Raw genomic sequence first — 55,566 nt, 5'->3', positions numbered from 1 at the left:
AGATTCGAGCGCGCCGGATCCACTTCGGTGATACCGAGGCAATAGCACACGGCAGAATTGGCGGCCGAGCCCCGGCCTTGGCAGAGAATGCCTTCGCTGCGCGCAAAATGCACGATGTCGTACACGGTCAAAAAGTACGGCTCGTAGCGCAATGTCGCAATCAGCGCCAGTTCATGCTCAAGCTGCTGCTGCACTGCCGTCGGTATGCCGTTTGGAAAGCGCCGATGCGCGCCCAGATAGGTTTGCTCACGCAAATATGTCGTTGCCGTATGGCCGTCGGGAACCAGCTCTTTCGGGTATTCGTAGCGCAGTTCATCCAGTGAGAAGGCGCATTGGCGGGCCAGGTGAACGGTGGCCTCCAGCGTATCGCGCGGATACAGATGGGCTAGCCGCAGTCGTGCCCGCAAGTGCTGCTGGGCATTGGGCGCCAGCTGGTAGCCGCATGCCGACACGCTCTGACCGAGCCGGATCGCGGTGACCACATCTTGCAGCGGCTTGCGCGAGCGCACGTGCATACGCACCGCGCCGGTGGCCACCACCCGCACACCATATCGAGCCGCCACGCGTTGCACGAGCGCGCGGTGCAGATCGTCCATCGCCTGCGCATGCAACGTGAGCGCAACGGCCACGCGTGAGCCAAACTGTTGCACGGCCCACGCCAGTTGCGCGGCAAGTTGCGGCTGCTGCGCCGGATAGTCCGGATGAACGATCACCCAACAGTCTGGCAACGCAGACAGATGCCGATAAGCTGCGTCAGCGTGAGCAAGGTCATCGCACGACAACCGATACGTGCCTTTGTCGCCACGCAGGCGACCAAGCGTGATGAACTCGCACAGATTGCCATAGCCGTCGCGATTCATAGCCAGCGCACTCAACGCCACGGCGGGGGCACCGTGGCCCTGCGCTAAGCGAAACTGCGCGCCTACGATCAGCGGCAAACCCACCTTTTTCGCCTCCCGATGCGCGCGCACGACTCCGGCCACCGAGCACTCGTCGGTGATCGCGAGCGCCGTGTAACCGAGCTGCGCGGCACGGGCGACCAATTCCTCGGGATGAGATGCGCCGTACAGGAATGAAAAATTCGACGCGCATTGCAATTCCGCATACTCGGGCAGCAAACGCTCTTTTGGCGTCTCCATCGGGTTAGCCGAACAAGCCGTGCAAGAACCAGCGCAGCGTGCTGGGCTCGCGCGCGCCGATCCGCTCGCAGTAGACCCAGTAGTACACTGGCTCGTCAGACTGCGCGACGTAATAGTCGCGCACGAGCGCTTGCCGTTCATGCCAGCCCGCTTCAATGCGCTCGGCGGGCGACACCAGACGCAGCGGCGTGCCATAGAACGGCCGATGGTCTCGCACCATCAGCTCAATAGGCTCCTTCAGTAACCAGATGGGACGTGGCAACGCGGGCAGCTCACCTGCCGTCTGGCGCCGCACATCGAGGGGCACCCAATGCGCGGCCACTTCCGGGCGGTGATCGGCAAGCGGCTGCGCATAAAGCACGTTCTCGCGGCCCAAGCGCGCGATCAATAACTCAAGCAGTTTCGCATGCTCGGTCGGTGTGCCACCCGGCTCGGGAAAGAGCGTGTCACTGTGCGGCTGCGCGGCGCGCACTTCTTGGACGAGCAGCCGCAACGCGATGACCGGCGCAACGAGCGGGGTGCGCGCAAGCCGCTCTTTGATCAGCCGCACCAGGTGCGCATCGTGCCACGTCGGCTCGGCCAGCGCGATGTCCAGCACGCTGGGCGCGAGCGGCGCTCGGCCACGCTCGTGCTCCAGTTTCACCGTCAGACGCACCACTGCCAACTGCTGCGCGATCAGCCAACCGGACATCTGCACGAGCAGTCGGCGTGCAGCAAACAGCAGCGCGTCAGCCTGTTCAATGCGATCGGGCAACTCGACACGTGCCTCGAACTGCAGTGGCACCTGCAGCCACACATACCCGTCGGGCGCGCGCCCGCGCGCGCGGTCGAGCGCCTCGAGCAGGGCCGTGCCGCACCGTTTGTTCAGGCCCGCCCGTGGCAGACGGCACACGTCGGCAATCGTGTGGCAGCCTAAGCCGTCGAACCAATCAGCGTAGCGTCGTGCGGGCGGCAGTACGTTCAGCGGCCGAAGCCCAAGCACACGTTCCAACGATTCAAATGACAGCGCATAGCCGCCACCGGAGCGCGCTAGCAGCCAGGCGGCGTAGCCGGTGGGCGCGACGGCCCACTGCGCCGACACGCCCAGTGCGTCAATGCGTGCACGCGCATCGCGGCGCAGCGCCCGAATACCCCGAAAAAGCCGCAGGCTCGCGGTCACGTCCAACATCACGCACGCCTCATCGGCCACCACGACATGCGGGGTAAAGCGCAGCATCGCTACGCCAACGCTGTGCTGGAGCGCCGCTTCGCGTAGCCGATCGCGCTCGTACAAGCGCACGTGCGGTGCAAGCGCCAGCACCCCGCCACGACGCATGCCGGCGCGAATACCCAGCGCGCGTGCAATCTCATCGCAATGCGCGACGCAGTCTTGCTCCAGTACCACGCACCCGCGCATATCAGGCGAGCACCCACGCGGACGAAACACTTCGAGTAGCAGATAAGGCAAATGCACGCCGATCCACACGGCCATGGCAACTCAATAAAACGGGAGAAGGAATGAGCGTGACATGCAGGGGCACGTCGTGTGTCGGACCACGACGCTTGGCGAGCGTCACGTGCACGCCTGCACGGGCGGGCTTGAGCGCCACGCGCAGCGGCGCGGGCGACGCATGGCGCGACGCGCACAGCGGCCGCAGCAAGAAAAAAAGCGCCGCGCCACGTTGCGCGGCCAGATGCAGCCGGCGCAGCACGTCGGCGGACACGCTGGCTAACCAAAGCAGTACGGCGCCGCATGAGCCGGTGCGCAGTGCCTGCTCGGCCGCCCAACACGCATCGGCCGTTTTCCGCGCGCGCAGCACGCACCAGTGGGCACTGTCCAGGCCCCAATAGTGCAGCGCCAACGGTTGCATGGTGTGCGGTGGATTGATTAACACGACGGCACGCGGTTGCAGCGTGTGCAGCGCCGGCGCAAGCAAGCGCAACTCGCCAATACCGGGCTGCGCGATAAGCAGTTCAATCAGCGCGCCTTGCGGCCAGCCGCCACCGGGCAACTCGGCATTGAGCGTGGCGTAGCCGGTATTGATGCAGCGCTCGACCGCGCGTGCCAGTTCAGCGCCCCGCCACAGCGTCGGATGCAGCGACTGAGGCGAAAAAGGCAAGGCTTGACCCATGATGAAGGAAATACTGTATGCATATACAGGTATACTATATCGATAGAAGATACTTTTTATCTGGCACGAATTAATAAGACGACCGACATCACACAAGCCATGGCGTGGGGCGTTAGAGGAAGGCGTCATAGAGGGCGCAACGCGTCAGACACGCTACAGTGTCGCGGTGGTTCACCCAGCATGCGAGCCGTGAACGCCGCCGTGCGATGCCATCGCCGTCTACTTGCTAAGCTAATGAACGATGGTCGTGGCTTGCTAACGAGAACGAGGCGGATGAATGACTGAAGTGCGTCAAGAACCGAGCATAACGCTCAATGGGACACACCTGACCACCGGGCAAGCGATGACGGTGCGCGTTGCGCTGCAAGCGTTTGGCGCGCTGCTGTCAGAGCCGTACCCACTGGGGCGAGATGAGCACAATCTGGCACTGACCGAGCTATACCGAGCTCGGCTTCGCGAGATCGTACAGTTGCTGCAAGAATAGGCGAGCGGAAACTTGCCACAGGGCGACTGCCCTCTTCCCCATCGAATCGGCGTTCGCCACGGTTGAAGAATCTCAGGTGTACGACCGCTGGTTTCGCGCCAAGACCTAAGCATCGCTGGTCGACACGCACTCAACCATGCCAGCAATGCGTGACCAAGCTGGCTAACCGTGTTTGCTATCAAGCAGTAAAGTGGCAAAAAATGAATGAGGTATGCATTAAGATATTGAATGTATGGGCCACAATGTAACTCATAATCGAGGAGGACCCCACCATGTCTACAGACGCTGTTGTGCGTGCCCGCATCGACTTCGTATTGCGCCATTTCTTTTTATCGACTGCCGAGCCTACAGATGGACTTTGATCTGCATGCCGCTTTGAACGACTACCAAGCCTACATGTGTGCGTTGGAGGCGTGCCCGCAGCCTGCTGCGTCGGCGCCCCCGCCGCCACTGAGACCAGCAGGCGGTGGGCTGGCGAACCCGTCGGCCAGCCGGCCCACGACATATCATGACCTGCCGCGCGAACTGATTGAGCGGATCGGTGACTACGTGCCCATTCAAGACGTAGGAAACTTTTCAGCGGTCGATCGTCGTACGTATCATGCGATGCGAAGTCGGCGCGTAGTCTACCGCTACTGGCAACGAGCCAACCAAGCCGTGAGCCTCGCGTCAGTCAACCAGCTGCTCAGTGAGATGGGTAGCACGCTCGCCGATCCGGCGCAGCACGTCGAGCCGCTTGAGGCGCTGCGCCAGCGGTTGGAAGCGTTGCCATATCGCGAGCAGGGCGAAGCCTTTAAGCGCATGTACGCGGCGGCGCAGCGCATTCCGAAGGATGGCGTGCAGATACAAAAAGCGCTGTTGTTGCACTCATTGCGCGATTTTCATTGGAGCCATCGGGATGAATTATTCGACTTCGCTTACGCGATGGCGCAGCGGCGTGCGCCCGAAGAAGATAATGTTTGGACGGAACTCGCTGACAGTTTGAGATTCTTGTTGTTTGGCTCAGCTGAGTTTGTCGAGCGTTATCAGGCGCTCGTAGCTCGGCTTGCGTCCTTAAGGATGTCCGAGCAAGCGGAGTTGATCCCAGTATTGTGTCGGCGAATGGTTCACTTTGGGGGAAGCGACGACCGCCTCCCTGGGCTGTATGCGGTGTTACGCGAACAAGCATTGCAGCTGCCGCCCTCTCATCAAGGCGCACCGGTTGGCATGTTAGCCAGTGCCATATGGGTTTTGCCGTACGCGGAGCGGCTCGCCCAGTACACGCAGCTGCGTGATGTGGCGCTGTCGCTGCCTGACGAGCAGTTGGGCGCTGCGCTACGCTATCTTCTAGAGGGGGTGACAGATTTACCGAGCGAGCATTACGCACACGAACTGCAATTACTGGAACCGGCATTGCTTCGCGTACTGCCAGCGCAGCGTGCGCAGGCCGCACTCGGCCTATTCATGTATACCCACAAACTGGACGATGCACTGGCAAAGTGGGTCTGGCAGCGGGGGTTGAGCCTACTGAATGGCGCGAGCGAAGCTACCGTATGCGATGTGCTTAGCAGACTTCGAGCGCAGGGTGCGATAAGTAACTTAGACGATCATCAATGGAATATGGCGGTGGTTGAAATCACCCGCTTTATGGAAGCCAACCAGTTCTCCGAGCCGGCCCGGGCGCGATTCCAGGACAGCGTGCCTTGGCTCAGAAGTCTGCCACATTAACTATATTAACCAGTGGCTGAACCCGCATGCTTCGTTTATCCGGGGGATCCTTCGCAAGTCGGACAGGGTGATGTCAGTTCACCGTCTATCTTCAAGTGGTGACACCATCCTAGGATTCACCATGGACCACCGGATACCTCTCTCTTCCATTAATGTAGGCGCCAGCACATCATCCGCGCCACCCAGCATTTCACAGCGCTCAACGGCTCCTTTGCAGGGAACCCCTCGCTCTACGCCTTCGGCGCTCTCGGGACTATGTTGTCTAAGCCGAAGCTCAAGCACTGAGTCCAATGGGTCTGTCTCAGCGGAAGAGACTCAGGGACAATCGATCGGTCAGTCAGTGCTCTCTGGGATGCACAGTTGTATAACGAGTTGCTTGCCGAGTTTGGGACCGAATCTCTCCAACTTGACCCCAGAACAGCGCAGCGAGTATTACTGCAATCAGGCAGCGGACTATGCCAGGCGTTCCGCAGCACGCGATTCGAATGGTAACCTCCTGCATAAAAAAGAAAATGAAGATTTGACGAGTAAAGGCAACATATGTTGGGATGCGGTCAAGGACTGTGCGTTTAAATCAGGAGCTATTCCTAAAAATAGGTATAAATTGGTGAATGCTAAAACAGATTTGATTGCATCGTCCGATACACGGATAAAGAATGCCAATGAATTGAGAAACGTGCCACCTGGACACACCCTAGGCTTCTTCGAAGCCGAAGTAGACAAATTAACCGAGTCCGCTCGCATAGCAACCAAGCCTTTCCACGTTATGCTTACCACGGGTGATAATAAAGCCGCCGGACATAAAAATGGATGCATTGAAATCGGTAGTCCTGTCGGCTGGGAAGAGCTTGATTTAAGTCAGCTGAAATGGCATAAAGGCTACTGTATCGCTAGCCCGGGGGCAAAGGGTAAAGAGTTTGACTTAAGCCAACTGGCTACGAAAAATGGACACTTTGTACTTCCCGACCCTAATAATAATAAAAAAGAGGTGTATTACAAAGCTTTTGTCGTCACCCATCGGCCCATCAGCGAAGCCGGCAAGCAACCGAGCAACGAGGCTTCGACCTCGGCGCAAGTGTGATAATCGAGCGGCGCTGGCGGCCACTCACGGCAAGCTGCATGGCTTACCGTGCAACACAGGTGCCTATCTTGGTGGAAGTGCTAATTGGAAAGTCCGGCTGACGCCCCAGACTTTGTTCCGTAAAGCCGAAAAGACCCAGACGGACTAAAGGTTTACAGGCTACGCCCCAAACTCGATTGAGATCCAGAGAAGGATGGAATCCACTAGACTGCGCGAGCGACCGATACGCCCGACCACAGAAGCAGGCATGGGAAAACGGTCACTCGATAGCATCGTCCGCGTTCGGCCCGGCCTCCTACCCTGCCCTTGTCTCCATCTCGAGCGTGGCCACGATAGCGACGATCCAATCTTCCGAGGCGTAATCAAGACAGTTCTTGCATGTCGGTTGCCAGTGACCAGGGCACGCGCCCGGCTTAAGTGAAGAGCGTTGCCTGCGGCGCCACTTGCTTGTCTGTGTGTAGTACACGACGCTCAAGAAAACGCTTGATCGCATATTCGATCGCTAGCGCATCGCACTGAATCTTGACAATTTGGCGGCCTCGGCGACCGCGTAGCGTGCCGTGGCCATTCGCCCACTGCGTCACAACGCAACTCGTGGTCTGCTTGCAGTCGTGGAAGATCAATGTGCCAAGCACCCTGCCCCGCGCGAGTGCCAGTCTTGCCTCGGCCGCTTGTCGACGCTCGCGCAGCACGCACCAGTGGGCGCTGTCCAGGCCCCAATAGTGCAGCGCCAACGGTTGCATGGTGTGCGGTGGATTGATTAACACGACGGCACGCGGTTGCAGCGTGCGCAGCGCCGGCGCGAGCAAGCGCAACTCGCCGATACCAGGCTGCGCGATAAGCAGTTCAATCAAGCGCGCCTTGCGGCCAGCCGCCACCGGGCAACTCGGCATTGAGCGTGGCGTAGCCAGTATCGATGCGGCACTCGTTCGCGCGCGCAAGTTCAGCGCCCCCCCACAGCGTCGGGTGCAGTGACTGGGGCGAAAAGGGCAAAGCTTGATCCATGGAAAACGAAATACTGTATGGATATACAGATATACTATATCGATAGAAGACGCTTTTTATCTGGCACGAATTAATAAATCGACCGATATCGCACAGCCTATGGCGTGAGGTGTTACGGAAAAGCGTCATGGGGGCACAACGCATCAAAGGCGCTATAGTGTCATGGTGGTTCGCCACGCATGTGAGCCGTGAACGCAGACCGCGCGGTGCTAACGCTGTCTACTTGTTAAGCTAAGAACAATGGTCGTGGTTTACCAACGAGGACGAAGCTGACGGATGACTCAAGAACCGAGCATAACGCTCAATGGGACACATCTGACCACCGGGCAAGCGATGACGGTGCGCGTTGCGCTGCAAACGTTCGGCGCGCTGCTGTCAGAGCCTTACCCACTGGGGCGAGATGAGCGCAACCTGGCATTGACCGAGCTATATCGAGATCGGCTTCGTGAAATTGTGCAGCTGCTGCAGACGTAAGCCACTGAAAAGCGGCTGTCGAGTCACCGATGAGCCAAAACGCGCAGTCAGTCGGTCGATGATGCTCGCTCTCGCCGTGGCGGATTAGGCTTTGACGAGCATCACGTTCGTTCACCATGGGCCAAGTCTTGCCTTTTTGGCACCGTCACTGCAACCCACCCTGTTCACTATTTCGCAGCGTAATCGCCTTGGCTCACTCGCCGAGGCGATGGTGACTGATTCAAAGCTAGACACCATACTTATTTTTGACCATAATGATCATTATGGTCAATGTAGCAATGGAGGGTGCGATGATTACCGAAGTCAATGCCGTGAATTTCCGACAAAATTTGGGCGAAATGCTCAATCAGGTACAGTATCGCAACGACAGTATCGTGATCAATAAGGACGGCAAGCCAGTCGCAGCGCTCGTCGACGCCGAATTATTCGCCCGCATCCGGCGTATGCAGGACCGCTTCGATGCGCTTAGCAGCCGAATCGCCGAAGCCTATGCCGGCGTGCCGGTTCAGGAAGGTCAGGCGGAGATCGATGCCGCAGTGGCCGCTGAGCGGAAGCGGTGCTGATGGCTGGCTTACGTGTTGTGCTTGATACCAACGTGCTGGTATCGGGCTTGGCTTACCCGAGCAGTGTGCCTGGGCGCATCGTTGCGGCTTGGCGCCAAGGCGGGTTGGAGGTGGCACTATCGCACTACATCTTAGACGAGATGGTCCGGGTTCTACCGCGGTTGCCTAGGGTAGGCATGACACCGGCGCAAATTCGCGACCTAGCCGATAGTTTTATGTTATTGGCCGATGTAGTCGAGCCAGAAGACACACAGGACGCAAGTTTGCGTGATTCCGCTGATCAGCCTGTATTACTTACGCTGCTGGCAGCGAAAGCGCAGTATCTCATTACGGGGGACAAAGATTTGTTGGCGCTGGCGGATCGATATCCCATCGTCACGCCGGCGGATTTTTGGAGGCGCCATGGGACCTAATTGAAATCGGCTGGTGATGCAAATTCTAGAACGCACGACCTGTAGCTACCTTTTATGCCGACAGTCAAACGGAGCACCGTATCCTTCGTAAAAGAGGTATTCGTATTGAAATGGGGCAGATTTCGTCTCGCTCGATCAGCCGCGCCAGCGTTGATATGTCAGCGCCGTAGTTTTTCGGCTCATGTATTGGTTCGACACGCTCGCGCGGTGCCTTCGGGGATGCCGCCCAAAAAGCTATCGGATAAAAACTGCCGGCACTAAGAGTCGCCAACGCAACCTGAACGTCAGGCCGTAATGCGCGTATTCTAAGGTCATGGCAAGACGCAAAATCAGCAATGAATTATGGGCGGTGCTGGAGCCGTTGATTCCAGCGTTCACGCCCTCACCCAAAGGCGGGCGTCGGCGCACTGTTGACGACCGGGCGGCATTGAACGGCATCGTGTATGTCTTACATACAGGGATTGCATGGGAAGACTTGCCGCAGGAGCTTGGTTTTGGCAGCGGCATGACAGGCTGGCGACGATTGCGCGACTGGCAGGTCGCAGGTGTGTGGAGTAGGCTGCATCTGGCGATGCTTTGCCGGTTGCGTGAACATGACCAGATTGATTGGGAGCGAGCGAGCCTGGATGCGGCCAGCGTTGCCAGCCCCCGGGGGGCCAAGAAACCGGCCCCAACCCGACGAACCGGGGCAAACTCAGGAGCAAACGGCATCTGGTCGTAGATGCCCGAGGCGTTTCCTTGGCGATCACAGTCACGGGTGCCAACCGGCATGATTCGATGACGTTCGAGCGCACTGTCGATACCCTCCCAGCCGTGCCGGGCTTGAGCGGTTCGCCGCGCAAACGCCCGAGCACACTGCATGCAGACAAGGGCTACGACTTTGCCCGCTGCCGACGCTATCTGAAGCAACGCGCGATCACTGAACGCATCGCCCGTCGCGGCGTAGAAAAGCGCGAGCGGCTCGGACGGCATCGTTGGGTAGTCGAGCGCACGCACGCCTGGTTTGCCGGTTTTGGTAAGCTGCGCATCCGCTTTGAGCGGCGTCTGGACATTCATATCGCCCTGCTCCGCTTGGCCGCTGCCGTTATCTGTTCGCGCTTCGTGGACGACTTGTGTTAGCGACTCTAATACTACAGCCGTACCTATGTTCGATTAAACTCACGCGGGGATGTTATGTGGGTCACGACTGATGAAGACACGGGCGAAAGCATGGGAGCGCGAGCTAGTGGCGTTACACGCAAGGATTGCATGCCAGTTCAGTCGTTCGGAATCGCGACAGCGCTCACTGGCCTATTTGAAGGCTCTGTTGGGTGGGGTGGAGCGCAAGAATGGCTGGCAGCTAGCAGAATGGATGGGTGAATCGACAGCAGACAACGTACAGTATTTGCTTGATCGGGCCAGGTGGGATGTCCACGCCGTGCGTGACGTGCTGCGCCAGTATGTGGTCGAACAGCTGGGAGCCACGGATGCCGTGCTGATTGTGGATGAAACAGGATTCGTCAAGAAGGGCGAGCACTCGGTTGGCGTGCAGCGTCAGTATAGTGGCACCGCGGGGCGCATCGAGAACAGCCAGGTTGGGGTGTTTCTCTGTTATGCCGGCGAGAAGGGCAGTGCCTTCATTGATCGAGAGCTTTATCTGCCCAAAGCCTGGACAGAAGAGCCGGCGCGTTGCGCGGCGGCGGGCGTTCCTGAGACGGTCAAGTTTGCCACCAAGCCCCAATTGGCTCGACAGATGCTTGAGCGCGCCCTGGAGGCGGGCGTGCCCTGTGGGTGGGTGACGGGCGATGAGGTGTACGGGGGCGATCGAAGGTTGAGGCTATGGTTGGAATCGCGCAAGCAGCCGTTTGTAATGGCGGTGGCAAAGAATGAACCGCTATGGTGGCAGGGGCCGACGTATGTTCGTGCGCAGCGCATTGCACAGAGCGTGCCTGCCCGGGCATGGCAACGTTTGTCGGCAGGCGCTGGAGCGAAAGGCGAGCGCTTCTACGACTGGGCACTCATTGAGCTGTGGCGCTTGCAAACTAGCGCTGAGGAGCGCCGCTTCGGACACTATTTGCTGGTACGGCGCAGCCTCGATGAGAAACGGGAGCATGCCTATTACCTCGTCTATGCGCCCCGCAGCAAGGCCTCGAAGCAGGCACTGGTTAATGTGGCAGGGCGCAGATGGCAAATTGAGACCAGCTTTGAGGCAGCCAAGGGCGAATGCGGTTTGGATCAGTACGAGGTACGCCGATGGCAGGGCTGGTATCGCCATATCACCCTCGCGCTGCTAGCCCATGCTGTTCTGGTGACGCTTAGCGCGCGCAGTAAAAAAAACGCCTGAAGGCAGGGTGCCGCTGAGCGTGCAGGAGATTCGCCGATTGCTATGCCGTCTTTTATGGAGGGGATTGAGCTCGATTAACGCTGTTCTGCGATGGTCAATCTGGCGTCGCACCCATCAATGGCGAGCGCAGCAGGCTCATTATCGCGCTCGTGGTTGCGCGCCACCGTGAATAGTTACGGCTGTAGTACTAAGCCAACGACATCAGTTCCGGTAGCGGCATAGGGCGGCAACTTAATCGTCGTCGGCTGACGCTAGATACCAGCCTCTGCGCCAAGCCGACGCAACGCACCAAAGACCTACCGCGCCAGTTACAATTGGGAACCACGGATAGAGCGTGCCCGCGAGTGATTCGAAAGGCATATTAGCCGGTGTGTGTACATACGATCGCCAGAAGCCGAACGCGCACACGAGCATGGCTATGCCAAAGAAAAAGCGAAGCCAGTGAAATTTTATGACCAAGATCAGTGTTTTCATGATAAAAGCCATTTTTCTAGAAAGGGCAAACTCTCGTAGAGCACCAGCCAGCAGCATGAGATTGCACAGTTGATGCTAATCTACATGAGGTCAGCAAGTGAGGCGGCACATATTTGCCGTACGCTGTTAATCACGGCGCCTGAGCGATGTTGACGTAAGCAGAAGAGTTGGGACCATGGTATTGTATCTTCATCGGCCCCTGTTTAGCACTTGGTTCCAGTCGCTGCTTAAACAACTTCATAGGAGATGCCCAGCCTGTGCATGACATCCACATTGTCGGCTATACGACATGCTTATTAGCGAGGTCGGGTGCTTGTTCATGCCGTGTCGTAGAATATCAACCATAAAACACAACTGTTTTACATTGAAATTGGTAAGTCAACCGAAAAATACGATTTTTTATAAATTGCAGTGAACTAGACTAAAACTGACAGTGGTTGGTTTTTCATGCTGGCGCGCGTTGCCGCTACGGGCTACGCCCTGCGCGGCAACGCGCGCCACGAACAGCAAGGGGTCCGCCATGACTCAGGAACAGAAGGTCATCCGTGCCAAAGTCGGCATGCTCGAACTGGCCCGGCAACTGGGCAACGTCAGCCAAGCTTGCCGCGTGATGGGTTACTCACGCGACAGCTTCTACCGATTCAAGGAACTGTACGATAAAGGCGGCGAAGCGGCGCTGCAGGAAATCTCCCACCGCCGCCCGCTGCCCAAAAACCGCGTGGATCCGCAGATCGAGGCGGCCGTAGTTGAACTGGCCCTGGAACTGCCCGCTTATGGTCAGATCCGCATCGCCAATGAAGTGCTCAAGCGCCATGCGTTAAAGGTCTCGCCTCAGGGCGTTCGCAGCATCTGGCTGCGTCACGATCTGCAGACCATGAACAAGCGTCTAAAGGCGCTGGAAGCCAAATCCGCTCAGGACGGGCTGGTGCTGACCGAAGCCCAGTTGGTCGCGCTGGAGCGCGCCAAACAGGAAAAAGAGGCCCACGGCGAGTTCGAGTCTGAATGTCCAGGCTACTGTGGCGCGCAGGATACATTCTATGTCGGTAGCCTCAAAGGCGTAGGTCGTGTTTATCAACAAACCTTTGTCGACACCTATTCGAAGGTGGCATTGGCTAAGCTCTATGATCGCAAGACACCGCTGCCGGCGGCTGACTTACTCAATGATCGTGTTGTCCCATTCTTCGACAGTTTCGGCATCCCGCTGCTGCGCGTGCTCACGGATCGTGGCACCGAATACTGTGGCAATCCCGAGCATCACGAATATGAGCTGTATTTGGCTGTAGAAGACATCGACCATACCCGCACCAAGGCCAAGTCGCCGCAGACCAACGGCATCGTCGAACGGTTGCACAAAACCATGCTCAACGAGTTCTATCGGGTGGTGTTCCGCAAGAAGATCTACGAATCGATCGACGCCTTACAAACCGATCTTGATGCATGGCTCGATCAGTACAACAATGAACGTGAGCATCAGGGGCGATGGTGTTATGGCAAGACGCCCATGCGCACCTTCCTCGATTCACTAGCACTTGCCAAGGAGAAACTCATTCCACATTGACCGCTTCTTTTCTATCGGCCCGACTATCTGTCAGATCAAGTTCCGGCTAATACATATAAATATAGCCTCGTGTCCTCAAAGACGAGATGCGAATATCCCGTCAAAGCCGAGCCGAGTCATCGCCAGCGCGCGGCGGTCCGAAAGGCAGCGCAGCGGCCTACAACCTCAAGATCGGGCCGGCTTGTTGAAATGGATTGAGCGGTTGCCCATTTGGTACCCGAGCCATATGCCCTCATTGATGTCTGATTAGCGGTCCATGTCACGCGCGTGCTCACGCGCCGGTTCTTTGCCCTGTTCATAAACTTGGCTTTTTTTACTACCGTACTGGATGGCCACCTTCTCGCCGGCGTGCACCTCACGGTCGAGATGGGCCTTCTCGTAGCGGACGGCCACCATGTCAGATACCTGCACCAGGGCATGATGCGAGGATGTGGCGACCACCTTGCCTTTGAAGTCCTGCTCCATTTGGCCAGCATCTCGGACTATAAGGCCCCGCTTTCCTGCAGCCATTTCGATTACGCGGCTCGACTCGTCCAGGGTCACATTGCCTTTGGGCACCTGTCCGCGGTGAAGCTGCTCAGATAATCTCGCGCGGGCGTTGAAGTAGAAAGTTTCGCGGTTGTCTTGTGATATTTGCGGGTCCCGGCCCTGCTTGATATCGTGAAGCTGCTTATAGGCGCCGTCTAGCTCAGGGTACTTGGCCAAGGCCTCGCGCTTGGTCAGTTGGTCGAACGCCTGTGCACGCTGGTACGTCTGGCTGCGCTCAAACCGCGCCAAGTCTGCGCGCGCGGATTCGAGCTTGGCGGCCAACTCGTCACGGTCGGTCGGCATGGTGCGCCACACGCGGTCCTGATCAGGCCGGCTTACCTGCGCATCGGTATGCCTTAGTGACCTTTCATTGCCGCCCATGGTCTTCCCGTCCGCGACCATGCGTACGGTATCAGCCACGTTGTCGCGGTAGCTCTCGCGTTGACCGGCCAAGGCATTGATTTTCTCCAGCGCTGATACATAATCGCGGCGCTCGTCGTGAGTCCAGTTTCTCGCGCGCTCCTGCTCCAGCACCTGAACAGCCTCGGGCGCTTTCTGCCAGTCGCCGCGTTCTTGCAAATTTTCGTAGACGGGCCGCTGGTTGGCGTCATAGACGCGTACGGCGTCCACTAGCTTCTCGTATTCCAGAGCGCGCACTGATTTAACGATACCAATGTAGGCATTATCGTGCTGCTCCTCGTTCACGAAGCGTCCGGTGCCGCGCTCGGCCACCTGTTCCTCAAAGCGCAGCCGGGCTCGCGCAAACGATATTTTGGCATTGACAGCCATGACGCGGGCTTCGACCTTGTACCCTACATCCTTGAGCCGGTGCGCCAGGTCACGGATGCCCTCCGGGCTGCGCATGGTGCCGTCAATCACTAGGTTGCGCCGATTCTCGGCGGCCACGACGGTCAGCCGGGTTGCCCACTCACCTGCTTCCTTATGCGTGCGATCGGCTGCGTGCTGCGGGTCTTCGCGAGAAAGCTGCTTATAGCGGGGGTTTTCCTCGCGCATTCGGTCCGCATCGATAATCACGGCACCGCCGCGGCCGCGTAGCTCGCGGATCACTTCAGCGGCCAGCACAGATTTGCCAGAGCCCGGCTGGCCGCCCAGCATGATCGCCTTGGGTTGTTCCTGGGCCCGGGTTCTCGCCAAAGCATCACGTTCTACGTCTTTGTAAGCGCTTTCCACCGTGTACTTGGACGTTTCGCCGGGCATCGTTTTTCTCCGTCCTCAGTAACCGTATAGTTTGCGGGCCTGCGGGGCGTACTGCTGGATAACACGCTCGATAGCCTCAGGCTCCCTTGGATCAAGTTCGTCGCGCAGTGCGCGTAGCGCATCCTTGTCCTGCAGGGCACGCTCAATAGCCGCCTCGTCGGGCACTGGCTTGTCGCGCTCAGCCGCAATGGCCTCAGAATGGTGCGCAATAATAGCGCCTAACACGTCCAGCGCCACCTCGTAGCGAACGCCGGTACGGCTGAATAGTTGCTTGGCCATATTCGAGACTCTAACAATTATTACCTAAAGCTGATTCAGGCCGTGGTGGACATAGGTCTGAAACCGGGTCGTGTGGCCGAACGGCTGGGCCTGAGCGTGCGTCAGATTGAGCGGCTGGTGATCCGATATCGTAAGTCGGACGCAACTCCCTTTGTCTATTCTCACGCTACGTAGGATCTAATTCAAATAGAATTGGATTCGATCTGTCGTCCAAGTCGCCACTCCCGTCCCGAAGAAATCCGCATCCTCCGTCCAAACCGGGCATCCGATTGTCATGGCCTTATTGCTCATACGGATTTGGCGCCAGTCTTGCCCTTGCCGCCCGATGCCCGGCGAACTGCCTTAAACTCGGACACCACTTCTTCGACATCCACGCCACGTCCAGTCAGCAAATCATCCAAGATTTCACTCGCCTTTTTCATAGCGGCAAGATGCGCTTCGGCTTGACCATGTGCCGGAATGAAGTACCCTACCGTCTGGCCATGCCGCGTTACCGCAACGGGCATATTCGCCGCGATGTATTCCGCCAAGTCAGCACGAAACTCGCGGATTCCGACTGTGATCGCTTCCATGTGCATGCTCCTTCGCTCGCCGAACGCAAAATGTGAATCAATGTGTACACATTTTAACAGATAGCAGCCTGGGTGCAAGCACCCAGTGGCCGCCACTCGTGGGTCAAATAGCGCGTCACACAAGCCAGGCGAGCATCGCGTTGAGAATCGTCATCGCGTGCCGTATGCTGGTTGGCGACAACTGACCGGCAAATGGCCGCCACTCCGGCGAGGCGCGTCCGGCCTTCTTGTGGGCCGTCATGATCCACCGCCAAGTGGGCTGCGGATCGGCCAAGAAGCGCTGGTAGACAAGCAGGTCCTCGTGTGTGAGTGAGGACAGCGGCTTGCCATGCTGAATCACCGTCCACAGCAGCAGCCGCTCAGCTTACTTGCGATGGGCGGCCCGCGCGGCGAGCGGCGCACTGGCGTACAAGCCGAACAGAAAAATTAGGCTGGCGGCGGTCTGAGCGAGTACCTGATAGGCGGGGCTTGGCGTTAGACGCGCTGCCACCCATAGAATCCCGCCACCCACCTCCATAATGAAGACGATTAGGAGAGTTCGTCGGAACCAGTGCGATGGAATCATCAGAGCCTGCAGTCATCGCAAACAATGGCGGGGGATACGGAGCGGTACGGGCTCTGGTCGGTGCCGGTGCGCCAGTCATTGCGCATGCTCACTTGCGCTTGGGTGGCGCAACCGCCCAAAACCCAAGCCGCAAAGACAGCAAGTAGAATGTACTTCCTTTTCATTCAATTCCCCTTCCTGGGATTAAATTGTTGGTTCCTCAAGCCATTCTAGGCGTACGAAATGCTGACGTGAACCGCCCACATGCCGCGCGACGGTCGCCTGCCTAAATTCCTAGACGGACAATTTTTTACACAATACGGTAATCTGCTGGTGAAAGCCGCATGCGCTTGGCGGTTTTTATAAAAACCGCAGGGGTAAACTTGCGGTGCGCTGTCAAGACTGGTATGTAGTAAGCGTTCATGTCATTGGCAAATAAAGGATATTTTGTCATCCAACAACCCCGTTTCCTACCCAAGACGAAAGGAGCACTCGAATGAAAAAAATGTTTGTCCTCGCTTTCATGATGACAACACTGTCAAGCGCTGTGTATGCCCAGACAGGATCGACACAACGGGGCGGTATGTGCTTTACGAACCATCTTCGAATCGGGAGTGCGGACATCGTTTGGAAATGCGAGCACATTGGTCAAGCAACGATCAAGCAGATATACGAAAAAGGGTTTCGGGTAGTCGGTTCGTATCCTGTTAGCCTCTCTAATAAGACAATGCAGTTGGGTCAATATCTGGTGATAGAAGAGCAAGGGAGATGAAAATCCTCAAAACCCTATTTAGCCGCCGACGCTGGATGCTTTGGGCTCCCGTGCCGCTTGCCGCGCTAGCCTCAGCCACCGTCGCTGAATTTGGCACGTTGCTTGTCGGCGGGTTAGTTTTCTGGATCCCCTATTGGCTCGCATGGTGGCTGAGCGACGGATTCAATGGGATGTCCAGCTGGCCGCTCGAAGCACCCACTGTTACAGGCGGTGGCATCCACCCGCTAACGGGAAAATATTGCATGATTCATCATTTATCTTGGGGCGATGTTTACGTATAGGCGGCGATTGAAGGGTCAAGCCTCTTCCCCTAATCTTTTTTCTCCCCCGTATTGATCTGGACATTAGCCGCACTTTCTCGCTTCATGTTGCTGCTAAGCTTTTCGCCATCAGCAGTGCCATCACCGCCCGTGATTTTATCCAACACCTTCTTACCGTAGTCCGTGACATCCCGGAGCTCCATGCTCTCCACTGCGCCCATTGGGTTCACCCGCCCTGCGCCGACCTCTTTGTCCGGGCTGGCCCAGGCGTTCACGTTCTCGTCTAAAGCCTGAGCACGCGCTGGTATGCTGCCCTTGCTTTTCGGATCGAGCTGGCCGCGCACACTGTCCTTGGAACTACCAACGATGGGTGGTGCGCTGGTATCGACGCTCAGCACCCGAGCATCGTGATACCCGGTCTGAGCCACTTTGTTTTTGTGGACGCTAGCAATGTTCTCCGGAATCTCGGCGCGGGCCTTGACTGATTGCTCTTTGAGCTCGCTCTGGGTTATAGGCAGTCTTTCGCCCGCAAAAGTGTGCTGCGGCATGGTCTTAGACTGCTCCACCATGCCCTTCTCGGTCACATAGTCGCTGACCATTTCCATGATCCGGTTCTCGGGTTGATTGGCAAAACGCATAGCAGTCATGCCGTAGCGCGCGGCCACCTTCTGGAACAGGTACGGGTCGGCCATCAGGTCCTTGTGTACCGAGAAGGAATTAGTCTCGCTGCGACTGGCCCGGTCGCCAATCCCATACTCATGCCGATTTGACTCGTCGAGTACGTGCCCACGCTCGTGAGTGCTCGAGCGGGTAGCGTCGCGACCATGGCGATCCGTCTGGTTTGACTGCTGGCCCGAGATCGACTGCTCGCTTCGCGCGCCGGTGACGGAGAAATGCCGCTCAGTGTGCGCTACTTCGTTTAGACCGTGGTGAGTGGACACTTCCCGGTTTCGGCCCTGTTCCGCCGAGTAGAACTTGCGCGAGTCGAAACCGAGGCCAGCGTTGAAGATACTGCCGGCACCGCCGCCCTTGCTTGCACGATAATTGGCCAACGCCTCATTGATTTGCGGTTGCGTTGCCCCGCCTTGCTTCATCGAGTCAGCAATTCGCTTCTCTTCGCGCGGGTTAATACCGCCACCGGTTGCAGCGGCGCGGGCACTACTGCTGCCCCGACTGCCACCTCCGACACCCAGATTCATGCCCAACGCGTCTTGAGCGCCGGCCTGCATGTTAAAGTTCGCCCCCTCGCGGAAATCCTTGCCCAGACTCTGGCCGGTCGTGTGCTGGCCACCGTAGCCGCCCTGCTCCGTCGTGCTGGCCTGCACGCCGTGCTGCTGGTAGACGCCGCGCGTGCTGTCGTGGCCCTTCGCGTCGGTCAGATTAGATACGTCGCTGTGACGGTAAGCCAGCTGGTCACCCGAAGAAGTGATGTCGGTTTGGTGAGCCTCTTGATTGCGCGAAGACTCAAATTTTTTGTCCAAACCCATCTGTGTAAGCATCCGGTTCTGGAATTGCTGCAACGCCACCGCGCCGTTAGCAGCCATCGTGGCTACTGAGCCATCGCCCCGGCCGATAGTCGCACCGCCACCCGACAAACCGATGTTGCTGTCGTACTTGTGCATCGAGGTCGTATTCACCGAGGCAGTATCCAAGCCAGCCTGCCCCATGCTCACGTTGCCGCTGGCCATGCCAGAGCCGATGGCTGAACCAGCAGAAGCAAAACCGGAGAACATTTGATGGGAGACGGACATAAAGCCGCCTTGCCCCATTTTAATAACCGCGCCGGCAATGAACGGCACTAGCACGACCATGTAGCCGATCATCGCCTGCTCGTCGGTTAGGGTCGCGCCGAAGGCATCGGAAAGCTGAAACGGCACGCCTGCAGCCAGCTCCAGCGCCCGCGCCTTGTAGCGCAGATGCATCAGCGACAGATGATTAACCATGGCAAACAAGACCGGCCACAGCCCAATCCAGGCCAGCGACATCAGATAACCGCCAAACACCTTCTTGGCCCCCTCCGTAGGAAGCACCACCATCAGCACCACCAGGACCGGGAAAAGGCCATAGAGGATCGCCTCAATCCAGTTGCGCATATGAGGCAATGTCTCCTGGGCCAGCAGGCTCAAAGTGGAGTTGGAACCATCCGCTTGACGTGCGGCCTGCGCGGCGCCAGCCAAGACACTGACTTCGGACACGCGTGCGGGATCGTTCAGCAGCACCGGCAGTTCGGCACCCGCCTCCTTCCAGATGTTGTTGAACATCGACTGCCTGATGGCGTCGGATGCATTGCTGGCGTTGTTCAGAATCCAATCGTAGGACGTACCCACAGCGGACATAAACATGCTGGTGGCAATGGCGTCGGAGGTGGCCCGCGTAAAGGCCTGCTTGCCATAGAAGCGCTGACCGGCCACCACGGCATCATTCACTCGCTGTTTAAGAATGGCAGCAACGCTAGCGCACGTGTCCGTGATCGGCTTACTGGTCAACGTATCATAGGTCACAAAACGCGCCGGGCTCGTGTGGTTGAAGACCACATTCCAGGTATCGGTGCCACCGACGATTGTCTGCGGCGTAATTTCACCATCCCTCACATCGTAGAACGTGCATTCCTTGATGAACTGCATCAGGTCGGCGCGCAAGCCTGGATCGCGCACTGTTGCGTTGTTGACCTGCTTTAAAATGCGGTGGCCAAAGCCCACATCGCCTTTTTGCAGCCCGAGATCGTCGGGCACCCCAAAGACGGTTTCGTAGGTCCGCGTGAGAAAACCGAACACCAAATTGTTCGCTTGAGCGACCCCTGCCAATGCGAACGGTACGCGGTCTACTACACGCGGCGGCTCCAAGCCCGTCTGATCTGTGATGATCACACGTGCGATCGGCATATTGAGCAATGACGTGAAGACCAGCGCTTGGAAAAACCACTTGGCCATTTCGAGTTGCTTGTTACCCGCGTAGGCAAATATGCCCACAGCAATGGCGAGAATGAAGACGTACTTGAGCAGACCGGAGAAACCGGCACCACTCATGACAGATGCCACCGCGTTGAACACGTAGTAGAGTGTCTCGACGTTCCAGTAGGTATGAAGTTCGATGTCGATCATCGGCGCTTCCTTAGCGCAGGCTCTTACCGAAGGCCAGCGAAGCGCGCAGGGTCTGCGATAGATTCGCGTTCATGACCCGCTCCATATGCCGCACCTCTTGAGCAATGCTGTAGGTGCTAATGGTTTGTGAGTAGGCGGTGGCTAGCACTTGCTTGGCCGCGCGGGAAATGCTCTCCAACTCTGGCTTAATCTCTTCCAGCGCCTCGTTTTGGGAAGCGTCGGACACGAGCGAGAATTTGGTGATCGCGGCACGCAAGTCGTTGACCGCACGCTGGATATAGACTTCGGCGTATTTGGCCGCGATCAACTCCTCGTAGCGGCTGATCAGCGCGTCGGCCAGCGACGTATTATCTAGCGTCGTGGTGACAGCCAGCATCTTATAGATAGGCAAATCAGTGGCATTCAAAAAGCCGAGCACAGCCGTCATATCATCGTGCGCGGAGCGGTTAGCGATTTTCTGCGAAATTGTCGCCATCTTTTCCCGCACCATCGCCTTGAAGCTTTTAACCGTGGCGATATCCTCGGCCGGATGCAGGCACCCCTCCGCGCTCGTGGTATCGCAACGCCAGATCGGCACGGTAATTCGGTCGGACGTGCTACGTGCGCCAACCAGTGCCTCCACCGTAATCTCCTTTCTTATAAGCGGTGTTATCGAATTTGGATCCCCTTCTGTCAAAAGAATTGCACTGCCGATCATCGACATCAGGATCATGCGGTGCTCATCTGTGATTCCCTCTAGCTTCTTGAGCGCCTTCCACACGACGTTTCCGGTCGGCAGTGCGTCCCGGGCTTCTGGACGGGTGTTTTTTGCCCGTTCGATGGGCTCGTTGGCCTTTCTTTCGTTGTTCATCACGTTAGTCCACGCATCCGTGATGTTCTCGAACAGGTTCATATCGACGCCGTAGTTCTTCGCCGCGTTTTGCTTGCCGCGCTCCCACGTATCCGGCAGGGCGGCATTAACGAGGCCCTTGGCTGCCTCGCATGAGTCCATATTGAGCCGGTTGATTTGCTGAGCGGTCGCCTGCAGCGCCTGCATCACGTTATCGCACGTGGGGCACAGGTTTTGGATCGCCAGCTTGAAGCCGTAGCCGAGCGCGTTTGAGCCAATGTTGCGCATCATGGCCACAAACTGTTCTTTGTTGATGTAGGAAAAGCCGCCCATGTACAAGTCGATGCCACCACAGCTGGCACCCCAGCTTGGCGGGGTTGACGTGGCAAGCTGATAGGTGCGCTTGGGCATGCGCATAAATAGGCTGCCACCGGAATAGAGGTTCATCGTCTGCCCCTGCAGCACGGCCGGGTTGCTGACGTTGCCTTGCGCGTTGACCGAATCGAACAACTCTTGCATCGACATCGCATGGGAAAAGCTGCTCAAGGTCAAAGCCATGATCAACGCTATGAGTTTTTTCCGCAGCATAGGTCGCCCCTTAAAAATTGTCGCCAGGCTGGGTGGCAGTCAGCACAAAGATGCGATTGACGATTTCCGACAGCGCCATCATCCCGAAGCCGATAGGCGCAAGATCGCCGGTATGCTTCGAGCCGATAAACAGGGCCGGCACACGTTCGATGCCCCAGGCAGCGGCCTGCGCACGACCATCCCTTGGGTTTGGAAACTCAGGCAGCCCCACGCCGTCCAACGACACGCCCAACACATCGAGGCCGTACTTGTCGGCCAGCGCTTTTAATGTCGGCGCCATGGCGTGGCAATATGAGCAGCGGCTGCTGAAAAAGAAAATCAGGCCGTGGTCTTCGGCCAGCCTGCGCAGCTGCTGTGCCTCGTTCTGCAAGCGAGCCTCGTCATAGACTTTGATCGCCGAGTTGTTAGCCGGCCGCTTGAGCGCGTAGTCAAGATTGGGGTTCTGCCAGACCACGCGCCGCCAGTTGTCCGCGAACACCGCGCCCTTGTTCTGCGTAAGCTGCCACAGTTCGAGGTAGTCCTTGAGATTCTGGTCGGTGGGGTTCATCACCGCCACATCCTCACGGCGCTTTAGCTCCTGGCGCAGCTGCTCGGCCGTCTTAATGTCCTTCAGTTCGATACGCTTGGGCTTGACCGGCCGGGTAGCTAGCGGCAGGGTCTTCTTCGGAGCCTCGTCCATGTCGCAATACCAGTTGAATTTGTCGGCATCGCACGTCCAGACCGAGGGATAATCCAGGACGCTCTTGGCCTGGGCGATACCCGAAACGATGACGAGGACAAGCAAGGTGCGCGTCAGCATGGTGGCGTCACTCCAGCGAGATAGGCGGTGTGCCGTCAAGACAGTAGTTAACTTGGGTCTTCAAAATTGCGTCAGTGCGCCCCTTCGCCGTGTTTACGTCTTTTTTGATAAAAACGGTTTCCACTCGCTTGCACTCTCCGCGCTCAAACGATTGGATAATCTTGGCGCTGACTAATAGCGGCCCGGTGCTGCGAAATTGGCGGGTGAAGTGTTCGGCCACCTCACCTTCCATGACACCGGATGCGCTACCATTTCTGATGGCGTCCGCCAATAGGTCATGCTGACGAGTGTAGAAGGTTTGGGCTAAACTCTCTCGAGCCACACTCGAGCACGCCAGCAGCAAGCAGACGAAGGTGAACTTTCTCATTGGTCGTAATACCCCTGCACTTTGTCGCTCACGGTCTGTTGGACCTTATTAGTCATTTGAGGCAGATTGGCGTCTTTGGGAATCATGTCCGCGATGAACTCGGACAAGTCGATTCGCGAGAAGTCAAGCGCTTTAAGTTGCGCTTCGTTGAAGCCACTACAACTATTCATGGACATGCCGAGTTGGGCGCGGCCCTGCCGGTTAATGATCTTGGCCAGCTTCGAGTTAAAACAGCAATGCCGCTCTTTCTTCTCTACGCAAACTTTGAGCACCTTCTTGCTGCAGTACGTTTCGACGTGAGCGCAAAGGTTTTGGCCGCGCTTCATCGACATGACCTGCTCGCTTGAATCGCAAGCCAGCCACTCTTGAATAAGCATGACCCCAATCTGCAAGGCAAAGCTCGAAGGATCGAACCCGACAAATTGAAAACCGTTGGCTAAACTGAACTCAAAAGTGAACCCGTAAAAGCCGAATTGCGGATTCAACACGCCGTCACCAACAGTAGACGCCCAGTTATTCATTGCACCCAGACCCTTCTTCATCAAGGTGCTGTCTAACTGCCCATAGAGCGCGTCGTAGACGTATTTCGAGCCCATCGCCACCGCCTCGCGGCCGGCCTGACCGGCAACCGTTATGCCCGCGCCAAGCAGCTGGTAGTTGCTGAACTTCTCGCCCCCGCCTGCGCTTTTACAGCAGCTCTTGAGTGTGGCGCCGCCCAGCACTTTGATACTGCACTGCTCCATGTAGCCCTTGAAGATTTCCACCTTATCCGGATCGACACCGTAGACGCCAGCTTCACGGACGGCCTCCATCATCACTGCGGCTTGGCCAAAATCCTCATCGGGCGGGGCGCTGGTGTCAAAGCACCCTGCCTGGTTATCTTGGCAAAAAGCGCTTTGGTCGCACACGGTACGTTCTGTGTAAGTTTCGGGCTTGTCCGGACATTGATAACTAAATTCATACATGACGCATGTACCGGCATCGTCTTTATCGACGCATGTCGCCCCAATTTGTACGCAGCCGCGATCGCGCAACGATTGGCAGTCGTTTACCGTCGCAGCACTACGGCATTGGTAGGTGTCCTCGAAAGCCCAACAGCCCCCGACCTGATCGACCGTGATGTTCAGGCCCTGGATGTTTTTGACGGGGGTCGCGTCAATGCACACGCTGGATAGGCGCTGGCAGTCGCCGGCGACTGCCAGCTTGAGACCCCACACCAAGAAAATCATCGCAACAAGCAGCCTTTTTATCATTGCGCTCTTTGCTCTAACGTTGCGCATTGGTTATCGATGAGCGAGCCCAGCATGACCAATCGCTTGGCGCTGCCGATGATTTTAATCGTGCAGGGACCAATAGCTTCCGCATTTGCACACACCAAAACGATCTCGTTATCGCCCTCCTTGAAGTGTGGCGTGATATCGAGATTGGGTGACACACCAAGGCAACCCCAATTACATCCATCATCATAGAAGTGGCCCATCGAGACACCATTGCGATCTTTATAAACGGTCCTCTTCTGGCGCCACCTGCCCCTATGAATTATTTCTTGACTGACGCTGCCCCAACGCATATCGCCGTAACCGCTGAGCACGTTTTCGAAGACCTTAGTGCCGTTAATCCACAGCTGACCGTAATTATCGACCCGGTACCAAGTGAGTATAAGGCGCTCTGGGTTGCCGTTGACGTGAAAATTCATCGTGTACGTTTGTGCTGTCCAGGGAGGCACGTGAATCCCATGATCAACCTCAAAATACGGGGTTTCGACTATTGTGCCAACGTTTGCAGAAAACCCCCGCCTGCATTTCACGTTCTCAAGCGTTTGGGATTCTGTACAGGTTTCGGTGATGAATGTCGCTGGGTGAATAACTTTCTCCACCCGGCATCGCTGAGTATGGGCTCCCGGCACGGAACCTGGGTTGTCGATGACGGATTTTGAACCCGTTAACAACGGATCCGTTTTTTTGTCGATGGTGTACTTGGGCCGGGTAGCCGGCATCTTCGACAAAAAATTGACCGCATCGCATTCCTGTTGCTGAAAGGCGTCGGAAGCTCTGTAGGATTGGCAAACATTTTGCTTATTCGTGCCGTTTGCGCCGATTAAATTGCGTCCGCCTTGAAAATGCGCGGCTTCCGGCGCACTCGTTCCGTAGTACGGCAACTGCTGACTGCCAGTGTCGCCATTGACCTTGCCGACCGCGGCGCCCTTTGCGTCCTTGGCAAATGCCTTGCCGGCGTTAAAGGCGTCAGCTTGAGTGTTGATGGAATTTTCGGCACGCGCGGCAATAGCGGCAAGCACGGCCAGCGTAGCGAGATAAGAAACACGCATTATAGGTGCCCTCTGAGCTGCTGAATGTAGCGGTTTGCCACGTGGTTAAGCTGCGGCACGTTGCGCCCGATCTCATCAAGGGCATAGTCTAGAGAGACGTCTCCGGCCACCGCTGCGAATTGATCGGGCAATGCGCGGCCCTCGTTATCCACGCTGTCTAGAGTGGCTGCCTTGGCCAGCACGATGGTCGGCACCACTTTAATCTTGTATTTGTTGAAGGCGTTTGGATTCACTACCACGTTGCCGGCCGGCTCGTTCAGCGCGTTGATTGCCTGCACGGTGTCCTTAAAGGAATTGTTTTTGAAGCCATGCAGCACGACTGATGCACCCACCCGGTTGGCTTGGCTCACCAACCGCTTGAGCGATTCGCGCGGCATAGTGAAGCTGGCGAAGATCATCAGATCGTCCAACTTGCGTGCCTCGGCCTTGCGCTCGTACTGCCGGGTGATCGCTTCGATGTCGATGCCGGCCCGCTCGGGCGCCGGTACGTTTGGGAGCACGTTGGCCGAGTTTTGGGTGGCCGGGTTATTTGCGTCGAACATGAATTTACGCTCCCGTTCTATCTTCTGGCGCTCGCGCTCGATGTCGTGCGTGCTAGGCGTGGCGCCTTTCTTCGTCAGGGTGGCCGGGTTGGAGGCATCAAACATCTGCTTGCGTTGCGTCTCAATACGTTGACGCTCTTGATCCACCTCAAACGCGGTCGGCATGCCCTGCGCCACGCTTCCCCATACAAACGTAGCGAGCAGCAGCCCGATGACAACCTTCTTCATCAGAATCCCACTCCCAAACAGCAGTTTTTCTTACGGAAAATCATGTAGGCAAAGTCCTCACCTTGATAGGGATAGCTCTTGCCGGCTCCCCATAAAGCCGTCGTGCGCCCATAGGGTTGACAACAGCGTCTATTGATTTTTTGCGTTTGCGGGATCGGATAGAGCATGTGGTATTTGTATTGGGTCTTGTCCATGACCGGCGACGGATAAATGCCGCACAAACCATCCTCGCCCGATGTGCCCCACATGAGAAATTCACGGTGCAGCTTCGCGGTCATGCGCTGCACTAGCAGTGAGCTTGCCTGCACATGCGACACGTGCGCTTGTACGTGGCCGTTTAATGGGTAAATCGAGCCTTGGCAGCCCGCACACCAGAACAGCACGTTGCTGCCAAAACCAAAGGACGACAGTACGCAGTCGCCAGCGCACGCGGCCTGAGCAATAGGGTTGCCGAACAGAAAGGTCTCCGGGTTCAGCAGCATCGTCAGCTCATCGTCATTCCAAGTCGGATCGACCTCGGTAATGTAGGCCACGTCAAAAGAGCCCGTTTCAAGGCATATAAAGTCTAATAACACCTCGAGCCAGTAAAGGATGGGATCGATGTACCAGTGAACTTGATAGCTGGACTGCTTCGTGTTGTCCTGTTGCAGGCGCACTTCACCCTCCGGCGCACGAATGCCGGGATCGATCTTAATACCGCCCAGCGATACAAAGCAGTACGGCGTGCGGGTCACGTCCACGCGCCGTGCCGGTTCCCAAAAGGCAGTCTTAATCCCGATGCGCAAAGGATCGGTACAGGTGCAGAGAAAGCCGCCTGGATTACCGGTGTCTTCCTGACCCATCGTCATGATCCGGATGCCCCCGAGCGTAATTGGGAACAGGCAGCTCCAGCAGATGTCGGTAATCGGATTGGCGAATTTGCCCTGGCACACCCCGGCCACGCTCTCGCGCGCGAAGATAGTGAACAAAAATATGCAGACGGTGACAAGCCCGCGTTTCATTGCAACTCCTTCGCGGGAATTTCCTCGACGAGCAGCATCTTTCCTTGCTGGCGAATCACGGAAGGCACGGCCTTGATGCCGAACCGCTGAGTCAGCGAGCCGTGCTGGTCATAAAACACCTGAGTCTTCCAGGCTCGAGTCAAGTCCAGCCAGGATCCGGCCACTAGGATCGGCTTTAGGCGAGCAGACCCTTGCGCCACCAGCTTGCGCACGGCTTCGCACTGCGCGGTGTCGCGCCCGTCAAAAAACACGAGGGTCTTTGTCAGGTTAATCACGTCCAGCGGATTGATCCGAGTGCCCGCCGGGATGACAATGCGTCCATCGTCGGTGGTAACAGCCTTGGCATAGATGACGGTCGGGTCGATCAGACGCTGGGCGCGCTCGGTCACGGTGGTGATGCCGTCAACGGGCTTCATGTGCTTGACGCTGTCTATCGAGCGCTGGATCGCTTGCTCCTGCAGTTTTTTCAGCTCGCCGGTACGCTCTTTTTGGCGCAATTTCTTCATCATCATGTCAAGCGCGCTTTCCTCACCAATCGGGTAAGTTTGTCCGATGCTGCCCAAGTGGACAGCATTGGCAGCGGGAAGCATCGCCGCGGCCAGCCAGGCCGCGATTAGTTTAGAAAACCTCATAGGCCCTTCCGATGACTTCGACTTGCTTGACGTTGCCAGTGAGCGCGTAGCGCGAATCCAGACTGTCCGGGTTGGGCGTGGCCACGAAGTATTCGCCGGGCTGGATAGGCCCGCCTTTGGCGGGCACCAGGGGCACGCCGGCCTTCGAAAAGGGTTTGGCCACCCCGATATATTGGTCGTTGACAAAAAACGCCGTGCCATCCCGTTTAACCGTGTCGCCGGGCATGCCGGCAACACGCTTGATGAAAGTAGTACCGGCTGGATAGGTCGCGCCGCCGTGCCAGCGATAAGCGATCAGCTCGCCCTTGCTGACGCTGCCGCCCTTGTGGATGACGTAGAATGTGCCCGGCAGGCTCTTGCTCAGGTTGATCGTGAAGACAAGCCAGGGCGTAGCGGCCAGGGCCAGCACGCTCATGCCGAAAATGCCGGCGCATAGCGACAGGTAGAAGCGCTTGGCGTTCATCGCGTGATCCTTGCACGCACATGGTCCGTATAATCGATGGCTTTGCCACCGAGCAGCGCAGCCTTGTTGACAATGACGCAGTTGCATTCCTTGCCCAATTCATCGACGGTGCCGGACAGCTTCTTGGCAAAATCGACGGTCAGCTTTTCGGCCATCGCCCGTTGTTCGTCGGTCACGTCGCTGCCCTGGCTCGCCGCATCCAACATCCGCTTTTGCTCTTCTTCGATCAGCATCTGCAGGTCCACAGCCGCCACGCGTGGCGGCATATTACGGTGGAGCACATAGGCCACTGGCGACAGTGCAAGCAGCGCGATGAAGGCCGACAGCAGGGCCTGCATGGCGATGCGCATGCGGTCGTTGCCAGCCGGCGTGCTGGTCGTTGCCGCCTCACGGGGAGCTAGCACTGCGTTGTTCGGTTCAGACATTTTTTATCCGGGACACTGAAGAGCGTGGCTGGTGTGGCCACGGCGCTGCAACATGATTTCCAGGGTTTGCATCGTCGTGTAGCCTTGCTGCAGTAGCGCCTCGCACTCGTTGAAGTCGTCCGCGTTGGTCGAGGCCATCAGCAGCGAGAACGGATCTGGGATATGACGCACCACAGCATCGCCGTTGGGCGACGAAATGAGCATCTCGGAAAAGCGGTTTCTCTCCGTGCGCAGCGACAGCAGCATCCGCTTTACAGCCGGCGAGAAATTCACCATGCCGTCCTCAATCAGTTTTTCCAGGTTCTTGCGATCCTGACGCAGCAGAATCTTCCAGTCAGCATTGTTGTAGGCAGCCCGTGACGCGTCATTCTTAAAAGCGTCCTCAATGCCCTGAGTGCCAAGACAAAAAATCCCGTTATACTTACGCGCGCGACGATAGCCTTCCTCGATGAATTCGGCGGTCTCTTTGTCTGAATCGAGAAGCTGCCAAGCTTCGTCTATCAAGCACAATTTTTTGCGGTTGCGGGACAGATACATGTCGTGGGCGATACGGCTAGTGAGCACATACAACACCACTCGGCGCAGTTCGGGCGCGTTTTTGAGTTCTTCCAGTTCCAGTCCCACCATATCGGCGTCCAGACTGATATTGGCGCGACCGTCAAAGAAATCGCCGTACACGCCTTCCTTGGTAAAAGGCTGGAGTTGTTTGGCCAACTCGTAGGCCACGCGCTCGACTCCGCCCGATTCGTTCTTGATTTTGGACTGTAAGTAGTCGCGAATTCGGGTGGGATTGGTTTCCTGCCCGTAATCATTCCAAGTTTCAGTAATGGCCTCCGCGATTAGCGCGTACTGGAACTCGGTGAGCGGCGCGTTCGGGGATGCCATACGGCCGATCATCGGCTTGAGCATCCGCATTTCGGCCTTGAAATCTAGCTCATTGTCCGTGCCCACCCAGCTGAAGGGATTGATGCAAATTTTCATGCTGGGTGTGAATTCCAGGAACGTGCCACGCTGCAATGCGACGAGGTTCCGATAGGAACGACCTACATCCATCACCCACACGCGAGCACCGATGCCACGATAGGCCGACACCACCTCGTTCATGGCCACGGACTTGCCAGAACCCGACACGCCAGCCACGAAGACGTTGTAATTGCCCTGTTGATTGCTATAGAAGTCCAGGAAAGTCGGCGTGCCGCGCCGGCCGAAAAACATCATTACTGGATCACCCGCGCCTTTCCATTCGCCAATCACTGGCGACATATCCACTGCATTCACGGTGGTCTTGTTGGTGAGCAGACGCATCTTCTGCAGGTCGTCGCGTACCTGCTCGGTCAACGTCATGGGCAGACTGGCGTACAGCGCGGGCAGTTGCAATAGTTGCAGCGGACAGATGGTGAAGCGCTCGCTGCGCCAAATGCTGACCGCGACCTGGCTAGCCCGATTGATTATCTTTTTGGGCGCGAACAGCAACAGCGTGTGGTATAGCTCGCACATGCTGCCACCGTTGTTGAGCTGGTGAAGCACAATGTCCCAATCGCTCGCCTGCATGTGCAGCGCGGGCTGAAACTCAGCCATCTTGGACTTGGCGTTTTGTTTGGTGCGGGCAGCTTTGAACTGCGCTTTGGTGTCCACCACATTGGGGTCGAGCGTGAAGACGCCGCCGCAGACCAAAAAAGGGCAGGGGTACTGCAGACCGTCGTCAAAGAAGGCGCCGATGATGTTGGCCATCTCCCACAATTCTTTCTTTTTCGGGTACTGCAATACGCCAAAGCCGCGCACGGCTATGCGGGTATCGTCATCGCTCTCTTGCTCGGGCGGCAGGCCAAACAGGATTTCGTCGGCTTTGACACGCGCGTGCTGACCAAACCGGGTCACTTGGTCTTTAATCGACTTTCCATCGTCGTAATGCAAGTCCGGCAGCGGCTCCTGCTCAAACATGCACTCGGGATTGAGGATAGGCCACAGGAAATGAATGAGTCCATCGGCGTTCAGGGGAAAAGCTGGCAAGCTCGCTGTACGCAGTGACGCGCGCAACGTCTCGCGCAACTCGTACATTTCCTCCACCAGCTTGCTGTCTCGGTGAGAACCCGTTTTGGTGATGGAAATAAGCAGGCGAATGTTCTTAACTAAATAGTTGTCGTTGGGCCAAAGTGGAATGCCCTTTTTCTTGTAGACGTATTCGACGCGGCGCTTAGCCAGATCTTGAAAGAACGGTGAGGTACGCTCGTTATCCACCGCGATGTGACGCTGGTCCAGATAGGCTTGGAACGGCTCGTCTAAGATCGGGCTACCAAACAGGCACCACTGTATGCCGGTGTGTGGAGGAATCGGTGTAAAGAGCGTCGTCAACCGATTTGTCATGTCCTCATCGGCGCCGGTCTGCGCGATAAGCTCAAAACAAAAGGACACGGAGTTGTCGTTGTAGAACAACCCGGTGTCCTCATCGTATTGATCATATTTGAGAATGCGATGCAATCCGTATAGGCTGGTGATTTCGTTGGCCATCTCCACCGGCGCGGGCTGCTTGCCCACGTCAGAAACGTTCCCCAGCACTGTTTCGTTCCAAAACTTGGCTGCGGCGCCTTTTAGCTTTTCTATCGCCGTTTCTTGCATTCGTTAGCCTCCTTAATGGGTTTCTCGCGCCTGCATTCTTTGAAGGGGCCCTATTCGACCTGTGGTGCTACATCGCCAGGTGTTAGCACGCCGTCCAGCAATTGTGTAGCTTGGGCGTCGCTCATGCGGTCCTGACGCACACCAATTACTACGTCCTGCGCTTCACCGCCCTGGACAGCCGTTTTGCCATACCGTTGATCCTGGCAGGCTTGACAACCTTGTGCTGCGCCGGGCGATTGCGACGCGGTGGCGCTGGCCGGCGCGCGTACCGGGCGGTAGGCGTCCTGAATGCGACGCTGATTGTGCTCGATTAACCAGCGGCCGGAATCGACTTGTAAGTAGACGTAGCTTTGGTCGTGCAAATCACCGTCCGAGTCTTCCCAAGGAGCAAACCACACGCGCAGCAGTCGCGGCGCACTACGGATCGGTGTGCCGCTGTAGAGCGGCTTAGTCATCACGCCTTTCGCCTGCGAAAGCTCAATCGGAGCCTCAGTGTTCGCACGCTGACTCACGCGCTGCCCAGGCAGTTCCTTTGCCTGGGCATTGGCATAGATGCCGCTCATGGACTCACACAAAATTCCGTTTGGAACCTTGCACGCGAAGTGAGATTTCGCATCGAGGCCGGATATGCTTGCGCAACCGCACAGAGCCAGCATAGCGCCCAGGCTCAAGGCCATTGCTCTCGTCTTTACCACAGGCTTCATTGGGCCGCTCCTTGCTGAGCCACTGGCTTGCCGTCGTTTAGCCATTGGTCAAGCTTTTCGGCCGGCACAAAGCCAGACATCACACGCCCATCGGCGGCAATCAGCGTCGGGGTGCCGACTACGCCGAGCTTGGAGCCAAGCACCAGGTTGTCATTAACCGGGTTGTTGCACGCCACCAGCTTCGGCTTCTTGCTGGCCAGCATGAGTTCGCTCCATGCTTTGCCATGGTTGGGTGCGCACCAAACGCTAACCGCCTTCGTCTTGGCCTGCGGGTGCAGGGACTCCAATGGATAAAGGAAGGTGTAAACGGTCACGTTATCCAGACGCGCAAGCTCGCCTTCCAGTTGCTTGCAATATGGGCAATCGGGGTCGCTGAAGACGGCGAACACACGGCTGCCATCGCCTTTCACGGTCTTGATGGCATTGGCTAGGTGCTGCGTGGGAAACTCGCTCCTCTTGGCCTCGCGCTGGCGCTGGGCAGTCAGATCCATTTGCTCCTGCATGTCGAACAGATGTCCAAAGATGAAGAAGCGGCCGGATTCGTCAGTGTAGGCAATGTTCTCGCCCATCACCACTTCGTAGAGGCCCAAGACTTTTGACTTGCGAACTTCATTGAAAGTCGTCTTTGGGTACATGGCCTTGAACTTGTCTACGATATACGCTGGCGCTTGCTCGTTGGCGAAAGCGGGAACGGCGAGCGCGGTGGCCAGTGCAAAAGTCAATGCGCGCTTAATCATCTTGATAGCTCCTGTTGCGGGTACTGGAGCGCTTGAGCAGCCCCCGGTATTCCTCCTTGGCAAGCGCCTTGCCGTCGTACACAGCGCCTTTAGTGATGAGAATTTCGACGGTACGGCCACCGTCCGTTTCAATGACAGGAAACAGCTTGTCCGCGGCCTTAAGGTAGTACTGTGCAAGCATGTTGGAGGCGCTACCCAAACCACCGCCGAGGCCGGCTTGAGCCACCTTGTCCGGATCGACTATCTGCGTCATTCCACCCGCGCCGGAATTCACAATGGAAGAAGACTGCTGAATCGCCTGACCAATGCCAGAGAGCGTGCCGGCAAAGAGCGCGTTAGCGAGCAGCTGGCCCTGCTTGGTGACGAGGCGGCCACGCACGCCAGTCTTGCCGTCTTCGCCGATCACTTGGCCCTTGACGGGCATCTCGACCGTCTCGCCGTTGATAATGCAGCTCAGCGTTTCGGTGCGGCCCATCATCCGTTCAGAGGAAAGGTCACCCCACGCTGCGGCGATGAACCGGCAGTCCTTAATGTCAAGCTTATGCTTATTGGCCAGGTTAGCCACGTCAATTACGTGAAAGGCCACCGGTAACGGATTGCTTTGCGCCTGGCCGCCAGTGGGCGCATCCACGCCGTTGAGCATCGCTACCCTAACGAAAGAGCCAGCAGGGATGAAATCTATAGGAGCACGCTTGGCCTTCTCGTTGCTTCGGAAGCTGCCCCCTTCCATGTTCCTGCCTGCCGCACCGCTAAGCACACCATCCATGCCGACCTTGCCGCCCGGCAAGCCGAAGGTAATCATCTCCAATTCGCGCTTAGGCGGCTCAAGCGCGGAGCCGAGCGGCTGATTCAACGTGCCGGACTCACCGTTGCCGGTTGGAGAGTTCAACACGCGCTGACCGGCACCGGTATGGCTGGTAGGCAGCGGCTTGTCGAGCACGGAAGCATCGGCAGCCGGTGAGCTTGCGCCGGCGTCAGCCGCCTTGCCTGCCTTTAGCTCTTCCAGTGCCTGGGCGAGCCGCTTGTTGGCTTCTTCCTGCGCCTTGAGTTGAGCCTTTACCTCGTCAATGCGAGTAGCATTCGCTTTTTCGGCCGCTGCCTGCTGAGCACGCCAAGCGTCCTTGTCATCCACCGTGCCGGGCGCGGTGATGGAGACGGTCTTGGGCTTTTCTCGGTGGTGGGTCGGACCGCTGTCAAACAGGAACATGCCAGCGCCGATCAACACGATGATGCCAGCCACAGCACTACCGGTTAGCAGCATCTGGCGCTTCTTGATTTGGGAATTCGGATCAATCATTGTCTTTGCGCTCTCGCACAATGAAGATGTTTGTCGATTCCCCCGGTGGCAACGTCTGATGCTCGATGGCGACTGCGCGCACGCCACGCCGGTACAACTCCTGTTCGACCAACAGCATGTCGGAAGGGGACACGTTGGTTAGGCGGTATTTCTCACCCACTATGTCATCGTCAATGTACTTGTCCTCCAAAACCAGGCGGCCTTCCTTCCACAGCGGCACCTCCTTGTTCACCGTGATGACATCCACGCTCTCCTGCTGCGACTCATCGGCCATCACCAGCATCAGGTCTTTGATGTGGCGTTGGTACGATAACGCGCGGTTGCCCGATGCCGCACGGCTCGAAAGGGCCACCTTCTCGCTCGGCGGCCGCAGAATGATTTCCTCTCCGGCGACGGGGCGTGGCACCAAAATCAGCTTGTAGGTCATGCCCTTTTCGTCGGAGACGAACAGCGTGACAGTGCCGTGGTTCATGCTGTCGCTGGCCAGGGCGAAATAGAGTGCACCAAGCGCTTCGTCTTTCTCATACGTCAACACGCCCTTGGCCGAAGGCACGACGTTAGCGATGCGGCGTCCCTCGATGGCCAGGCGATTCTGTTCGTGAGCTGAGATATTGACCTGAATGTGGCCCCGGTCGGCGTTGTCAACGATCTGCGTTGCATGTGATTCAAGTACCAGTAGGCTTAGAAGGATCGCGCTTAACGATTTCTTCAATTTTGGATACATACAGACGCCCCGAGACCGTTACGTTAAATTCAACAAGGTAATCTTTGTCACGCTCGGAGGTGAGCTTGTCGGCGATGTAGGTCTTCAACCTGCCGCTGACCTTGACGCGCAGATCCTGCTCGCTCACCTCCTCTTTGCGCGGCACCCAAATCGTGGTGACCCGCTCATGCCTCATGCGAAGCGCCGCAGCCTCCAGCGACGCTTTGAGCGCACCGTAGCCATCCGGGTGAGTCATACGCAGGATGGTCTTGACGTTGTAGTCAACGTTGTCTGGCGTGACGGTCAGCACCTGGGCCAACACGTAATCGGCCATGTCCAGCAGGTAGTCCTTGTTGGCGTAGTTCGAGCCGATTTCGTAAGGCCGCTTCACCTCAGGCGGCACGATCTTGGTGGTATCGCGCAAAACGACGAAACCCAGCAAGATCACTCCCATCAACAGGGTGGCGAGCAAGCCGACGTTCAACGCACGATGAAAACGCACTTGCGATTTCAGCCAATCTCGCTCGTTGTTGGCTTTTTCTGGCGACATGGTGCACTTGCTTCCCTATCCGTTGAGTTCTCGGATATGGCTACCCGGCAGCTCCTTGGGCTGCGGGAACCCGGTGAACCAGTACAAGAGGTGGGTGGCTATGCCCGGGTGCTTGCCTGTCTTGAGCTTGCTATAAAAAAACGCAGCTGCAACGCCAAAACCCAGACCAAGAATGGGAAAGCCCGTAGCAATGCCCACCAAGACACCCATCAAGCCAATGCCAGCGATGTCCAACTCCCAGAATAGGAACTTGGGGGCATCGTCCAAACGCCTCGGGATGTAGTGGGAAAGGTCGGTTCTTTCTGACATAGCCGCCCCGCACGCTTAGATGATTGCCGTAAAGCTTTTATTGACGATGCCGACGAGCACGCCGACCCCCATCGACAGCACAACAGCACCAAAAAACCAACTCCAGTCCTTCTTGACAGCGGCCATGACTGAACCAACGCCGATAGCGATAAGGGCTGCCAGCTTGCCCAAGTTGCCCTTGACCCACTGTTCCCACTTCGTCACTGCTGCGGCGAACTCCGTACCGTCGCTAGCATAGACGCTGGAGACAAGCATCATCAAAGTCATGACGATGCCTACTTCTATCAGCGTTTTAAGCCACCGCTGAGCATTGCTGTCGCGTGCACTTATTACTTGCATTACGGTCATTTGCAAAGCACTCCTTTATATGAAAAGTAGAATTCCCTGTACTTTGGAGCCTTGCGCTGGGATCACGCAAAGACGGCGAAACCGATCACTTCGTAGGGGCGGGTTTGCATTCGTACTTCACTGTTGACCTTCTGTGCTTTGGCTTGCGTTTCGCCGGTTCCAGCTTGACCGGATCGACTTTCGCGCGCGAAAGTTCGGTTAGCACGCGGGCAGACTGCGGTTGTGGCAACGGCAAGGGCTGTGGCGGAATGTGCAGATGTTTGATCGACCGTTCGGGACAGTCCTCGCCGTCACAAAAGACGAACTTGGTGTCGCGCGGCACGCCAAATTGCACGACACCTGACAGGCGCTCGATTGGGTTGAGCTGATTCACAAACTGAGCATTGGCGACAGTCACACCTGCGGCGGCCAACGCGAAGACGAGAGAAAAGCGAGACGTGTGAGCTGGCAACGCCATGCGTCAATCCCCATGGTAGCTGGCAACTTGTGCCGGCGTCGTTGAGTATTGCTGCGTCTGTCTATAGCCTTCGTAGAATTGCTGCACATCCTGCACGTACCTGACTTGGGCAGCGACATTCTTGGAGTTGGGGCCAGTGTAGTAGCAACCCACTGCTTTCCAGGTGGTGCCAAAGCGCTGGATGCAGTCGGCTAGCACCCATGCGCCCACCTTCTGGCTAACGCAAGCGTCGAACAGATGCTCGCGGCGGATGCCAAACCGTGTCAGGGTCGGCAAATGAATCGTATTGACCTGCATGAGACCCAGGGCGCGGTTGCCATCGGCCAGCTTAGGACCGACTGCGCCGGCACAGCCGCGCGACTCTTTCCAGGCGATCGCCTTGAGCAACAGAGGATCGATGCCATACCCCCGCCCCGCCTCTTCCCAGCACGTTGCAGACGCAGCGATTGGCGCCAACAGTAGGCTAGCGACGGCCAAAGTACGTGCAACAAAATTCATATAGGCCTTTCAATTGCGCTATTTGAACAGTTTTGTGCTTCCACAATGAAAGCAACTTAGCTTTAAGTGCTGCAACGAGTATGACGACGGCTCTTTAGCACAGGCCGGTAGGCAAAGCGGTGCTGTTTCTGCCCAGTCGCTAAGCGAGCCTGACCTCACTCACCGCGGCATTATTTCCACAAACCAGAAGAAAAAGAAAGACCCTACCGGAAAAATACCTTCCTCTTACAGGAAAAATGCAATGATTGTTTCGGAAATCTTTCTACTACTTCAAATCTATATGACTGTGTTACGCTGGGTGGAACATGTATAGCGATGAAGTTGACGCCACATTTCTGTCAAAATTCGCGAGTAGGACACAGGCTCAAGCGTTGAACCCTCACCGGTGACCACATGAAGCACGCTCGACAGCACCAGCGCTTGACCGTCGGGATCGACCGATCACATGACCAATAGGTGACGACTTGGGAATCAACGTATTTTTAGTGGACGATCATCAGCTACTGGTGGCCGGCTTCCGTGACGTGCTGAAGAACTACGGCGTCAGTGTAGTCGAGGCGGCCTACGATCTAGACGGCGTAGTTGACCGCTATCTGAAAGTCAAACCGGACGTGCTGGTGATTGACCTTCGGTTCAGCAGAAAGAATGCCGGAAGAAACGGGCTGGACGTATGCGAGGAGCTACTGGCGTGCGAGCCGTCGGCCAAAATCATCATTTTTTCGCAGTTTGACGATCAGTACATCATCGAAAAGTCCTATAAGCTTGGCGTGTTAGCCTTTGTGCGGAAGGACGAAAGTACCGAAGTACTCAACGAGGCGATTCGGACAGTCGCCGCGGGGAGAGAATATTTTTCGCCGAAGATTGCCCAGCTTTTGGCTTGGTCAGCAGTGAAAGAGCGCGATCCGAATAAGCTGTTGGACGAGAAGGAAATGCGCACGTTCGCTCTGGCCGCGGACGGCGCCTCCCTATCCGACATATCAGCGCAAATAGATCTATCCACCAAAACGGTGAGTACTCTGCTGAAAAGCGTAAAAAGCAAGCTAGGTGTGGAAAGCCAAGCCGACATTACCAAGTTGGCCATCCGCTACGGCATTACGACAACTTCCCTGAAAATGAAAAGCTGATACGGGTGCCAGGTCGCTGCGCATTGACCGGATCGGTAACCTGGACCTTTAACCCTCCTCCCAACGCACGTGCGCGCTCACGCATGTCGATCAGCCCGATGCCGGCGTTCTCAGTATTTTTTGCGGACGCCTTCATACCCACCCCATCGTCGGCGATTTCGACCTTGTACTGGTTAAACGCTTTGTTGTACTGTACCAAAATGCGCACTTGGGAGGCGTTGGCGTGCTTCATCGCGTTAAACAGGGCCTCTCGGATGATTTTGTAGGCACTCACGGCCACAGCCTCCGGCAGCTCTGGACGCTTGGGCAGATTGTGGTCTAAAGTGATCGCGGTCTCATCAAAGAATGACGTATAGTAAACGACGAGAGACTCTAAGGCGGCCGTAAAACCGACGGAGTCGATAACCTCAATGCGAGTGTTCTTGATGATGTCGCGTGTTTGCGCATAGGCGTCGGACACCATTTCAAGCGCGCTCGCCAGCAGTGCCGACGCTTTCCCATTGTCCTTCACCAACGGTTCTAGCTGCTTTAGGGTGTTCTTGCTGATTAACAGTTGAGGGTTAACTTCATCGTGCAACCGCCGTGCAAGAATGCGCCGCTCCTCATCTATGCGTCGGTTCGATTCAGCCAGGGCACGCCGAATTTCCTCGTGTGACACATCGATGCGCTTCATGCCATACCGCACAGTCAGATACAGAGCGAAGAGGAAGAAAAGCAGCATAAGGCCAGCGGCCACGCTGGAGATCATGTTCGCTCGGGCAATGAAGGGCAAAGCCAATCAACCACCCACCCTACACACATAGCATATATCTGACGGCCAAGTTTTTCTTGACCATAAAAATGCTGACCGCAAAGGCGACCAGCAGGACGATAAAACTTGATTTAACTCGATTCTTTAGCTTTAGCCGAGGCAACCACAATCTTTGCATTCTTCATGCCGACCAAGCAGCCAACATTCTGCTAATAGCAAGGTAATCAAAGCGTCTGACACGATGACCAATGCCAAGTGCTCAACACCCTACCTTTTCTTAAATGACCGAACGTAAAGATATCAAATCAAAAAGTCAGAAAATGAGGGCCATAGTGACATTACTTGCGGCGTTTCTTCAGGCCAGCCTCGGCTAATTTAATGATATATGTATTGGTAAGAGCCTCCAGCTCGTCACTAGATCGATCATGCGCTGGTGCAACTCGGGCTTCATGCAAAGAAATACCGTCCTTCTGCCACTGTAAATTCGCCGACGCCTCGTCCCTCGGCCGGTTTTCCGGCGTCTGCCCAGTCAGTCATGGCGTAGCTTCTGTATATTTATCAAGGTTTGTTGTCGCAAAGTGCAGGCTGGCTTACCCTATCCTGGCACGCACAGGCCGCGAACAACTTGCGCCCGCAAAAGTCGACATTTTAACGGGATTCTCTTTGAGAGTCACGGTTTAGCTGTGGCGACACCGAACCTGTGCCGGCCGTAATGCCGGTGCCTTTTTCGTACCGCTGGATGACTTCCACAGCACTTGTCTTATCCTGCTTGGCGGCCACGGCGCGCGCCGCAAGGTTCTTGTCGTTGGTGTAGAGGCGAAGCTCATGGCTCGCGCGGGTTGTACCGACGTAAAAGCTGCGGTCACCGAACACCTTGGCCATGGTCTCCATAACGCGTGGTTGCTTCCGTTCACTATCCGTTTCAGGCGCCCGAATATGGAAGATTGCACGATGCTGAGTGGCACCTTGAGATCCGTGGACCGTTGATGCGTAAGCATGGTCCCAATGTTTGTTCCTGGAAAGATCGACGTCATGCAGTGACAACTGCTTGCCCTGGCGCAACTCCAGCGTCACGCGGTCGCCGGCAATGGCGACTACCCTGGCGAGCTCGCCGTTTTTAAACTCGCCTTCGTTTCGAGTCAGGCGGATCAGATCGCCCCTGGCCAAGCCGCGCGTGTCAGTGTCGTAGACTTCAATCTTATTGTGCTTCTTAGGCTGCCAAGCGATGGTCGAACCATCCTCCTTCTGCAACACAACCGTCCCGACCGGTGCATCAACAGACGTCACGCGCATGTACTCACCCTTGCGGGCGTCGATCTGCTGGTAGTCGCGGCCAAACCGCACCACGTCGCCCTGGCTGTAGTATTGGGCCTCCCTTTGCATCGCACGCGTCCAGCCCTTTGACACCAGAATCTCTCGCGTATCGTCGTTGCGGTCCAGCTCACCGATCGCCTTCAGGCCCTCGCGCACCCCATTATTGATCGCTACGCGGTCTCTATTGTACGCGGTGATGACGATGGTGCGCTCACGCTCCGCCTTGCCCATCTGGAGCACATCTTGCACCACAGCATCAATCACTGCTCCGGATCCACCCTTAACCTCGCGGACCATGCCCGCCTTATCCATGTAGGCAAATGCCCTGCGGTTGTTGGCCAGCTCCACTTGCGTCAGTCGCTGCCCGTCCTGCAGGACGTCACGGCCAACAATAATATCCACAGCTCGCTGCAAATCGCGTGTCTTCTGGCGGCTAATTTCGGTCATGTAGGCTGTGTCCATGCCATTACGTTGGGCCAACTCGAACGGCTTGCCTGCCTCCACGCCCTGCAGTTGCAGCGTGTCGCCCAGGTACAAGACCTTGGCGCCAGCCTTCTCGGCCATGTAGTCAAGCCGGGCCTTCTGACGCTGCGACAGGAATGATGACTCGTCTACAATCCAGACCTCGGCCTTGCGCTCGAAGTCGGGCGCGTACTGCTTGGCGAACTCAATGTCTTTCTGCAGCTGCCCCTCCTTAATCTGGAACATCGAAACAGTATCAGCAGCAATGCCGGTTTCGCGAGCCAGTACCTTGCTAGCCATCCCGGTCGGCGCCATGCCTCGAACGGTGTAGCCCTGCTCCTGGGCCATTTCCCGCAGCGATTTGAGCATTGTGGTTTTGCCAGTGCCAGCCAAGCCTTGCACCGCCACATAGCGGTCCTCGCTGGTCAGCACCTTGCGAATGGCCTCCTTTTGCCCGGCTGTAAACTGAAAACCCTGCCTCTTCTCTGCCAATTGGATTCGGGCGGCCACGGCCGCCGAGTCAATCATTTTCGGCACTTGGCCCGTGTGAGCCCGCACCTGGTCCAGCGTCCACATTTCGCTGCCCAACATCTTCTTAGTGGCGTACTGTCCGTCTGGCAGCTTCACCAAGTCGCCGTCGCGCTCTAGTCTATCGAAGGCCAGCTGCACCTCGCATACACAGACACGGCCAACACCGTGTGCAATGGCGACCGCCATGAGGTCATATTGGGTCACCACGATTTCACGTTCGATCAGGTGGGCCGCAGCAAACTCCATTGCCTGTCGGCCAGTCATTTTGTCTTCTCGCACGGCGCCGCCCTGGGCACGCTGGGCGTCAGCCTTGGCCTGGATAGCATCGAAGTCGATGCCGATCTCCTTGGCTCGATCCTTCCAGTCAGCAATGAGTTGGGCATGGTCCACGTCCACCTTACGGGCTCGCGTTTTTAGGGTAGCGTCCTCCTTTTGCTGAGCCGTCGCATCGTCAATGTCCACGCCCTTGGCTTTTAGAGAGGCCTCAATTTCCGCCCGGCGCTGACTAAAGTGCTCGATCTGCTCTCGGGTAATGCCGGCAATCTCAAAGTTGCCTTTCTCGTCCGTGCGCCGCAGATCGTAGCCCAGCGCCTGCAGGCGGTCAGCCAACTCCGACGTGTAGATTGCACCGACCACGCGCTGCGCTTTATAAATGTCGTCGTTGGTGAGCGAGCGCCATTGCCCGTCATCGCGGCGGGTGGCGTTCACAATGACGGCATGTGTGTGGGTTTGAGGGTCCAGATTGCGGCTTGTGTTGTGGCGGAACATCGCCACCGTTAGATTGCCTGTCTGCACCACCTCCGTCTTACCGCCCTCGCTCTGCCGCGTCTGCGCGAGGTTCGACTCCACGTAACTAAGCGCCTGCTTGACGGCCGCTTCGTGCGCCTCGCGCACCTGACAATTGCCATGCACCTCGGCCAGCAAAGACACGCTTTTGGGTGCGGAGAATGTCACGTCAATGCCTGGCCGGTGCTCACGCTCCTTCTCGCCAGTTTCCCCGTTTTTCACCCACTTGCCCAGTTCACAACCCTCAACTTCTCCAGAAAGGATGTTAAAAAACGCTTGCCGGTCGATCTGCTCGAACAGGTCAAGCTGCGCCGCCCCCTTGCCAAACCACTCAGAGTACTCCAACCCTTCGCCCTGAGTGTAGTAATTGTCCTTGGAGAAGTAGTGCAACGCTTGCCCAGCGCTGCCCACATTGTGCATACTTATCATCCCCTGCCCCCTTTCGGTGCCAGAACGCTGAAAGCTCGCAAGAAAGGCAAATAGCACGTCCATCCAACTGCGCATCCTTGCCACGTTTAGTCTGTCAGATCGGCACGTTGGCGCCCGACATAGTACGCCACTATTTCGCCAGCGCTCGGTCATATTGAGCGAGCAGCGCCGTCATCTACGCACAGGTCACCTTCACGGTTGGCCGTCCAGTGCCACTCACGACCTCTTTACAAGGCGTCGGCAAGCGGTTTTCTGTGCTTTCCGCCCGGTTTATCGGTTGCCGCGGCATCGTCTTTCACATGCAAACGCGGGCGCGCTTTGCCCGTTTCCGGGTCAATGGTTTCGCCGTTGGCGTTGCGCTTCCCCCCCGTCACTGTGGCAGTCGGACCATCCACATCGTCCTCGTCCAGCAGATCGACGGCCGGCCTTTTCTCGGCATCGGCCTTCGCTGCCTGCTCAGTAGCCGGTTGTTTATCTGCTGGATCTTCAGCCGATGTGTTAGCCACGGCCGATAGTGCATATTTCGGCTTGAAGTCGACGGCCAGCCCCGTACGCTCAATAAAGCCACTGGCGATTTTTGGCGTTGGCACGTAGTTGTAGCTCACCTTAGCAATCGGAAAATCGCCGGGAATGGTCAGGTAGCCGGTCATATCGGGTAGTTTTAGGATCTCCGAGGTAAGCACGAGGTTGCGGATGTTCCGGCGCGCGAAAACGCTTACGCCGTCACGGTGCGCGTGCAGACCATAGCTCAAAGTTTCTTCCTTCTCATCAACCTCGTATTGCCCCATCAATTTTGCCAGCAGCTCAGCCGCCTCGCCATCTGTCACACGCAGCAGTAGCTTGGTCTGACAGCCGGAAATGATTGTACTGGCCAGGTGCATGCCATAGATTTTGTAAAGTTGAGAGAAGTCTTGAACGCCGAGCACCATGCACAGCCCGTACTTGCGGGTGTTGGTAAGTGCGAGCTTGAGGATGTCAAGCTTTTGTAGAGTCGGCAACTCATCAATACAGAACCAAAGCCGTTCACGATGCACCGCTTCGAGGTCAAGTACCGCCTTGATTGCCGTATCGATCCACAGCGATAGCAGCGGTGCCAGCGCTTCGCGCATCGACTCGCGCGCCGTGATGAACATCCATGAATCACCCTCCTCATGCACCCAACTACGGATGGAAAACGGCTCGCCGCTATCGTGCAAGAAGCGAAAGGACTCGAGCTGATTCTGCACGGTCATCTTTAGCGACATGCCGGTACGCTCGGTCTTCGGATCGACGTAGGTAGCGCCGGCAGTGCCTTGCAGCAGCGCATGCATCGCATCTAAGTTGCTCTTGGCGATGGCGTTGTACAGATCGCGGTTCGTCCGCCGTCCCTCTCGGCCCAAGACGCGATACACATCCTTTAGTACCATGCGGCCAGCCAGGGACCAAAATGGGTCTACTTCGGCCGGATCGGGAATCAGGCCGTTCGCTAGATTATCGAAATGGTAGTCTTTCTTAATTTCGTGCCAGACGTTCCAGTTCGGGCTCCTCGCATCTAGCGGGTTCATCAGTACATCCTTGCCCTCCCGATAAAACGCCTGGGTGAATTCACCGGTTGGATCATACACAATCATGCGCTTCCCGCGCGCGCGGACCTGTTTCATCAACGAAAAAAACTGCTGTGACTTACCCGTACCTTGCGTGCCAGCAATCAGCGTATGCAGATTTTCCGAGCCCTTGCGCATCGGCACGCCAGCTAGCATGTACGGGCTAGCCTCATTGCGCGATTCAACAATCTTTTTCAGCTCCCGACCCGTCACCAGCTCGGCACCGCGAAGCTTCACATCCTGCATCTTTGAGCGCCCGTATCCCCACCAGTACAAACTGATAAGAAAGATCATGCCAATGCCGGACAGCAAGCCGATCACCCCAGCGTTGCGCAGCTTGCGCCATGCGTCGCCGGCTATCTCGTCGGTCAGTAGCGCCACATCCGCGACTTCCATCTTGCGCAATTCGCCATTGACGTGCAGCTCCATCTTCCCCGCCGTCATGTACAAGGCGTCACGGATATGGGCTAGGAGGTTGCGCTCCAACCCGTAGCGCTCATCAGGAAGGGTTGCGGTCCAGAAGTAGCCTACCGCCACGACTAGGGCAACGATCATGGAAACGAGCGCAACGGTCCAGATCGCCACAACAAACATTCTGGCCTGATGCATCCATAGTTCTGCGCCGCGCGAAAAGCTACTCGCGCTGCGCCTCGCGTCACGTTTGACCATGCCACTGCCCCTTTACTCGCTTTAGCTTCGCCCGCGCAGCGTCTTGTGCACTGTATAGCTCTTGCGGATCACGCGCCTCAACAATCGCCGTCAGCAACGCCTCGCAAGTGAAGACGGAAAGCAGCATTTCGTCGTCACTCGTGCAACCCATCGCACCCATAGATGCCGTGTTAATTTGCGCAACAGCCTGCTTGAGTCGCTGCTCGATTTCACTGACATTTTCCGCAATCACGCCTTGTACCAGCATCTGCCTTAGATACTCGGAAACACTCACTCCGTGCTCGTTTGCCTTGGACCGATAGTATGCGCCAGTGTGCTCATCCAAGCGGATGTTAAAGCGTGTTGTAGGTCCCTTGCCTGATCCTTTTTGCCGTGGCATTTATTCTTTCTCCTTATGGGTTTGGAGCATTTTTACAGTCTTCGGTGTCGCCTCGTCACGTCTTCGGTGTCGCCACGCTAAAATCCCTGTTATTGCGGCGAGTCCGGCACTAGCAACAACGTTGCGTGGTGTGTGACGCCTCTGCCGGGGGGCGGGGCAAGCCCCGTGCACTGATCGGTCCGTGCTATTCCTACCTCAAGGCTCTAGTGGATGGTATCCGTCATTTGATAACATGACGAGCGTGGAGCACAAGACGTCAAAAATCTGAACCGGCAGATTTTCCCTGGGAAATCGCATTGACCAAGGTAAAGCATGACTCAACAAAACGCCACCACAAAGTCAGGCCGTAAGGTTCGCACACTAGACGAAGAAATCCAGCGGGCAGCCTATAAGCTACAGCAGCTGCAAGAGCGCAAGAAGCAACAGGAGAAACGCCAACGAGAACGGAATCAAAAGGCGGTGTTGGAACTTATTAAGGCGGAACGGCTTGATGTAGTTCCGGCGGAGCAATGGGAAAAAGCGCTGCCGCAGATCAAAACGCTTTTGGTCGTCAATTCTGCGAAGCCGACAGCGCCAGTACAGCCTCTTTAGACGGCCCCCGCTGGAGAGCAAGCAGCCGAGATTAGCGCGTCATGTGTTTTTGCGCAGATCCGCGGGCCTTATAGTCATCGGCCGCAATACAAAAATTGCTAAAGCCGGTGGATCCGGGCACGCGGCATGATCGCGCCGATGAGGTGTTTGGCGGCTACAGCTCAGTTAGTCTAAATCGCGATGCAGCCGTATCATACACAAAGCCACGTTCTACGCGTGTTGCGCCGATTCCTTTGCGCGCGTGCAAACTGGAAAGATATCGAATCGGTATTAAGCATGATCGTAGGTAGGGGTGACGGTAAGTTTCAGCCCAAGCGCACGCACGACACTTAGGAGGGTCGCGAATTGCGGATTGCCGTGCTCATCTAGCGCCTTGTACAAGCTCTCACGGCCGACCCCCGCCGCGCGCGCAATTTGCGTCATGCCGCGCGCACGCGCGACAGTACCGATGGCTTGCTGAATGTCGGCCGCGTCGCCCGTTTCGAACGAGACGCGAAGATACTCAGCTTGCGCCTCGGGCACGTCAAGATAGTCAGCCGCGTCAAAAGGTGTCGTTTTGATTCCCATGCTAATCTCTCAACTCAGCAGCAAGCATCAAGTCTCGCTTAATGTCCCGTTGTTGCGTTGATTTGTCGCCACCGCATAACAGTAGGATGAGTGCTGAACCGCATTGAGCGAAGTAGACGCGATAGCCAGGCTCAGTATGCACACGCATTTCGCTGACGCAGGAGCCAACCGGTTTCACATCGCCAAACTGTCCACGCGCCAGCCGCTGAATCCGCTTGGCGATCTGTGCGCGAGCGATGGGATCACGCAAGTCACGCATCCACTGGACAAATTCGGCAGCCTGCTCAATTCTCATATTAGATTGTATCCCATGGGATACAACTATTCAAAGATAGTATGCAACGCGGCGTAGCCGCATCGGCTCCGACACCCACGCATCGAGCGCATGCTCAGCGGCGATAGCCGCTGCGTCTTTCTTCGTCGCAACAAGCGGCGTGGCCTTCTCTGTACCCATCCTCGGTGACAGCAGACACGGTCTGCACCTTTGGACAACACGACTTGCCATTTTTCCGCGCTGCGCGACGAGCTCTTGTCATGTCCGGCTAGACGGCATACCGTCAGCTGCATTTGTGAGCATGGCGTCAACCAGCGCACCTCGGACTAAGAGTCGCTAACACAAGTCGTCCACGAAACGTGAACAGATAACGGCAGCGGCCAAGCGGAGCAAGGCGATATGAATGTCCAGACGCCGCTCAAAGCGGATGCGCAGCTTACCAAAACCGGCAAACCAGGCGTGCGTGCGCTCAACTACCCAGCGATGCCGTCCGAGCCGCTCGCGCTTTTCTACGCCTCGACGGGCGATGCGTGCAGTGATTGCGCGTTGCTTCAGATAGCGTCGGCAGCGGGCAAAGTCGTAGCCCTTGTCCGCATGCAGTTTGCTCGGACGTTTGCGCGGCGAACCGCTCAAGCCCGGCACGGCTGGGAGGGTATCGAGGGTGCGCTCGAACACCATCGAATCATGTCGGTTGGCACCCGTGACTGTGATCGCCAAGGGAACGCCCCGGGCATCTACGACCAGATGCCGTTTGCTCCCGAGTTTGCCCCGGTTCGTCGGGTTGGGGCCGGTTTCCTGGCCCCCCGGGGGCTGGCAACGCTGGCCGCATCCAGGCTCGCTCGCTCCCAATCAATCTGGTCATGTTCACGCAACCGGCAAAGCATCGCCAGATGCAGCCTGCTCCACACGCCTGCGGCCTGCCAGTCGCGCAATCGGCGCCAGCATGTCATGCCGCTGCCAAAGCCGAGCTCCTGCGGCAAGTCTTCCCATGGAACGCCTGTATGCAGGACATACAGAATACCGTTCAATGCCGCCCGGTCGTCAACAGTGCGCCGACGCCCGCCTTTCGGTGAGGGCGTGAATGCTGGAATCAACGGCTCCAGCACCGCCCACAATTCATTGCTGATTTTGCGTCTTGCCATGACCTTAGAATACGCGCCTTACGGCCTGACGTCCAGGTTGCGTTAGCGACTCTAAACAGCAGGCTCGCCATCACTCCAACTTGCGCAGCACTCAAGCGCACCACTTCACGCAGCGGAGCGCGGGCGACTGGCGTGCCGTCAACGTCCCGGTGGCGTCTTTTGCTTGCGAAAAACGCGCGAAACAGGCGTCACGCTTGCCGGAGCAAGCTTGTTCGTATGCGCAAATATCCGCAAGGCGCGACTCTGGGCGCAGCCGCGCCTGTACTTTGTTACAGGTGTCTACCGCACGGGCAGCAGTCCGGATCGATTCCGGTTAAAGGACAGCCGCCGCATTCCTCGATTTCGTTTTGCATTTCCTCGCGCTCCGCCGGTGTCGCATAGCCCATGGCTGCTGCAACCTCGAGGGCAAGTGCTTGATAGGGTGCCTCCACGGTCTCGAGAAAGTTGTCCACTTCCGCCGAAAACCGCATCACAAACAACTCATACGACAGGCCACAGCGTCGGCCTACCCGCTTATCTATCGCTGCAATCTCGGCCTCGATGCCCTCACGCGTGCGCCGCTTTTGCCGCTGATCACGCGCCGACTCGACGGCCCCCATAAACGCGGCGCGAAGCTGCGGTACGTCTGCGAGAAGTGCCGGACATTGCACATCCTCGTCCTTTCTGGCTGCCACCGCTGCGCTGCGCTCAGCATAGTTGAGCGCCAAGAACAACTGATCTTGAGCTGCCTGCTCGTCACCTGCGACGACACTTATCCGGTGCAGTGCCCATTGGACACGTGCGTCGAGTGCATTTGAGTAAATCGTCATTTGCGGATCTCCTTACAGGGGCATCGGGGACCAAGTGCCGCGCGCGTGGTGATACAGCGTTATGCACTTTAGCTGGCCATCGATCAGGGTTTCAAGACGCACAGCGCGCACGTCATCCTCCACGCGACGCCGGCGATACAACACGCGGATATCTGCGTTCAAGTCGCAACCCAGAAAAAAAGCTGCGTTACGGTGAAGAAGGCTCGGTTTCATGTATGCCTCGCTTGGTTTAAAGGGTTCAGGCTGACCGGGACCCTAGATTCCGAGTCCCCACGTAGGGGTTGTGCCGGTGCTGTCTGCGCTTGGGCAGAACTGCTGCCGCCAGTCCCCTGAGTTCGTCGTCCCGCGACATAAGGAGCGTCACGCCGGGAGCGTGCAAGCGTGCGCTTCGCCAGTCGCGGCACCCGTTCGGTGCTCGCCCTACGGGCTGCGCTCCGCATGCGGCTTTGCGCCTGCCCTTGCACGCTCCCGGCGTGACGCTACGGTCGCGTATGGGACGGCAAACTCAGGGGACTGGCGGAATGCGCAAACGTCAGGCAGCACCGGCACGCCGCGCGGCGAGCGCCCATTTGCGGCGAAGCCGCAACAAGCCAACGCGCCGCTTGCGGCGCAACGCGAAGCGCCTGGTGTGCGGGGTGCCCCCAATGCACACACGTCTTTCTCGATCGCGCGACGCATCCCCTCGCCGGCACCGCCAGTGCCGGCCTTCGACTGGCGCCCCCCTGCCGATTAATCTGCCACCTGCTTGAACGCAAGCAACCGCGCTTTTGCCACGGCGAAATAGCGTGCGTCCAGCTCGATCCCGATATAGTGCCGACCCAGCTCGCGCGCAGCTACGCACGTCGAGCCCGATCCCGCGAAAGGATCGAGAACCGTATCGCCTGGTTTCGTAAAAGCCTGGATCAACGTGCGCAGGCTCGATACGGGTTTCTCGCTCGGATGATGTCGATTCCCGCTGTACGGGAACGGCACAACATCTGCGATCGGCTGCGCCGGCACGGGCGGCCGTCCCTTCGCGAGCACATAGGCCGATTCATGCTGGTATCTGACCAGTCCGGCCTTGGACGAGTAGGACTTGGCAAACACAATGTGCCCGGCGATTCGAAATCCCGCCGCTCTCCACGCGCAGAAAAATCGATCTACCTTGCTCCAGCCGTAGAAACTGATACAAACCGCATCGCGCTTCAGCACTCGAAACATTTCCGCAAATGCTGGCGCGAGCCATTCGTCGTTGCTGTCATTGGCGATCGTGCGCCCGCCGCGATCGCGGTAGTTGACGAGATATGGCGGATCAGTGACGACGCAATCAACCGACTCAGAGGCAAGTTTGGGCATGGCGACAAGGCAATCGCCGTGGTAAAGATAGCTCACGGTCTGCTCCTTAGCGTTCGAGAAAGGGGCAGCCGCAAAGGCGTGGCTCGCGTTCCGTACTGCCCGGAGCAAACGCGCGCCTGCCGCAGCATGACGGGCAAGCGACGTGGAATACCGCAGGCCGCAGCGCGGCCGAGGATATGCCGCGAAAGCGCTTGAAGAAGCCAGTCACCGTGCGACCTTGGGCGCGCACGGTGACTGGCTTCGATCCGTCAGGATCGCGGCGGGCGACCGTGGGCTCCGGGTTGAAAGGTCATCGCATGACATGCCCACCCACGAGCGAAGACAAAACACGCGCGCCAGGAGTACCGGCCTGCGTCGGTTTCGTCTGTCGCATGCGAAAGACGCACGATGCGGCCGGCAGGCCAAGCAAGCGCAGCGCCGGCACGACGCGAAGGCGCCAGGGATGGATGCCCGAAGGGACGAGACTCGCTGCGCGAGGCTTGACGCGCAGCGCGACAGCCCGGCCCGCAGCGCAGGGAGACGCCTATAGAAGAATCGAGCGCTCTGCTGGTTTTTCTGATGAACTCCGATGGCGCACGTCCTCAGTTTGCGTTTTGGATGCGCCGCAGCCATACTTGCTCGTCACGCAGACAGAGTGTTGTGCATTACGGGAGATGGCAAATCTTGTGGTAAGGGATTTGCATGACGCACTCGTCCACAGTTAGAAAGAGCGTGCGACCGCGTACGGTCGAAGCGCCAAGGCGGAACCTCGCGAAATGCTCGCGAAGGCATTGCGCAGAGCGCAACGCAAGAGCTTTGCGAAAGTGCTCATAGCGATGCCGAATGGGGTTCGGCGGCGCCGATCCCGTGCGCGTTCTAACGGTCGTCACGCAAAACGTTGACGACTTCGCGGGAACCGGGACGCGCGTCTTGAACCCTTTAAATAACGAAGAATGGCAACGCAAGTAAGATCCAGTAAACCTTTGCCTCGGTTGTTCGCAGGTTGATTTGATGGCAGGAGATAAGACCAAGGTGCAAACGCAGCAAGAATTTCTGCGAGAGGCGATGCAGTCACTCGGGCTCACGCGTTGTGCTTTTGCCGCACGAATCAGCGTGCCCGAAAAGACGTTGAACAAATGGCTGGCTCCCGTCGATACTGGCGACTATCGAAACATGCCGGACGTCGTTTGGGCCTATGTCCGCGAAATCCTCGTGTGGGATAAAAAAGGGGGTTGATCTACCCCCATTGGGGGCATATCATAGTCCTACGTTTTCAGTGGAGTGCGTTCATGGGAACGAGATACGAACAGGACGTGGTGGCGTGGGCAGGCGAGCAAGCTGCACTGCTGCGTGCTGGCAAGTTGTCAGCCATCGACGTTGAGCATATCGCCGAGGAGATCGAGGACGTGGGCAAGAGCGAGCAACGTGAACTGGCGAGCCGCCTGTCGGTTCTCCTCGCGCATCTGTTGAAGTGGCAGTTTCAGCCGTCACGTCGCAGCAAGAGCTGGCAGTTCACGATCCGCACGCAACGCAAGGAAGTGGCCTACGTACTCAACGAAGCGCCGAGCCTGCGCGGCAAGTTCAGCGATGCGGCGTGGCTCGATATCGTGTGGTCAAAGGCCCGTAGTCTCGCGAGCAACGAAACGGGGCTTGACCTTGATGTATTTCCCGAAGCATTGCCGTGGTCTATTGATGACGTGCTTGCGCAAGAATTTCATCCCGAATAACTGAAGCGATCGCGGGCGAACAGCAAGGCTTGGTGGTTAAAACATCACAAAAAAAGAGGGGACACGACTATGACGATGAACGACGACACGCCACGAATCGGAGGAATTCCGTCGAAAGACGGTGCCTATTGATACTAAAAGTGCGGCGAGGTGCTGCCCAGTTTGGTCCTGATCGGAACCCGAAACGGCGAGCGGGTTATCAAGGAAGGCTCCGCGATGCAGCGGTATTAGTATCCGGGTGAGTGCTTTGTTGGTCCGATCGAGCCGCCATTTGCGACACCTGATGATCTAGCTTGCCGTCCGCCCGGAGAGTATGGCGCAGCGCTGTGCATGCAGGAGGCGTCGGGCGCCGCGGTGAGTGAGTAACGATAGGAAAAAGAAGGACAATATTCGTCCGTGGATCTGATGGGTAATTTGCCGTATCGTGCGCTCTTGAAGATCTACGCGACGCATCGTACGCGTAGAGCGACTACAGCAGTCTCGAAGACACGCTGCTGGACAGCGACAATCATCTTGGCCGGCGCATTGACTCAGGTTTTTTGCTACCGGGCGGAGCCTGTTGCCTCATGTAATTGGTTACCCGTCAGCATGCTGGCGGGGACGACTGATGACGAGGCGGCTCAGCATGAGAACACGACATTCTGCTTGACGCTATCCAGCCTCCCGACGTTGATCGTTTTAGCGTGGGATAAACAAGGCAGGGCTTACATCGAAAAACTTGCCCAACTTGCCCGCTAGCGTCGCACTGATTTTTCGCTTACCGGCCAGAATTGCGGAAAGATTGCTTTGGGGCACCACCTCCGACAGATCTTCCTGTTTAAGCCGGCGCACGCCCATCAAAAATTTTAACGCGTCTTTAGGTTCGGCCGCCTCAATTGGATAGCGCACCTGCTCATATCTCGAAACCAGATCACTGACAAGATCAAGTAAACCAGATAGAGGATGCTCTTCATCGTCTCCTGCAACGTCCAGCAGCGCATTCATCAACGCGACCATATGATCATAGTCCGCATCGCTGTGGATAGGGTGCAGGTGCGCCATCGCATCGAAAGTTTGCCACGATGCCTGGATCGCTTGAATGTTGAAGTGCGTATGCGTGCCTTGCATGATTACACCTTGCCTTTGCGGTAGAGCTTGGTCCAGTCGCCATATTCCCGATGCGTCGTAACTTTCTGAACGAACACCTTTTTGAATCTGTATCGAACAATGACTACCACGCGATAGTTGTTCCCGCCGACATCAAAGACGACATAAGGCGGTACGTAGTCGGCTGAGTTAAAAAGCGCCCGGACATGGTTGAAATCTTTAAACTCAGCATGCTCCACCACTGAGTGCCATTGCCGTAACACCTGTTCTGCCTCCGGATGTTTTTGCCAGAAATCGCGGAGCATCTTGAGAGAAACGATGTGCATGAGTGAATCATATCGTTTTGATATAATTTGTCAAGACATCGGCTATAATGCCGTGTCGCCTAAACAAACGTCGTGTTTCGTTTAACCCCACCCTGGGAGCGTCCCACCCGCGTCCGTCACCCCATTCACTGCCGTGCAACCGGTCGAGACGCTCGTGTTGCCCGAACACCTCGACGGGCGCGACGGCACCCATCGCGGCACGCCCGAGAGCGCGCAGCTCGCCGCGCACCACGACCTGGACGCCGTGCGCGCCTGGCTATCCAATTACGCCGACACGAAAACTACGTTCGAGGCCTATCGCAAGGAGGCCGAGCGGCTCATGCTGTGGGCCGTCGTGCAACGGGGCAAGCCGCTGTCGTCGCTCACGCACGAGGACCTACAACAATTCAACGCGTTCCTGGCCGACCCGCAGCCCGCAAACCGCTGGGTGTCGGCCACTGGAGGCAAATATGCTCGCAGCGATGCCCGCTGGCGGCCTTTTAACGGGCCGCTGTCCGCAGCGAGCCAGCGGCAAGCGCGGGTGATCCTCAATGGCTTGTTCACCTGGCTGGTGGACGCCGGCTACCTGCGCGGCAACCCGATGGCGCTACTGCGCCAGCGCGCCAAGCGCTCGGCGCCGCGCATCACGCGCTACTTATCCGTTTTGCTGTGGGACGAGGTTAAACACTTTGTCGCGCAGCTGCCTCAGGAAACGGCCGCGCAGCGCGCGGGCCCGCCTTTGCCGATCGGGCTGACGAACTGGTGCGTGCGTCGGCGCATTGGCTACGGCATACGGCCGGCTCGCATCAGGCCGACGCCGGCCTCGATTTGCGCACGGTGCGCGACAACCTCGGGCATGTGTCGCTGACCACGACAAGCTTGTATCTGCATGAGGAAGAGGACACGCGCCACCGCCAGACGGTGCGCGGCCATCGGATGAACTGGGGCGACACGGACCCGGTCGAGCCCCCTGCTCGGGAGCCACAGCACTAATTGTCCGAATCTAGCGTGCAGCCGTGCCTCAATGTATTCACGCCCGCACCCCCATTCTTTAAATGGACAGTAGTCTAGCGCGCCTGCCCTACAGCCCATTGCCCAGCCAACCGAGTGACGCGATAACGTGACCTCCTACGCCAGCCCCGAACCGGTACCTGCACCATGACGGCGACTGACACCACCGTGAGAATGAAACACGGTTCCGATGACAGGCGCACACTTAATCTATTGCTATCAGTAACTTTTAAGTTACAATAAACAATGATTGAACTGCTGCGATACCGACAAGAAAACGGACGCGAGCCCCTGACAGAATGGCTTAATGGGCTACGCGACCGCGTTGCACAGGCGCGCGTGCGGCTTCGACTGCGCCAAGTGCAAGCAGGCAACTTCGGGGACTGTGAGCCGGTTGGAGAAGGCGTGCTGGAATTGCGTGTACACGTCGGTCCCGGTTACCGGGTCTATTGTGGGCGGCATGGCAATGCGCTCGTGATCCTGCTGTGCGGCGGCGATAAGCGTTCGCAAACGGCAGATATCCGGCGTGCGAAGGAATACTGGATTGACTGGAAGCGGAGGCAAGCGTGACGAAGGCAAAAGCAACCGTGTCACATCACGAGCGGGAAATCGCGGAGCTGCGCGCCGATCGTGATCTGGCCATTGAATACTTGAAAGCGGCGATGGAATCACTCGATAATCCGAAAGACCGTGCCGGCGCTCTACTAGCGCTGCGCACGGTCGCGGAAGCCTATGGCGGATTAGCATGGGTTGCGGTCGAGGCAGGAATCACGCGCGAGGCGCTTTATCGCGCGCTTTCACCGAAAGGCAATCCCACCTTGAAAACCTTGCTGGCCGTACTGAAGGCGGTCGGCATGCGCCTGTCAGTGGAGCCAGGAGGTCACGCGCACGCGTAACCGTCAGCGCTTTAGCTCAGCAGTTCTGGGTTCGCGCGCTCCAAACCCCTCTTTCAGCGCATACTGCCCACGCAACGTGCCCCCGTGTACGGATTTCGGTGATGGTGATCAGCCGTTTCGGCGAACGTGATCAGTTTGGAGGGTGGTGTTGCGCGGTCAATGGATTATAACGAAGGTGATCATGATCAAGATGCGCAGGATTGTTTGGCGTTGGTCTTTCGCATCGATTCGCCCTTCAATGGCAGCTTGTGGGCCTGATGGACGAGCCGATCGAGGATCGCGTCGGCAAGCGTCGGGTCCTGCAACCATGCGTGCCAGTGTTCCAGTGGTAGTTGGCTGGTAAGGATCGTGGAGCGGGTGCCAACGCGATCGTCGCGTACTTCAAGCAGATCATTTCGGGCAGCCTGATCGAGATTCTGCAGCTGTGCGATTCACAGACATCGTTTCACATTTTAGAGGGCCGTTTTCGTGGCGTGTTGGAACTTGCCTCTGCTATCGGCGTCACGAGTTCCAACACGCTCCGGCGATGTTTAGCAAGGGTCTTGTCGAGCCGCCATTCGCGGTGTTGAACGCGCTCTTTCAGTTCGTCGTAGGCACCAACTACCTCTTCCGAGAGGGGTGTCAGTTCGCCCAGTTCTGCTATGCGATCGACGGGCGTTTTGCCACCGAGTGATCCGTGCGGGCGGCGCCAGTTATAGTCGAGGTGCCACTGTTCAATTTGCTCTTCGATCGTGCATTCGGTCAGGCCATGACGGGGCCAGAATTCGTTCAAGTCAGTGAGTTGCGAACGC

The 55,566-nt window shown here is 57.2% G+C and carries 58 protein-coding genes and 4 pseudogenes (2 of these 62 only partly in view); 18 read left to right on the top strand and 44 right to left on the bottom strand.

The genetic code is table 11. The features are described 5' to 3' along the window. The 3 genes in view from B0B13_RS00970 to imuA are tightly spaced (at most 4 nt apart) and all read right to left on the bottom strand, a layout consistent with a single transcriptional unit that may run on beyond the window. Positions 1-1,139, bottom strand: the beginning of a protein-coding gene (locus tag B0B13_RS00970; RefSeq protein WP_076793878.1) for an error-prone DNA polymerase. The gene continues 2,008 nt to the left of window position 1, outside the view; 1,139 of the gene's 3,147 nt are visible here — the first part of the coding sequence; its start codon is at positions 1,137-1,139; its stop codon lies off the left edge, out of view. 4 nt (positions 1,140-1,143) lie between these two features. Then, positions 1,144-2,610 (bottom strand): Y-family DNA polymerase, encoded by a 1,467-nt coding sequence (locus tag B0B13_RS00965; RefSeq protein WP_076793877.1) that lies wholly within the window; start codon positions 2,608-2,610, stop codon positions 1,144-1,146. Beyond that, positions 2,537-3,250, bottom strand: coding sequence for a translesion DNA synthesis-associated protein ImuA (imuA, locus tag B0B13_RS00960; protein WP_076793875.1), 714 nt, complete (start codon positions 3,248-3,250; stop codon positions 2,537-2,539). Before imuA ends, B0B13_RS00965 begins: the two co-directional genes overlap by 74 nt. Before the next feature lie 277 nt (positions 3,251-3,527). On the opposite strand from imuA, the gene B0B13_RS00955 reads away from it, so the two are divergent. The 3 genes from B0B13_RS00955 (at position 3,528) to B0B13_RS00945 (ending at position 6,522) form a co-directional block, all read left to right on the top strand. Next, positions 3,528-3,734 carry a hypothetical protein gene (locus tag B0B13_RS00955; protein WP_076793874.1) on the top strand — a complete coding sequence of 69 codons (207 nt, stop codon included), beginning with the start codon at positions 3,528-3,530 and terminating at the stop codon, positions 3,732-3,734. Between the two features lie 351 nt (positions 3,735-4,085). Further along, positions 4,086-5,441: a hypothetical protein gene (locus tag B0B13_RS18135; RefSeq protein ID WP_076793872.1), complete on the top strand. Its 1,356-nt coding sequence runs from the start codon at positions 4,086-4,088 to the stop codon at positions 5,439-5,441. A gap of 406 nt (positions 5,442-5,847) precedes the next feature. Then, positions 5,848-6,522, top strand: coding sequence for a hypothetical protein (locus tag B0B13_RS00945; protein WP_237574116.1), 675 nt, complete (start codon positions 5,848-5,850; stop codon positions 6,520-6,522). Between the two features lie 413 nt (positions 6,523-6,935). Here B0B13_RS00945 and B0B13_RS19885 read toward each other — a convergent pair whose 3' ends face one another. Both B0B13_RS19885 and B0B13_RS18595 read right to left on the bottom strand, forming a co-directional pair. Beyond that, complete coding sequence (locus B0B13_RS19885) at positions 6,936-7,376, bottom strand: hypothetical protein (RefSeq protein ID WP_212667333.1); 441 nt, start codon at positions 7,374-7,376, stop codon at positions 6,936-6,938. Beyond that, a complete protein-coding gene (locus B0B13_RS18595) occupies positions 7,369-7,527 on the bottom strand; it encodes a hypothetical protein (protein WP_212667332.1) in 159 nt (52 codons plus the stop codon). Before B0B13_RS18595 ends, B0B13_RS19885 begins: the two co-directional genes overlap by 8 nt. Before the next feature lie 276 nt (positions 7,528-7,803). Between B0B13_RS18595 and B0B13_RS00930 the strand changes: the two genes are divergently transcribed. The 6 genes from B0B13_RS00930 to B0B13_RS00890 all read left to right on the top strand — a co-directional run bounded on the left by B0B13_RS00930 (position 7,804) and on the right by B0B13_RS00890 (position 13,332). After that, positions 7,804-8,001, top strand: coding sequence for a hypothetical protein (locus tag B0B13_RS00930; protein WP_076793866.1), 198 nt, complete (start codon positions 7,804-7,806; stop codon positions 7,999-8,001). 290 nt (positions 8,002-8,291) lie between these two features. Continuing rightward, complete coding sequence (locus B0B13_RS00925; RefSeq protein WP_139337255.1) at positions 8,292-8,564, top strand: type II toxin-antitoxin system Phd/YefM family antitoxin; 273 nt, start codon at positions 8,292-8,294, stop codon at positions 8,562-8,564. After that, positions 8,564-8,977 (top strand): putative toxin-antitoxin system toxin component, PIN family, encoded by a 414-nt coding sequence (locus tag B0B13_RS00920; protein ID WP_076793862.1) that lies wholly within the window; start codon positions 8,564-8,566, stop codon positions 8,975-8,977. The genes B0B13_RS00925 and B0B13_RS00920 overlap by 1 nt, the downstream gene beginning before the upstream one ends. 313 nt (positions 8,978-9,290) lie before the next feature. Next, positions 9,291-10,096, top strand: a protein-coding gene (locus tag B0B13_RS00905; protein WP_139337254.1) for an IS5 family transposase whose coding sequence is annotated in 2 segments (ribosomal slippage) — positions 9,291-9,621 and positions 9,621-10,096 — 807 coding nt in all. Because the reading frame shifts where the segments join, the coding sequence is not laid out codon by codon here. Between the two features lie 70 nt (positions 10,097-10,166). Next, the gene (locus B0B13_RS00900; RefSeq protein WP_076793858.1) at positions 10,167-11,300 is read left to right on the top strand and encodes an IS701 family transposase; all 1,134 of its coding nucleotides are present in this window, start codon (positions 10,167-10,169) and stop codon (positions 11,298-11,300) included. Between the two features lie 994 nt (positions 11,301-12,294). After that, on the top strand, positions 12,295-13,332 hold the full coding sequence (locus B0B13_RS00890; protein ID WP_076793855.1) for an IS481 family transposase: 1,038 nt from the start codon (positions 12,295-12,297) through the stop codon (positions 13,330-13,332). Positions 13,333-13,578: 246 nt separating this feature from the next. On the opposite strand, the gene B0B13_RS00885 is transcribed toward B0B13_RS00890, so the two are convergent. The 5 genes and pseudogenes from B0B13_RS00885 to B0B13_RS00860 all read right to left on the bottom strand — a co-directional run. Then, entirely contained in the window at positions 13,579-15,078 is a 1,500-nt protein-coding gene (locus tag B0B13_RS00885; protein WP_076793853.1) for a zeta toxin family protein, read from the bottom strand. A 15-nt stretch (positions 15,079-15,093) separates the two neighbouring features. Beyond that, entirely contained in the window at positions 15,094-15,357 is a 264-nt protein-coding gene (locus B0B13_RS00880) for a hypothetical protein (RefSeq protein WP_076793852.1), read from the bottom strand. A gap of 177 nt (positions 15,358-15,534) precedes the next feature. Then, positions 15,535-15,633 carry a PIN domain-containing protein gene (locus B0B13_RS00870; protein WP_237574045.1) on the bottom strand — a complete coding sequence of 33 codons (99 nt, stop codon included), beginning with the start codon at positions 15,631-15,633 and terminating at the stop codon, positions 15,535-15,537. 11 nt (positions 15,634-15,644) lie between these two features. Continuing rightward, complete coding sequence (locus B0B13_RS00865) at positions 15,645-15,929, bottom strand: Rossmann-fold NAD(P)-binding domain-containing protein (RefSeq protein WP_076793944.1); 285 nt, start codon at positions 15,927-15,929, stop codon at positions 15,645-15,647. Between the two features lie 118 nt (positions 15,930-16,047). Then, a pseudogene (locus tag B0B13_RS00860) lies at positions 16,048-16,293 on the bottom strand (tyrosine-type recombinase/integrase); the annotation flags it as partial. 676 nt (positions 16,294-16,969) lie between these two features. On the opposite strand from B0B13_RS00860, the gene B0B13_RS00845 reads away from it, so the two are divergent. Further along, positions 16,970-17,245 carry a hypothetical protein gene (locus tag B0B13_RS00845; RefSeq protein ID WP_076793847.1) on the top strand — a complete coding sequence of 92 codons (276 nt, stop codon included), beginning with the start codon at positions 16,970-16,972 and terminating at the stop codon, positions 17,243-17,245. Continuing rightward, positions 17,242-17,526 (top strand): hypothetical protein, encoded by a 285-nt coding sequence (locus tag B0B13_RS00840; RefSeq protein ID WP_076793846.1) that lies wholly within the window; start codon positions 17,242-17,244, stop codon positions 17,524-17,526. Before B0B13_RS00845 ends, B0B13_RS00840 begins: the two co-directional genes overlap by 4 nt. A 29-nt stretch (positions 17,527-17,555) precedes the next feature. Here B0B13_RS00840 and B0B13_RS00835 read toward each other — a convergent pair whose 3' ends face one another. The 21 genes from B0B13_RS00835 to B0B13_RS00735 all read right to left on the bottom strand — a co-directional run bounded on the left by B0B13_RS00835 (position 17,556) and on the right by B0B13_RS00735 (position 37,025). Then, positions 17,556-20,606, bottom strand: coding sequence for a conjugal transfer protein TraG N-terminal domain-containing protein (locus B0B13_RS00835; protein WP_237574043.1), 3,051 nt, complete (start codon positions 20,604-20,606; stop codon positions 17,556-17,558). Positions 20,607-20,616: 10 nt separating this feature from the next. Beyond that, complete coding sequence (locus B0B13_RS00830; protein ID WP_286137196.1) at positions 20,617-21,954, bottom strand: conjugal transfer protein TraH; 1,338 nt, start codon at positions 21,952-21,954, stop codon at positions 20,617-20,619. 79 nt (positions 21,955-22,033) lie between these two features. After that, positions 22,034-22,822 carry a conjugal transfer protein TraF gene (locus tag B0B13_RS00825; protein ID WP_076793842.1) on the bottom strand — a complete coding sequence of 263 codons (789 nt, stop codon included), beginning with the start codon at positions 22,820-22,822 and terminating at the stop codon, positions 22,034-22,036. A gap of 7 nt (positions 22,823-22,829) precedes the next feature. Next, positions 22,830-23,189, bottom strand: coding sequence for a hypothetical protein (locus B0B13_RS00820; RefSeq protein ID WP_076793841.1), 360 nt, complete (start codon positions 23,187-23,189; stop codon positions 22,830-22,832). Further along, positions 23,186-24,469, bottom strand: a complete 1,284-nt coding sequence (locus B0B13_RS00815; RefSeq protein WP_083703563.1) for a conjugal transfer protein TraN — start codon at positions 24,467-24,469, stop codon at positions 23,186-23,188. The genes B0B13_RS00820 and B0B13_RS00815 overlap by 4 nt, the downstream gene beginning before the upstream one ends. Beyond that, positions 24,439-25,515 (bottom strand): conjugative transfer aggregate stability protein, encoded by a 1,077-nt coding sequence (locus B0B13_RS00810; protein ID WP_076793838.1) that lies wholly within the window; start codon positions 25,513-25,515, stop codon positions 24,439-24,441. Before B0B13_RS00810 ends, B0B13_RS00815 begins: the two co-directional genes overlap by 31 nt. Further along, entirely contained in the window at positions 25,515-26,285 is a 771-nt protein-coding gene (trbC, locus tag B0B13_RS00805) for a type-F conjugative transfer system pilin assembly protein TrbC (protein WP_237574041.1), read from the bottom strand. Before trbC ends, B0B13_RS00810 begins: the two co-directional genes overlap by 1 nt. Continuing rightward, positions 26,285-27,286 (bottom strand): conjugal transfer pilus assembly protein TraU, encoded by a 1,002-nt coding sequence (traU, locus tag B0B13_RS00800; RefSeq protein ID WP_076793836.1) that lies wholly within the window; start codon positions 27,284-27,286, stop codon positions 26,285-26,287. Before traU ends, trbC begins: the two co-directional genes overlap by 1 nt. Then, the gene (traW, locus tag B0B13_RS00795; RefSeq protein WP_076793835.1) at positions 27,283-27,918 is read right to left on the bottom strand and encodes a type-F conjugative transfer system protein TraW; all 636 of its coding nucleotides are present in this window, start codon (positions 27,916-27,918) and stop codon (positions 27,283-27,285) included. The genes traU and traW overlap by 4 nt, the downstream gene beginning before the upstream one ends. Next, positions 27,905-28,381, bottom strand: coding sequence for a S26 family signal peptidase (locus tag B0B13_RS00790; RefSeq protein WP_076793834.1), 477 nt, complete (start codon positions 28,379-28,381; stop codon positions 27,905-27,907). Before B0B13_RS00790 ends, traW begins: the two co-directional genes overlap by 14 nt. Beyond that, complete coding sequence (locus tag B0B13_RS00785; protein ID WP_076793833.1) at positions 28,378-28,806, bottom strand: hypothetical protein; 429 nt, start codon at positions 28,804-28,806, stop codon at positions 28,378-28,380. The genes B0B13_RS00790 and B0B13_RS00785 overlap by 4 nt, the downstream gene beginning before the upstream one ends. A gap of 3 nt (positions 28,807-28,809) precedes the next feature. Beyond that, positions 28,810-31,422, bottom strand: coding sequence for a type IV secretion system protein TraC (gene traC, locus B0B13_RS00780; protein WP_076793831.1), 2,613 nt, complete (start codon positions 31,420-31,422; stop codon positions 28,810-28,812). A 50-nt stretch (positions 31,423-31,472) separates the two neighbouring features. Then, a complete protein-coding gene (locus B0B13_RS00775; protein WP_237574039.1) occupies positions 31,473-31,985 on the bottom strand; it encodes a TraV family lipoprotein in 513 nt (170 codons plus the stop codon). 137 nt (positions 31,986-32,122) lie between these two features. Beyond that, positions 32,123-32,863, bottom strand: coding sequence for a DsbC family protein (locus tag B0B13_RS00770; protein WP_076793828.1), 741 nt, complete (start codon positions 32,861-32,863; stop codon positions 32,123-32,125). Further along, complete coding sequence (locus B0B13_RS00765; RefSeq protein WP_237574037.1) at positions 32,856-34,070, bottom strand: TraB/VirB10 family protein; 1,215 nt, start codon at positions 34,068-34,070, stop codon at positions 32,856-32,858. Before B0B13_RS00765 ends, B0B13_RS00770 begins: the two co-directional genes overlap by 8 nt. An 82-nt stretch (positions 34,071-34,152) precedes the next feature. After that, positions 34,153-34,872, bottom strand: coding sequence for a type-F conjugative transfer system secretin TraK (locus tag B0B13_RS00760; RefSeq protein ID WP_237574036.1), 720 nt, complete (start codon positions 34,870-34,872; stop codon positions 34,153-34,155). Continuing rightward, positions 34,826-35,413 (bottom strand): type IV conjugative transfer system protein TraE, encoded by a 588-nt coding sequence (locus B0B13_RS00755; RefSeq protein WP_076793824.1) that lies wholly within the window; start codon positions 35,411-35,413, stop codon positions 34,826-34,828. Before B0B13_RS00755 ends, B0B13_RS00760 begins: the two co-directional genes overlap by 47 nt. Positions 35,414-35,428: 15 nt before the next feature. Beyond that, positions 35,429-35,722 (bottom strand): type IV conjugative transfer system protein TraL, encoded by a 294-nt coding sequence (gene traL, locus B0B13_RS00750; RefSeq protein ID WP_076793822.1) that lies wholly within the window; start codon positions 35,720-35,722, stop codon positions 35,429-35,431. Between the two features lie 15 nt (positions 35,723-35,737). After that, positions 35,738-36,070 carry a TrbC/VirB2 family protein gene (locus B0B13_RS00745; protein ID WP_076793821.1) on the bottom strand — a complete coding sequence of 111 codons (333 nt, stop codon included), beginning with the start codon at positions 36,068-36,070 and terminating at the stop codon, positions 35,738-35,740. 85 nt (positions 36,071-36,155) lie between these two features. Then, a complete protein-coding gene (locus B0B13_RS00740) occupies positions 36,156-36,527 on the bottom strand; it encodes a hypothetical protein (RefSeq protein ID WP_076793819.1) in 372 nt (123 codons plus the stop codon). A gap of 3 nt (positions 36,528-36,530) precedes the next feature. Further along, on the bottom strand, positions 36,531-37,025 hold the full coding sequence (locus tag B0B13_RS00735; RefSeq protein WP_076793818.1) for a lytic transglycosylase domain-containing protein: 495 nt from the start codon (positions 37,023-37,025) through the stop codon (positions 36,531-36,533). 464 nt (positions 37,026-37,489) lie between these two features. Here B0B13_RS00735 and B0B13_RS00730 point away from each other — a divergent pair, with 464 nt between their 5' ends. After that, the gene (locus B0B13_RS00730) at positions 37,490-38,149 is read left to right on the top strand and encodes a response regulator (protein ID WP_076793816.1); all 660 of its coding nucleotides are present in this window, start codon (positions 37,490-37,492) and stop codon (positions 38,147-38,149) included. On the opposite strand, the gene B0B13_RS00725 is transcribed toward B0B13_RS00730, so the two are convergent. The 4 genes from B0B13_RS00725 to B0B13_RS00710 form a co-directional block, all read right to left on the bottom strand. Beyond that, positions 38,118-38,897 (bottom strand): sensor histidine kinase, encoded by a 780-nt coding sequence (locus tag B0B13_RS00725; protein ID WP_076793815.1) that lies wholly within the window; start codon positions 38,895-38,897, stop codon positions 38,118-38,120. The two genes, B0B13_RS00730 and B0B13_RS00725, sit on opposite strands and share 32 nt — an antisense overlap. A gap of 651 nt (positions 38,898-39,548) precedes the next feature. Further along, positions 39,549-42,422 (bottom strand): MobF family relaxase, encoded by a 2,874-nt coding sequence (mobF, locus tag B0B13_RS00720; RefSeq protein ID WP_076793941.1) that lies wholly within the window; start codon positions 42,420-42,422, stop codon positions 39,549-39,551. A 227-nt stretch (positions 42,423-42,649) separates the two neighbouring features. Continuing rightward, positions 42,650-44,674, bottom strand: coding sequence for a type IV secretion system DNA-binding domain-containing protein (locus B0B13_RS00715; protein ID WP_076793813.1), 2,025 nt, complete (start codon positions 44,672-44,674; stop codon positions 42,650-42,652). Then, a complete protein-coding gene (locus tag B0B13_RS00710; protein ID WP_076793812.1) occupies positions 44,661-45,053 on the bottom strand; it encodes a plasmid mobilization protein in 393 nt (130 codons plus the stop codon). The genes B0B13_RS00715 and B0B13_RS00710 overlap by 14 nt, the downstream gene beginning before the upstream one ends. A 312-nt stretch (positions 45,054-45,365) precedes the next feature. On the opposite strand from B0B13_RS00710, the gene B0B13_RS00705 reads away from it, so the two are divergent. Next, entirely contained in the window at positions 45,366-45,644 is a 279-nt protein-coding gene (locus B0B13_RS00705; RefSeq protein ID WP_076793810.1) for a hypothetical protein, read from the top strand. A gap of 270 nt (positions 45,645-45,914) precedes the next feature. Here the strand turns inward: B0B13_RS00705 and B0B13_RS00700 are convergent, their stop codons facing one another. From B0B13_RS00700 to B0B13_RS00665, 5 genes are all read right to left on the bottom strand, one after another. Continuing rightward, on the bottom strand, positions 45,915-46,211 hold the full coding sequence (locus B0B13_RS00700; RefSeq protein WP_076793809.1) for an addiction module antidote protein: 297 nt from the start codon (positions 46,209-46,211) through the stop codon (positions 45,915-45,917). Position 46,212: 1 nt separating this feature from the next. Beyond that, positions 46,213-46,506: a type II toxin-antitoxin system RelE/ParE family toxin gene (locus B0B13_RS00695; protein ID WP_076793807.1), complete on the bottom strand. Its 294-nt coding sequence runs from the start codon at positions 46,504-46,506 to the stop codon at positions 46,213-46,215. A gap of 315 nt (positions 46,507-46,821) precedes the next feature. Further along, a protein-coding gene (locus tag B0B13_RS00690) for an IS5 family transposase (protein ID WP_139337242.1) occupies positions 46,822-47,627 on the bottom strand; the annotation gives its coding sequence in 2 pieces (ribosomal slippage) (positions 46,822-47,297 and positions 47,297-47,627; 807 coding nt in all). Positions 47,628-47,896: 269 nt separating this feature from the next. Next, positions 47,897-48,436 carry a hypothetical protein gene (locus tag B0B13_RS00680; RefSeq protein WP_076793806.1) on the bottom strand — a complete coding sequence of 180 codons (540 nt, stop codon included), beginning with the start codon at positions 48,434-48,436 and terminating at the stop codon, positions 47,897-47,899. 729 nt (positions 48,437-49,165) lie between these two features. Continuing rightward, positions 49,166-49,807: a DNA methyltransferase gene (locus tag B0B13_RS00665; protein ID WP_076793801.1), complete on the bottom strand. Its 642-nt coding sequence runs from the start codon at positions 49,805-49,807 to the stop codon at positions 49,166-49,168. A 954-nt stretch (positions 49,808-50,761) separates the two neighbouring features. Between B0B13_RS00665 and B0B13_RS00655 the strand changes: the two genes are divergently transcribed. Both B0B13_RS00655 and B0B13_RS00650 read left to right on the top strand, forming a co-directional pair. After that, positions 50,762-50,986, top strand: a complete 225-nt coding sequence (locus B0B13_RS00655; protein WP_076793800.1) for a transcriptional regulator — start codon at positions 50,762-50,764, stop codon at positions 50,984-50,986. Between the two features lie 53 nt (positions 50,987-51,039). After that, positions 51,040-51,477 (top strand): DUF29 domain-containing protein, encoded by a 438-nt coding sequence (locus B0B13_RS00650; RefSeq protein ID WP_076793798.1) that lies wholly within the window; start codon positions 51,040-51,042, stop codon positions 51,475-51,477. 678 nt (positions 51,478-52,155) lie between these two features. On the opposite strand, the gene B0B13_RS00645 is transcribed toward B0B13_RS00650, so the two are convergent. Both B0B13_RS00645 and B0B13_RS00640 read right to left on the bottom strand, forming a co-directional pair. Continuing rightward, positions 52,156-52,584: a helix-turn-helix domain-containing protein gene (locus tag B0B13_RS00645; RefSeq protein WP_076793797.1), complete on the bottom strand. Its 429-nt coding sequence runs from the start codon at positions 52,582-52,584 to the stop codon at positions 52,156-52,158. 2 nt (positions 52,585-52,586) lie between these two features. Further along, complete coding sequence (locus tag B0B13_RS00640) at positions 52,587-52,889, bottom strand: type II toxin-antitoxin system HigB family toxin (protein ID WP_076793795.1); 303 nt, start codon at positions 52,887-52,889, stop codon at positions 52,587-52,589. Positions 52,890-53,022: 133 nt separating this feature from the next. Here B0B13_RS00640 and B0B13_RS00635 point away from each other — a divergent pair. The 3 genes and pseudogenes from B0B13_RS00635 (at position 53,023) to B0B13_RS00625 (ending at position 54,775) form a co-directional block, all read left to right on the top strand. After that, a pseudogene (locus tag B0B13_RS00635) lies at positions 53,023-53,861 on the top strand (tyrosine-type recombinase/integrase). A gap of 264 nt (positions 53,862-54,125) precedes the next feature. Beyond that, positions 54,126-54,449 carry a type II toxin-antitoxin system RelE/ParE family toxin gene (locus B0B13_RS00630; RefSeq protein ID WP_076793793.1) on the top strand — a complete coding sequence of 108 codons (324 nt, stop codon included), beginning with the start codon at positions 54,126-54,128 and terminating at the stop codon, positions 54,447-54,449. Beyond that, a complete protein-coding gene (locus tag B0B13_RS00625; RefSeq protein ID WP_076793792.1) occupies positions 54,446-54,775 on the top strand; it encodes an addiction module antidote protein in 330 nt (109 codons plus the stop codon). The genes B0B13_RS00630 and B0B13_RS00625 overlap by 4 nt, the downstream gene beginning before the upstream one ends. 185 nt (positions 54,776-54,960) lie before the next feature. Here B0B13_RS00625 and B0B13_RS00620 read toward each other — a convergent pair. Both B0B13_RS00620 and B0B13_RS16880 read right to left on the bottom strand, forming a co-directional pair. Next, positions 54,961-55,197: pseudogene (locus B0B13_RS00620) on the bottom strand (ATP-binding protein); the annotation flags it as partial. Between the two features lie 23 nt (positions 55,198-55,220). Further along, positions 55,221-55,566 (bottom strand): annotated as a pseudogene (locus tag B0B13_RS16880) (IS481 family transposase); it runs 689 nt beyond the window's last position.

This window comes from Burkholderia sp. b14, from assembly GCF_900156195.1.
Lineage (GTDB): Bacteria > Pseudomonadota > Gammaproteobacteria > Burkholderiales > Burkholderiaceae > Mycetohabitans.
Note: the sequence above shows the minus strand (reverse complement) of the source record. Positions and strands in the feature narration are given on the sequence as shown.

What these genes read in the sequence shown, in the direction of transcription:
- B0B13_RS00965 (WP_076793877.1), bottom strand. Translation starts at nt 2,610, where the DNA reads ATGGCCGTGTGGATCGGCGTGCATTTGCCTTATCTGCTACTCGAAGTG.
- imuA (WP_076793875.1), bottom strand. Translation starts at nt 3,250, where the DNA reads ATGGGTCAAGCCTTGCCTTTTTCGCCTCAGTCGCTGCATCCGACGCTG.
- B0B13_RS00955 (WP_076793874.1), top strand. Translation starts at nt 3,528, where the DNA reads ATGACTGAAGTGCGTCAAGAACCGAGCATAACGCTCAATGGGACACAC.
- B0B13_RS18135 (WP_076793872.1), top strand. Translation starts at nt 4,086, where the DNA reads ATGGACTTTGATCTGCATGCCGCTTTGAACGACTACCAAGCCTACATG.
- B0B13_RS18595 (WP_212667332.1), bottom strand. Translation starts at nt 7,527, where the DNA reads ATGGATCAAGCTTTGCCCTTTTCGCCCCAGTCACTGCACCCGACGCTG.
- B0B13_RS00930 (WP_076793866.1), top strand. Translation starts at nt 7,804, where the DNA reads ATGACTCAAGAACCGAGCATAACGCTCAATGGGACACATCTGACCACC.
- B0B13_RS00925 (WP_139337255.1), top strand. Translation starts at nt 8,292, where the DNA reads ATGATTACCGAAGTCAATGCCGTGAATTTCCGACAAAATTTGGGCGAA.
- B0B13_RS00920 (WP_076793862.1), top strand. Translation starts at nt 8,564, where the DNA reads ATGGCTGGCTTACGTGTTGTGCTTGATACCAACGTGCTGGTATCGGGC.
- B0B13_RS00900 (WP_076793858.1), top strand. Translation starts at nt 10,167, where the DNA reads ATGAAGACACGGGCGAAAGCATGGGAGCGCGAGCTAGTGGCGTTACAC.
- B0B13_RS00890 (WP_076793855.1), top strand. Translation starts at nt 12,295, where the DNA reads ATGACTCAGGAACAGAAGGTCATCCGTGCCAAAGTCGGCATGCTCGAA.
- B0B13_RS00885 (WP_076793853.1), bottom strand. Translation starts at nt 15,078, where the DNA reads ATGCCCGGCGAAACGTCCAAGTACACGGTGGAAAGCGCTTACAAAGAC.
- B0B13_RS00880 (WP_076793852.1), bottom strand. Translation starts at nt 15,357, where the DNA reads ATGGCCAAGCAACTATTCAGCCGTACCGGCGTTCGCTACGAGGTGGCG.
- B0B13_RS00870 (WP_237574045.1), bottom strand. Translation starts at nt 15,633, where the DNA reads ATGACAATCGGATGCCCGGTTTGGACGGAGGATGCGGATTTCTTCGGG.
- B0B13_RS00865 (WP_076793944.1), bottom strand. Translation starts at nt 15,929, where the DNA reads ATGGAAGCGATCACAGTCGGAATCCGCGAGTTTCGTGCTGACTTGGCG.
- B0B13_RS00845 (WP_076793847.1), top strand. Translation starts at nt 16,970, where the DNA reads ATGAAAAAAATGTTTGTCCTCGCTTTCATGATGACAACACTGTCAAGC.
- B0B13_RS00840 (WP_076793846.1), top strand. Translation starts at nt 17,242, where the DNA reads ATGAAAATCCTCAAAACCCTATTTAGCCGCCGACGCTGGATGCTTTGG.
- B0B13_RS00835 (WP_237574043.1), bottom strand. Translation starts at nt 20,606, where the DNA reads ATGATCGACATCGAACTTCATACCTACTGGAACGTCGAGACACTCTAC.
- B0B13_RS00830 (WP_286137196.1), bottom strand. Translation starts at nt 21,954, where the DNA reads ATGCAAGAGTTGTTCGATTCGGTCAACGCGCAAGGCAACGTCAGCAAC.
- B0B13_RS00825 (WP_076793842.1), bottom strand. Translation starts at nt 22,822, where the DNA reads ATGCTGACGCGCACCTTGCTTGTCCTCGTCATCGTTTCGGGTATCGCC.
- B0B13_RS00820 (WP_076793841.1), bottom strand. Translation starts at nt 23,189, where the DNA reads ATGAGAAAGTTCACCTTCGTCTGCTTGCTGCTGGCGTGCTCGAGTGTG.
- B0B13_RS00815 (WP_083703563.1), bottom strand. Translation starts at nt 24,469, where the DNA reads ATGCGCAACGTTAGAGCAAAGAGCGCAATGATAAAAAGGCTGCTTGTT.
- B0B13_RS00810 (WP_076793838.1), bottom strand. Translation starts at nt 25,515, where the DNA reads ATGCGTGTTTCTTATCTCGCTACGCTGGCCGTGCTTGCCGCTATTGCC.
- trbC (WP_237574041.1), bottom strand. Translation starts at nt 26,285, where the DNA reads ATGAAGAAGGTTGTCATCGGGCTGCTGCTCGCTACGTTTGTATGGGGA.
- traU (WP_076793836.1), bottom strand. Translation starts at nt 27,286, where the DNA reads ATGAAACGCGGGCTTGTCACCGTCTGCATATTTTTGTTCACTATCTTC.
- traW (WP_076793835.1), bottom strand. Translation starts at nt 27,918, where the DNA reads ATGAGGTTTTCTAAACTAATCGCGGCCTGGCTGGCCGCGGCGATGCTT.
- B0B13_RS00790 (WP_076793834.1), bottom strand. Translation starts at nt 28,381, where the DNA reads ATGAACGCCAAGCGCTTCTACCTGTCGCTATGCGCCGGCATTTTCGGC.
- B0B13_RS00785 (WP_076793833.1), bottom strand. Translation starts at nt 28,806, where the DNA reads ATGTCTGAACCGAACAACGCAGTGCTAGCTCCCCGTGAGGCGGCAACG.
- traC (WP_076793831.1), bottom strand. Translation starts at nt 31,422, where the DNA reads ATGCAAGAAACGGCGATAGAAAAGCTAAAAGGCGCCGCAGCCAAGTTT.
- B0B13_RS00775 (WP_237574039.1), bottom strand. Translation starts at nt 31,985, where the DNA reads ATGAGCGGCATCTATGCCAATGCCCAGGCAAAGGAACTGCCTGGGCAG.
- B0B13_RS00770 (WP_076793828.1), bottom strand. Translation starts at nt 32,863, where the DNA reads ATGATTAAGCGCGCATTGACTTTTGCACTGGCCACCGCGCTCGCCGTT.
- B0B13_RS00765 (WP_237574037.1), bottom strand. Translation starts at nt 34,070, where the DNA reads ATGTTCCTGTTTGACAGCGGTCCGACCCACCACCGAGAAAAGCCCAAG.
- B0B13_RS00755 (WP_076793824.1), bottom strand. Translation starts at nt 35,413, where the DNA reads ATGTCGCCAGAAAAAGCCAACAACGAGCGAGATTGGCTGAAATCGCAA.
- traL (WP_076793822.1), bottom strand. Translation starts at nt 35,722, where the DNA reads ATGTCAGAAAGAACCGACCTTTCCCACTACATCCCGAGGCGTTTGGAC.
- B0B13_RS00745 (WP_076793821.1), bottom strand. Translation starts at nt 36,070, where the DNA reads ATGACCGTAATGCAAGTAATAAGTGCACGCGACAGCAATGCTCAGCGG.
- B0B13_RS00740 (WP_076793819.1), bottom strand. Translation starts at nt 36,527, where the DNA reads ATGGCGTTGCCAGCTCACACGTCTCGCTTTTCTCTCGTCTTCGCGTTG.
- B0B13_RS00735 (WP_076793818.1), bottom strand. Translation starts at nt 37,025, where the DNA reads ATGAATTTTGTTGCACGTACTTTGGCCGTCGCTAGCCTACTGTTGGCG.
- B0B13_RS00725 (WP_076793815.1), bottom strand. Translation starts at nt 38,897, where the DNA reads ATGATCTCCAGCGTGGCCGCTGGCCTTATGCTGCTTTTCTTCCTCTTC.
- mobF (WP_076793941.1), bottom strand. Translation starts at nt 42,422, where the DNA reads ATGATAAGTATGCACAATGTGGGCAGCGCTGGGCAAGCGTTGCACTAC.
- B0B13_RS00715 (WP_076793813.1), bottom strand. Translation starts at nt 44,674, where the DNA reads ATGGTCAAACGTGACGCGAGGCGCAGCGCGAGTAGCTTTTCGCGCGGC.
- B0B13_RS00710 (WP_076793812.1), bottom strand. Translation starts at nt 45,053, where the DNA reads ATGCCACGGCAAAAAGGATCAGGCAAGGGACCTACAACACGCTTTAAC.
- B0B13_RS00705 (WP_076793810.1), top strand. Translation starts at nt 45,366, where the DNA reads ATGACTCAACAAAACGCCACCACAAAGTCAGGCCGTAAGGTTCGCACA.
- B0B13_RS00700 (WP_076793809.1), bottom strand. Translation starts at nt 46,211, where the DNA reads ATGGGAATCAAAACGACACCTTTTGACGCGGCTGACTATCTTGACGTG.
- B0B13_RS00695 (WP_076793807.1), bottom strand. Translation starts at nt 46,506, where the DNA reads ATGAGAATTGAGCAGGCTGCCGAATTTGTCCAGTGGATGCGTGACTTG.
- B0B13_RS00680 (WP_076793806.1), bottom strand. Translation starts at nt 48,436, where the DNA reads ATGACGATTTACTCAAATGCACTCGACGCACGTGTCCAATGGGCACTG.
- B0B13_RS00655 (WP_076793800.1), top strand. Translation starts at nt 50,762, where the DNA reads ATGGCAGGAGATAAGACCAAGGTGCAAACGCAGCAAGAATTTCTGCGA.
- B0B13_RS00650 (WP_076793798.1), top strand. Translation starts at nt 51,040, where the DNA reads ATGGGAACGAGATACGAACAGGACGTGGTGGCGTGGGCAGGCGAGCAA.
- B0B13_RS00645 (WP_076793797.1), bottom strand. Translation starts at nt 52,584, where the DNA reads ATGCAAGGCACGCATACGCACTTCAACATTCAAGCGATCCAGGCATCG.
- B0B13_RS00640 (WP_076793795.1), bottom strand. Translation starts at nt 52,889, where the DNA reads ATGCACATCGTTTCTCTCAAGATGCTCCGCGATTTCTGGCAAAAACAT.
- B0B13_RS00630 (WP_076793793.1), top strand. Translation starts at nt 54,126, where the DNA reads ATGATTGAACTGCTGCGATACCGACAAGAAAACGGACGCGAGCCCCTG.